The sequence below is a fragment of the Aquimarina litoralis genome, assembly GCF_019295435.1.
Taxonomy (GTDB): Bacteria; Bacteroidota; Bacteroidia; order Flavobacteriales; family Flavobacteriaceae; genus Aquimarina; species Aquimarina litoralis_A.
The window spans coordinates 1-43616 of record NZ_WEKL01000044.1 but is presented as its reverse complement, the minus strand read 5'-3'; the positions used below and the strand labels follow the sequence as shown (position 1 = coordinate 43616).

The window sequence follows — 43616 nt, the reverse complement described above, 5'->3', positions numbered from 1 at the left end:
CCTCTAGGTCCTCTTAATGTTTTATGAGTAGTTGTAGTAACTACATGGCAATGTGGCACTGGATCTGCAATAACTCCTTTAGCAATCAATCCTGCTGGATGTGCAATATCCGCTAATAAAATTGCACCAACGCTATCTGCGATCTCTCTAAATCTTTTATAATCGATCTCTCTAGAATAAGCAGATGCCCCTGCAATAATCAATTGTGGTTTTTCTGCAGTAGCAATCTCTTGTATTTTATCATAGTTTAATCTTCCTGTCTCCTTCTCTACTCCGTAAAAAACTGGATTGTATAGTTTACCAGAGAAATTTACCGGAGATCCATGTGTTAAATGCCCTCCATGTGAAAGATCAAATCCTAATATTTTATCACCTGGCTTAAGACATGCATGAAACACAGCAGTATTTGCCTGCGATCCAGAATGTGGCTGCACGTTGGCATACTCTGCTCCAAATAATTCTTTAGCACGATCAATGGCAATTTGTTCCACCACATCCACTACAGAACAACCTCCGTAATATCGCTTACCAGGATATCCTTCTGCATATTTATTAGTTAATACGGAACCGGCCGCTTCCATTACCTGTTCACTTACAAAATTCTCTGAAGCGATCAACTCTAATCCGTTAATCTGGCGCTCTTTTTCGTCCTGAATTAAGTCAAAAATCTGCTCGTCGCGTTGCATGATATATTATTTATAAATAGATCCCCAAAAATAGGAACATTCCATAAAATAAATCTACGGAATAGCAATAAATATCAACATTTTCTCCACAATTAAAAATATCACATTTTTTAGTTAACTTTCACAGAAATAAAATATGAAAAACGTTCTATTATTATATATTTGATCACGAGAAGTACCAACACCTTATTAAATAAACGATAATGCCCATAACARCAAATAACCCAAATAGAAAAACTTGGATCGATACGCCTGCCAATACTGATTTCCCTATTCAAAATATACCATTTGGTGTCTTTTTAACCAGAGATGACGTAATTACCATAGGAACCAGAATTGGAGATACGGCAATAGATTTAGGTGCATTACATCAGCTAGGTTATTTTGAAGGAATTCCTCTTACAGATGATATTTTTTTACAAGATTCCTTGAATGATTTTATCTCTGATGGTAAAAAAACCTGGCGATTAGTACGTAATCGAATTGCAGAAATTTTTGATGCAGAAAATGATACTTTAAAAAAGAATAAAGAACATTGTAAAATTGTACTCTTTACATTGGATGAGATAGAAATGCAATTACCAGTAACCGTTGGTGATTATACTGATTTCTATAGTAGTATTGAACATGCCACCAATGTAGGAACTATGTTTAGAGATCCTGATAATGCCTTATTACCAAATTGGTTGCATATACCCGTAGGATATCATGGGCGCAGTAGTTCTATAATTCCTTCAGGGATTCCTGTTCATCGACCACAAGGTCAAAAATTAATCAACGGAACTGAAAAACCAATTTTTGGACCTTCAAGATTAGTGGATTTTGAATTAGAAATGGCTTTTATTACTACGGATGCCAATCTATTAGGAGAACCAATTCCAATAGATGAAGCTGAAGATTATATTTTTGGTCTAGTATTATTCAATGATTGGAGTGCCAGAGATATTCAAAAATGGGAATATGTTCCATTAGGACCATTTTTAGCTAAAAACTTTGCATCTTCAATATCTCCTTGGATTGTAACACTTGATGCTCTTGAACCATATCGTGTGGCTGGTCCAAAACCAATAAAAGAACAACTGCCTTATTTACAATATAAAGGAAATAAAAGTTTTGACATTCATTTAGAAGTTGCAATACAACCGGAAAAAGCAAAAGAAACTGTTGTTTGTAAAAGTAATTTTAAGCATATGTATTGGAATATGTCGCAACAGTTAGCACATCATACAATCAATGGGTGTCCTGTAAACTCTGGTGATATGATGGGAAGCGGAACCATTTCAGGGCCAACTCCTGATTCTTATGGATCTATGTTAGAACTTAGTTGGAGAGGAGAAAAACCTGTACAACTAGAAGAAGGTGGAAGTCGCAAGTTCATAGAAGATAACGATACTGTAATCATGAGAGGTCATTGTGATAAAAACGGTGTGCGAATTGGATTTGGAGAAGTATCCACTAAATTACTTCCTGTTTTTAAGAAATAATACCAATAAAAAAATTTTATAAAAACCTCGAAGGGATTACTTTGAGGTTTTTTTGTTACCTTTTGGCATCAAAATTGAATAGGTGTCCCCCAAACGTATGAAATTATGAAAAGAATACTACTTTTATCTTTAATTATCGCAGTCGCTTCTTCATGTGGAAGTAAAAAAAAGACTTTTACTGCGTTGAATACAGGAAATTACGATCAAGCGATTAATACTTCCATTAGTAAATTAAAAACCAACAAGAATAAAAAAGGAAAACAAGATTATATCTTGATTTTAGAGGAGGCTTTTGCAAAAGCTGTTGATAGAGATATGAATGCTATTACCTTCATGGAAAAAGAAGGAAATCCTGCCAATCTAGAGCGTATTTATAATTCTTATAATACGCTAAAAAGAAGACAAGAACGAATAAGACCTTTATTGCCTTTGTTTCATGTTGAACAAGGACGTAATGCAAATTTCACCTTTGATAATTATGATGATAGAATTCTGAATACCAAAGAACAATTAACTACCTATCTATATGACAGTGCAAAGTCATTACTTTCCAAAGCCAGAAGAAAAGGTGATTATAGAAAAGTATATGATGACTTAGTGTATTTAAATAAAATCAATCCAGATTATAAGAATACTAATGACCTTATTGAAGAGGCTCATTTTAAAGGTACAGATTTTGTAAAAGTGAGTTTAAAAAACAACACGAATGTTATTATTCCTAGACGCTTAGAGGATGATTTATTAAACTTTAGCACTTATGGATTGAATGATTTATGGACGGTATATCACAATGAACCGCAACGTACTATAAAATATGATTATCTCATGGAAGTCTCTTTTAGAGAAATTAACATATCTCCGGAACAAATTAGAGAAAGACAATTAGAAAGAGAAAAATTAATAAAAGATGGTTGGGAATATCTATTAGATGAAAATGATGATTTTGTACTAGATGAAGAAGGCAAAAAGATAAAAGTAGATAAAATGGTAACGGTAAGATGTGAATACTATGAGTTTATGCAATTCAAAGAAGCACAAGTAGTTGGAAATGTTCAATATCGAGACCTTAATACAAAACAATTATTAGATGCTTTTCCATTATCAAGTACATATGTTTTTGAACATATCTATGCAAACTACAATGGAGATAAACGTGCCTTAGATGACGATTTAATAAGGTATTTAGGGTTACAAGCGGTACAATTTCCTACTAATGAACAAATGGTTTATGATTCTGGACAAGATTTAAAAAATAAATTGAAAGGAATTATTACGAGATATAGATTTTAGGAGAACATTATAAAAATCTATTAATACTTTATAGTGAGTCCTAATTCGGAAAAGCTTTCTTCTCTTTCTTGTATTCGATGATCAAATTCGAGAGTTAAATGAGTTTTATTACTTGATATAAAGGATATGTTTGGAATTTGAGCAAAATAACTGGTAAATGCATCATCAATTACTGAAGTATTAATTTCAAATTCAGCTTTGGTTAATGCTATAATCTTGTTTGAATGTATTTTAGGTTCATTGCTTTCCTTTCTTTCATTTCTATAAGGAAGCCTAAAAGTCCATGGTAATATAGGATTGTCATTGTTAGGGATCATATCAATTGACATTCCTTTAGGGAAATAATCCGGTTGGTATACTTCTCTTTTTTCAAAAAGTTGGTCTGTGCTTTCTGAATTTAACAAACATAATCCATAAGGAGAATATCTGTTTTGATGAAATTGAGAACGTTCCCATAGTTTTGTTGGTGAAGTAGTATCATTCTGAATTTCATTTTGATCCACAACCCATAAAACCTCAAGAAAGAAGTTTTTGAAATAGAATTTTCGATTTGTAGTCCCTTGTCCTTTATGAATCCGGTTACTTCCTTCTACAAAACCAAAATTAACTAGATCATCTGCTTCTTTTCCTTTATTTTTTGAAAATATGAATATATGGTCGATTTCCATTTTGAACCTTCTTCAGTTCTACTGGTTTATATACAACCACTCTAGATAAACTTATGTAATACCTGAGGGTCTATAGAACTATGTGACGCATGATAAACGGTTTCTCCATTTCTTATAACAATAAATTGTGGAGACTCATGATACACTTGAAACTTAGCCGCTATCTCAGAAGAAATGTCTCTATGATTTAATAAATCTAGGTAATACAAGTCTACCTGATTTTCAGAAACATCAAAACCACTTTCAAAATTTTTAATAACCATTCTACTTATTCCGCAGCGAGTAGAATGCTTAAAAATCGCTTGTGTTTTTACATTTGAAGCGTCTGCTATTGTATCTAATTGATCTAAAGACTTCAATTCTTGCCAAGGTAATGCTTGTTTTTCTTCCTTAGGTTCGCTGTCTTCTGATCCAAATAATTTTCCGAATAATCCCATGCAATTTTTATTTTGTTGAGTCGTGCAAAAATACTAAAAATTACAGCCCAATTACTACTATATAAAATAGCGAGTTCTATTTCCGAACTCGCTATACCAATAAAACAAATATATAATCAATTAATTATGATTTGATAAACTTTAAAACTGCTTTGGTTTTATTTTCTGTAATGATATATAAACCACTATTTAGCTCTGAAACATCAACTTTTGTGATCTGTTCAGAAAGGGTTACTTTCTTTATTACTCTTCCAGTAAGATCGGTTATCTTAAATTCATGTTCGTTTTTTAAACCTAAAATAGATATGGATGTTTTTGCAGGGTTTGGGTATATAACTAAATCCTTTACATCGAAATCATCAATAGATAAAACCGTTGATGAAAATTCAATAGAATTTATATTAAATAAAAAACCATTTCCTCCACTATAAGAGAGTCTAATATTTTGATTTCCTGAGGTTAGGTTTACAGAAGTATTTATTGTTTGCCAACTTTGCCATCCTCCTGTATTTGGTACATCTACCATACCTATTACAGTTTGATTACTCAAAATATTGATAGTTCCTCCTTGAGAATCAGAAGCAACTCTAAAAGAAACTTCATAAGGTCCTGTATTTTCTACAGAAGATTGATACTCCGTAAAATCACTATTTTCGATATACCCAATGTTCATTCCTCCACCTACATCAGTTGTCGTTTCTCGTTGTATTCCCTGCTCAATTGTATATTCTTCTGCTTCTAAAATACCAGGTATATTATGTAAAATGGTACAAGTATTAAGTTGATCTGAAGGACATTCATCGTCTGCATTAGAAACATATCCATTTGGTTGAGAACAGGCTGAAATCATATTATTCTCATCTCCCAAACCATCATTATCGGTATCTGCATACCAACTGGTAGGATTGGTACAATTTTGAACACAATTTTCGTTTTCTCCTGGTAATCCGTAGCACCCTAATCCATTAGGTCCTAAGGTAATGTCCCAATCAATGCCTGCTACCCAATTATCACCATTTAACTCATACGCACCAGCATCTGGATTAGTTCCATTATAGCCATCGGTAATACCTATAATTTCTCTTCCTGCATCAACTGCTGCAGATCCTTGATTTAAGTTAAAGTTTCCATTCGCAACACTTACATAAGAATCTGCTCCTACTACGATATTATTTTGCTTATCAGATTGAGGTTCCCATTCTCCTTTGAACCCCAGATTATTCCAAACTTTGACATTAGTAAAAGAGGTACCTTCTTTATGCCATGCTCCCATCTCATCAGAGTTGTTATAAAATGTATTATTAAATACATCAATATCCTTTCCATCCCAATTAATTTGAATACCAGTCCATTCTGTATTCCAAACTACATTATGATGTACAGAAAATGCTTCTGCATCATTATCTAAGTAAATACCAGCTGCTTTATTTTTAGAACCTCTTGAAGCAGTATCGTGAAACCAATTATGATGTATTTCAGTATTTTGTGGACCTCCAACGGTATAAAATGTAGCACAATCATCAGCAATCAAATTACTTTTATACACATCATTATATGCTATTTCACAGCGATTTCCATTAAAGTTAATTCCATCACGTCCGCCATTGAAGATGGTATTGCCTATAATTTTATTATCCGTTCCTCCTCTTGCCACTAAAGGCGCATCGTATGAACCCAGATAATTAAAATCATGAATGTAGGAGTTTTTTAATTCGTTAAATTGTCCACCCAAGCGGATACCAGTAGCAGCACTAAATCCTATTTCACATTTTTCTATTACATTTCTAGAACCATTAACCTCTACACTTGGTTTGCCTGCATTGAATCCTCTAAAAATACCTTGTGTATGATTTCCATAAAAAGAAGAAATACCAAATAACTTATTGTTATTAGAATTATTTTTTAATTCAATAGCTCCTCCAAATACTGCCAAGTTTCTAATTTCAATAAAACTTCTACCATTTAGATCTACTGTTAATCTTCGCTTTCTCATACGAACAATACCGTCTTGAGGAGCATTTCCATTAGGTAATTGAATGAATAGTTCTTTCGTATTTTCATTATACCACCATTCATTTTGATAATCCAGAGCTGCCTTTACGCCTTCCAGATAAAAATCACCCAAATCCCTTGGAGCATGAAAAGTTCTAATCCAAGTTGGGTTTTTATCTAGATTAAAATTTACTCTTCCAGCAGAACTTGAAGTGATAAAAGATTTCCAAGCAATCCAACCAGAACCTGGTTTATCTCCATAAAAGAATACCGAACCACCTGTCCAATCAATATTAGGAATTTGTGAAGAGGTTAAAAAAGCATTATTTACTACATCTGGTCCACTTCCACTATCATTACGCAAAGAATTTAATGTAAAAGGTTCACCATCTGTATTATTAGGCCATCTAGCAAGATCCAACGCAGTACTCCTATTCATTACAAAATTCTCCTGCCCTAAAGATTCAAAATTTATAGTGGTTTTGTAAATCGATCCAGAATCATTTGTCCATCCACTTAATGATTGCATAGCAGAAATGATCACTTTTTCGCCAGGATATGAAGTAAAAATAATTGGATTACCAGCAGCACCAGAATTTGAAGGTTTCAGTATTTCTTCATATGTACCCTCTCTTATATAAACAATATCTCCAGCTACGGCAACAGATGCCGCTTTAGCTATTGTTTTGTAGGGATTATTTATAGAACCATTATTCCCGTCATCACCATCAATCGCTACATAAATATCTCTTGAAAAAATAGTTCCATTTAATAAAAATAGCATGAAAAAGCATACTATAAAAGTTTGTTTCAAAGCGTCCATGTCTAGTTGTTTTATTTGGAAATTTCTTCGAATGATCAAATAAACCTCCTTTTCCAATTTTCGTCGGAAATATATCACTTATCAAAAGCCATAAAGTTTAAAACTAGAATTCGTCTAGATTAATTGAGAATATGTTAACTTATAGGAAATATTTAAAAAAGTACCTAGAGTTTATTACTTGTAAAATGTTATGATACTGAAATGATGTTTTCCATAAATTGAATTATCTTGATATGAATTACAGACAATACAAAAAAGACAAAACGTCATATAAACCAAGAGGTTTCAAGACATTTTGACACTTGTTTATGGAAGGAATACTATTTGATTTTAGAGGATAAAACAAAAGAATAAATTATGAATTTCAATAATTTCACTATAAAATCACAAGAGGCGATACAACAAGCTCAACAGCTTGCACAAAGCTATGGCCACCAGCAAATAGAAAATGAACATATTTTTAAAGCTATATTTAATGTGGATGAAAATGTACTTCCTTTTTTATTAAAAAAATTAAATGTCAACATTACTATTTTACAACAAGTATTAGATAGTACTTTAGAAAGTTTTGCTAAGGTAAATGGTGGAAACATGCAATTATCTCTAGAAGCAGGAAGATCTCTTAATGAAGCAAGCATAATAGCTAAATCAATGGATGATGAGTTTGTATCGATAGAGCATCTAGTCATTGCTATTTTCAAATCAAAAAGCAAAATTGGTCAAATATTAAAAGATCAAGGAGTAACTGAAAAACATTTAAAAGAAGCAATCAACGAAATTAGACAAGGAGAAAGAGTTACTTCGCAAAGCGCTGAAGAAACATATCAATCCTTGAGTAAATATGCTAAGAACCTAAATGAACTTGCCGAAAATGGTAAATTGGATCCCGTTATAGGTCGTGATGAGGAGATTCGCAGAATTCTTCAGATTTTATCCAGAAGAACAAAGAACAACCCAATGTTAGTAGGAGAACCTGGAACAGGAAAAACAGCTATCGCCGAGGGATTAGCGCATCGAATTATAGCAGGTGATATCCCTGAAAATTTGAAAGATAAACAAATCTATTCTTTAGATATGGGAGCATTAATTGCAGGAGCCAAGTTTAAAGGAGAATTTGAAGAACGTTTAAAAGCTGTGGTAAAAGAAGTTACGTCAAGTAATGGAGATATTGTACTATTCATTGACGAAATACATACACTTGTGGGAGCTGGTGGTGGTCAAGGAGCTATGGACGCCGCAAACATTTTAAAACCAGCATTAGCAAGAGGAGAACTACGAGCTATTGGTGCCACTACTTTAGATGAATATCAGAAATATTTTGAAAAAGATAAAGCATTAGAAAGACGCTTTCAAAAAGTAGTAGTGGATGAACCAGATACAGAAAGTGCAATTTCTATTCTTAGAGGAATCAAAGAAAAGTATGAAACACATCATAAAGTAAGAATTAAAGATGAAGCAATTATTGCTGCGGTTGAGCTTTCTCAGCGGTATATTACAAATCGGTTTTTACCAGATAAAGCTATTGATTTAATGGATGAAGCGGCTTCTAAGCTTAGAATGGAGATTAATTCAAAGCCTGAAGAGTTAGATGTATTGGATCGTAAAATCATGCAATTAGAAATTGAAATCGAAGCTATAAAACGTGAAAATGATGCTTCTAAGTTAAAATCTTTAAATGCTGATTTAGCGAATTTTAAAGAAGAACGAAATGAGATTTTCTCTAAGTGGCAAAGCGAAAAAGAAGTTGTAGATGCCATTCAGAATACAAAAACAGCTATTGAGGAATACAAGCTTGAAGCAGAGCGAGCAGAACGTAACGGAGACTATGGAAAAGTAGCTGAGTTACGTTATGGGAAAATTAAAGATGCTCAGGAGAATTTAGAGGTTTTACAAGAACAATTAAATCAGCAACAACATAAATCTTCTTTAATAAAAGAAGAAGTTACTAATGATGATATCGCTGAAGTAGTGGCTAAGTGGACTGGGATTCCAGTTACAAAAATGTTGCAAAGCGATCGAGAAAAACTTTTGGTTCTTGAAAAAGAGTTACAAAAACGTGTGGTTGGACAAGCTGAAGCGATTCAGGCAGTAAGTGACGCTGTAAGAAGAAGTCGTGCTGGATTACAAGATCAAAAAAAACCAATAGGTTCTTTCCTGTTTTTAGGAACTACTGGGGTTGGTAAAACAGAATTGGCTAAAGCCTTAGCAGAATATCTTTTCAACGATGAAAGTGCAATGACGCGTATTGATATGAGCGAATATCAAGAACGACATGCAGTTAGTAGATTAGTAGGTGCTCCTCCTGGATATGTTGGATATGATGAAGGAGGACAATTAACAGAAGCTGTAAGAAGAAAACCTTATTCTGTAGTACTACTAGATGAAATTGAAAAAGCACATCCTGATACATTTAATATCCTTTTACAAGTATTAGATGAAGGTCGATTAACGGATAACAAAGGAAGAACTGCTGATTTTAGAAATACCATTATTATTATGACTAGTAATATAGGAAGTCATATCATTCAGGAGAAGTTCGAAGCTGTAAAAGATATTGATACTGCAATGGAAAGTGCTAAAATTGATGTCTTAGGGCTTTTAAAACAAGCCGTACGTCCAGAATTTCTAAATCGAATTGATGATATTATCATGTTTACTCCATTGACAAAAACAAACATTCAAGAGATTGTAAAATTGCAATTAAAAAATGTTTCTTTAATGTTGGCAGAGCAAAACATAACTTTAGATGCTACAGAAGAAGCAATAAGGTTTTTATCAGAAAAAGGATTCCAACCAGAATTTGGGGCTAGACCTGTAAAAAGAACAATTCAAAAAGAAGTTTTAAATGCGCTTTCTAAAGAAATTCTTGCAGGAAAAATATCTACGGAAAGTATCATATTATTAGATGAATTTGATGATAATTTAGTTTTTAGAAATCAAACAAACCTAGTGTTATAATTGATTGTATTTCTTAAAAAAAGAAGCGAAAAGGGCAGATTTCACATAAAATCTGCCCTTTTTTATTAGAAAAAAAAGATACTTTCAAAGTTTTTCAACTATCAAAACACTATGTTTTTACGGTTTTACCGTAGTTATCAACAGATATATTCTTACATAGTTGATAAATTTTTCTTACACCAGCTCAAGTTTTAAGTAACTTGCGAAGTAATGAAACCAACTTTAATACTATACGTTTTTCTTCTATCTTTTAGTTTGACTTATGGTCAAAACAAGAAAGAAATTCTTGCCGATATTAAAAATAAATATTCATTAATTCGAGAGCTAATAGATACGAATACACTTAGACAATTACATACGGATTATACTTGTCAGGAATCACTAGAAAAAGGTTCTATTACTTTTTATTATAATAGTCGAGAATTGAAACATATTGTACATAAATACACTCAAGGTAGAGTTACTTATGAAGACGAATATTATGTTTGGGATGATGAATTATTTTTTGAATTTTCTAAACACAAAGTTCGTTATAAAGATTATGAACGTTCAAAGAAGAAGAAAATTAAAAAAGTGAATGTTGTACTTACTTTAGAAGAGCGGTTTTACTTTTATAATTTATTGCCGATCAAGTGCCAGTTCAAAGACTTCGAAACACGAAGTAATCGAAGTAAAAACCCTAAGACGAATTATGTAAGAAACAAGAACACGGATTGCGAAAATGCCAACAAAGTTCTTGAGAAATATGCCATACTATTAGAGTATCAAGATATGGATATGGTAGATACTTGCGATCTTCCAAGGAGCATTGCAAAAATAATATCTGATGATGTAATTTATGGAAGTCTCGGTCGAAACTAATTCTTTTATTCTACTACAATTCTTTTAGTTTCAGATATCTGATCATAATATATTCTAGTAATGTAAACTCCCGTAGAAAGGTTTAAATCAATCTTTGTATTTTCATAAAAAGGTTGTGCGATTAATATATTACCTAAAGTATCAAAAATCTCCAATCTTCCTTGTTTACCATTGGTTATAAGTGTAATATAATCTTTCGCTGGATTAGGATATATAGTAAACTCTGGTTTTATATTATCCTGAACTGATAGCGTATTTGACCATGGTTGCCCTATATTAGTACCCCAAATATATTCTACTAAATTGGGTTGATCTATAAATGGATTTCGATTCAGCTGCCAAGTATAGATTATATTATTTCGGTTCATTTCAAAATCGTCTGGAGGATCATTTCTATGCCAATCTAATAAAATTGCCAAATCACCTAATTGTCCTACTGTATTATTATCTGGATTTCCATTTACCACGTCAAGTCCATTATAACGTACCGTAAGAAAAAAGATACTTCTGGCGACATCTCCTTGCCAACTTCCTTGATTTCCGTTAGGGCCACTATATTCACCATAATCTTGATTCCCTCTTGAGCTATTTTCAGGACCATCTGTTGCTCTTAATCCATGTGCATCAGAGTTAGCATGCCTTAAAGAATCCGGTCTTGTAACAGTAAAAATATTAATCCCATCCGCTATATCATCTGCTTCTATACTATTGAAGTCACCACGTGATCTTGGATAGGTATGCTCTCTATTCCACTTGCCAACATTACTGCCTCCACTCGATTGAAAATCTAATTTAGCTCGCTGTTGTTCAGTATACAATAACCAAACCTGATTACTATTTAAAGGGCTCTGATCAGCCATTTTCAAAATATCTATAACATCTGTGTATGTATGTGCTCTGACTACCGTAGGATCCGCAATAATATCCTGGATTCCCTGCACCAAAGCCGCATCTGATAACCCTTCAATGGAGTTATAATAATCTGTAGGAGCCGTATTCGTTACATTTCCATACGTTGGATTTAACGGTGTTCCCCATGAAGAAACAACAAAATCATTATCAATAATTCGAAGTTCTTTATTATCATTTAAACGTTTAAAACCTGAAGGAATCATTCCGAAAGTTATTTTCATCACTTCATCACCTTCATCATCAGCATCATCAATAATTTGTATAGTATTCGTAGCGGTATTAGTTCCGTTAGGAATTGTTACTATTGTACTGCCAGAATAATCCGAAGTTGTAAAAGTTCCATTGGTAATCGATATATCAAATGTTATGTCAGTAGTAACATTTGTTTCTGTTGTCAAAATAATATCAACTGTATCTCCTTCATCATAACTTTCATTAGCAGTGGATATTAATATTCCATTAAATTGAATTCCACTACCATCATTTAATGCTCCAGGAGTTGGCGTGGTTACAGTATACGTTCCATCATTATTACGCTGAATTGATTCAGTAGTTTTATTATTGTTTTCGTCTTCATTAATTTGTTCAGTAAGTCCTAATAGAGACATGAGCCCCATATCATCCGCATCATCAGTATCATGAATTAATGCATCTAACAAATTTGTAGTAGTTGCTACAGTACCTTCTGGAAAATCTGAACTGTTACCTATATATACTGCAACTGCGTCTGCTCCATTTTGAATTGTATTTTCGGATAATAAGAAATCTGGAACTGGAGAAACCTCAGGGCCACCTATCAAAAAAATCCCATTCTCATCCGTTGTAAAACCATCCAAATCTAGTGTAAAGTAACTTGAGTCTCCCCCACTTGTAGAACCATTAAATAGAACTAAAACGAATCCATTTAAGGAAAAATTGGGAGTATCAGATTTTAACTCTATAAATTCCTGTGTATCTGTACTTGGAGTATCAGCATCTAATTCATTAATGACCAATTGCCCAAAGGAAAATTTAGTACAGAAACAAGCAAAAATGAGAAAGTAGAGATTTTTCATGTATTCAATTTTTATTCGAGTGGTAAGAAAAAGCAGTTGATAGATTCTTATTCACAACCACAAAATATTAGCATAGCAATATAATCATAATAAGTAGTTTTTAAAGTTATCTTATTATTAAAAAAACGAACAGAAAATATATTAGTAAGTTACTAAATTATGTTAAATCCTTTTTAAAAATATACCGATTGGTATATTTTAAGTATATTCGACTATATTTTTATTGTGGTATGTACACAAAAGCAGAAAAAACAACCGAATTTATTATTGAAACAGTTGCACCTATTTTTAATAAAAATGGATATGCTGCCACTAGCTTAAGTGATATAACCAAGGCAACAGGTCTTACAAAAGGAGCTATTTATGGAAATTTTAAAAATAAGGAAGAATTAGCAATCGCTGCCTTTACTATGACCGTAAAAAATATGCTTAGACGTATTACTGAACATCAATCTTTAAGTGACTCTCCAATTCGAAAATTATTTCTAATCACTGATTTTTATAGAAACTATTACAATTATAGCCAAGAATTAGGTGGATGTCCAGTACTTAACATGGGAGTAGATGCCAAACATCAAAATGGAGAGCTTTTTAACTATGTTCAGTATACTATAAACAAAATACAAAGCAATCTTGCGGCGCTTATTGATCAAGGAAAACAATCTGAAGAAATCAAAATAGGAATAGATTCTTTGTTATATTCTAAAAGGTTATACACCATGATCATTGGGGCTATTTTTATGACCCACACTATGGAAGATAATAGTTATTTATTACAAACTATGGATCAGATAGATACTATGATACAAACTGAATTAAAATTATAATATTTTTTTAAACCAAAATATACCGATCGGTATAAAACCAAAAAAGTTATGACAACATTACCAAAAACACTAGAAAGCAAAGCTAAAATCAGATTTCAACATTGTGATCCATTTAATCATTTAAATAATGCTGAGTATATTAATTATATGATTAATGCTAGAGAAGATCAGATCATCAATAATTACAATTTAGATCTTTTCAAAATGGCGCAAACCCAAGGTGTTAGTTGGGTAGTAGGCAGTAATCAAATTGCATATTTACGTCCCGCATTCTTAATGGAAGACATTGTTATTGATTCTCAGCTTTTCTCTTTTACAGAAAACGAATTACATGTAGAAATTCGTATGTGGAATCATGACAAAACGGAATTGAAAGCTGTAATGTGGAGCTCTTTCGTACATTTTAATTTATTAAAACAAAAACGTTGGAATCACACGGATGAACTGATGGGATTATTTGCTTCAATCGTAAATCCATTAAAAGCTGTTTCATTTAATGAAAGAATTTTAGAATTTAAACCACAAAAAGTGTAACATATCCTTTCGAGAGCAGTCTTATAAATAACATCAATCAACAAAATCTAACCATTTATGAAAACTTCTGACAATCTTGGCTCCTCTCACAAGAAGAGAAGTTCATACTTTTTTATTGTATTTTTTATAATAGCAATCTTATCCATGGCCATAGTTGCCTGGAAATTAGGAGTGTTTGAATAACAAATTTAAATGACTCTGAAAATATAAATTAGTAACTACAGCCTTATTTCTTACATCCTAAGAAATAAGGCTGTATATTCTTTTACCTAGCCATCTTTTTAAGTTTTTAAAAGAGAAAAATTAGTTTTGATAGTTTAGGAGGTTTGTTTTTACAAAATCGATGATATTCTATACTAAATAGAAATTAACTTCGTTATTTGGAGATATTGTTAACCAGTTTTATTAATGTCTCAAACACACAAATCATGAAACAAAACTTTACACACTTACAAACATCTAAAACAATCAAAAAACCACTTTCTTTCTTAGCTTGCACCTTCTTTTTACTTGTTTTTTTCAATTATACAATGCAAGCTCAAACTGTTGTTGAGCGATACGGTAGATTACAAGTAAATGGTAGTCATGTAACTGCAGAAAATGGTGATAAAATTAGTCTTGCCGGAATGAGTCTCTTTTGGAGCAATGCTGGTGATGGTGGTGATTTTTACAATAGTCAAACCGTTAATCATCTTACAGACGACTGGAAAAACCCAATAATCAGAGCTGCTTTAGGAGTTAAAGAAGATTGGGATGGTGGCATGGGATATATCGACAACACTGCTGCACAAAAAGCCAAAATAAGAACAGTGATTGACGCTGCTATCGCCAAGGGTGTTTATGTCATTATAGATTGGCATACGCATGCTGCAGAAGTTTATAAAGATGAAGCAGTAGCATTTTTTACTGAAATGGCAGAATTATACGGATCTAACGATCATGTTATTTATGAGATTTATAATGAACCTATCAATCAATCTTGGAGTCAAGTAAAAAGCTATGCTCAAGAAGTAATAGCAGGTATAAGGTCAAAAGATCCTGATAATCTAATTATTGTAGGAAGTCCAACTTGGTCTCAAGATGTACATATCGCTGCTGCTGATCCTATTGTTGGAGATCCTAATTTAGCATATACATTACATTTTTATGCAAATACGCATCAACAATTCCTTAGAGATCGAGCTGTTTCAGCAATGAATAATGGGATTGCACTGTTTGTAACGGAATGGGGAACTACAGATGCTAGCGGAAATGGAGGATACAATCCACAAGAATCGMAAGTTTGGATAGACTTTATGATTCAGAATAATATTAGCTACGTAAACTGGACTGTATCTCATAAAAATGAAGATTCATGTGTAGTAAGTCCTAACCAAGGATTGCAAGGTCTTCTAAACGGAAGTCTTACAACTTCTGGAATATTTATTAGAAATCATATACTTTCACGAGCGCAAACATTAAGCCTTGATGACTTTGCAATTGGAGATACGAAACTTTCATTACAGCAAAATCCTGTTAAAAATATGCTTTCTATAAGCTCATCTGTTATCATTGAAGATATAGTTGTATTCGATATGACAGGAAGGTCAATTTTCTCTAAAGAGATCAATAAAGACAATCCACAAGTAGATATTTCTAATCTCAATACGGGTAATTATATTTTACAGGTAAATGCTAATAATAGCAGTGCTACTACGAAATTCGTAAAGTTATAGATTTGTAAAATATATCTTAACTCTTATAGATAAAGCCTCTAATAAATTATATTAGAGGCTTTATTAGTAAATAATAGGATGAAGAAAACCTTTATATACAGCATAATTAGCTCATTCATAACGATCAGTATCATTTCTTGTAGCACTATTTCAGAAGTTACTACAGAACAGTACGAAGTCAATTATTTAGATGAATATGTGATATATAATGATACTATTTTTCCAGGATCTAAAATTGGAGGTTTATCTGGTATAACATATCACAGTAAGAAAGACTCCTATTATTTTGTTTGTGATGATGCACACAAACCGAGATATTATGAAGGAACAATTTCTTTACACAACAACAAAATTAATAACTTAAAAATCAATAAATTAACAGAAATAAAGGATACAAACCAGCTATTTTTAAAAAATACTATTATTGATTTAGAAGCAATTAGGATTTTTGAAGAAAACAAACTCATATTTACAAGTGAAGGATCTATAAAAGAGGATTACAACCCTTCTGTATTTATTACTGATAGCCTAGGAAATTATTTAGAAAACATTAAGCTTCCCTCCTATTTCTTAGTAAATAAAAATTCAGAAAATACACCAAGACATAATGGAGTGTTTGAAGGCTTAGCTCCAGATATTAGTAATAGTGGATATTGGATATCTATGGAACTTCCTTTGGAACTAGATGGTAAAGAACCTACTTTTCAAAGTTCTGGAGCACCAGTTAGAATTACACATTTTGATATAAATACACGAAAAACAGATTTCCAATTTACATATCCTTTAGATAAATTAACGAAAGATCCTAAAGAAAAATTTGGCGTTAATGGTGTAACTGATTTATTACAATTATCAAAAAACAAATTCATAATCATAGAACGTGGATATGCAGCTGGGTATGGTACGCAAGGTAACACTGTGAGATTATATCTTGCAGATCTAAAAAATGCTACGAATACTTTAGGTTTTGATAAACTGAAAAATCAAAAATATCAAGTAGCCAAAAAACAACTACTTTTTGATTTTGAATCCGTTAGATCAAAATTAACAAATCATATTGTAGACAATATTGAAGGGATTACTTTAGGACCAATTTTGTCCAATGGAAATCAATCCTTAATTTTAATAGCTGATAATAATTTCAGTCCCGTTTCAAAACAAATAAATCAACTTATACTACTTGAGTTAATAAAAAAAAATTAATTACTTAGATATGAAATTTAGAATAGTACTTTTTGCACTTTGTATTTTTACTTTTATCGGATACAGTCAAGACAGTCCGAAAGATAATATCACCACTTATATATTAGTTAGACATGCTGAGAAAGATCTTAGCGATCCCAGCAATAGAAACCCGAATCTTACTACAGAAGGAAAAGAAAGAGCGAACAATCTGGTAGCTATTTTAAAAGACATCCATATAGATAAGGTGTATAGTACAAATTATAAAAGAACATTACAAACTGCAGAACCTTTAGCCAAAGACAGAAAAATAGAGATTGAATTATATGATCCTAGAAAAATATATGACAAAGCATTTCAGGAAATAACTAAAGGTAAAACTTCTTTAATTGTTGGACATAGTAATTCTACGCCAACATTAGTCAACAAAATTATCGGAAAAGAAAAATATCAAAGTATAGATGAAAAGGTATATAGCAAATTGTTTATCATAACACTTCAAGATGATAAAGTGTCGGATATGATACTTAATTTCAATTAATACACATAGTTTTCATCGTATACATATACATCTTCAAGCTCGATTTTAGATAATAGTTTTAATTTTCCCTTTTCGAAAAGTTTATCCAAGTTCGATAAGGGAGTAGACATGTCATCCGTTTTATAATTATTATAATCTACAAAGCGAATTCCTTTGATGATTCGGGAATTGTATGCTTCTCTAAATCGGATTCCTCCTCCATCAACAGCATAACTATAAGCCAAATAATCTACAGTAAAATTATCCTTATGAATCCAATATAAAAATTCATCTTCAAAATCAGTTCCACCTCCTTCTTGATTAAAAGTTATTTTGACTTTATAGTATGAAACATTTTTAATTGTGGATTCACCAACTAACTCCTTATTCACCGCAGGAGCATTCAATCCATATGGTAAATTAGCAAAATAATGTACAGAATTTACGCCATCACTAATTTTGGTAATCAAAGAATCTGCTACTTTTATGTTGCAATTTTCAATTGATCGTGATAACCCTTTATTATTAACAACATCATGCACAATACCTTCCTTACCAAATATTTTTCTTTCTAATTGGTAGTTTCCATTATTCCGAATACTACTATATTCTTTTCCTCTAAATGTAAAACGAATACCTACTTTATCAAACTTTGATCCGCCAGCATTTTCTATTGCTTTATCTATGATCTCTTGAGCAGAATATTGATTTATTGATATAGTCGTAAAGGACATCAACAATACTATTACCGATAAAACCGCAAACTTCTTCATAAATCTATAAATTTACTTTTGAAGGCTAAAATACTTTTTACACCTTCAATATTTGTAACAATTTTGTTAAACTAATAAATGTAATTTACCTGCTACACATGGAAATAATTACACATTTATTTAAGTCAACTTTTTAGAGAAAAACTTTCTTCAAAACCTCTAATTTTAAGGATATTTTTTTTGAATCTTCAAAAAGATAATTAATTTGCAGTCCCTAAATTCTATGAATACCATGAAATATATATTATTACTTTTAGTTAGTATTCTTGCGCAACCAATTATAGCACAAGATGCGGCAGCCTACGAAAAAGCAACCAAAGCTTTTCAAGAAAATTTTAATGCACAAAATATAGATGCTGTTTTCGACTTGTATTCTAGTGAAATGCAAGAAGAAATGACCAAAGAAGGAGTTACACGTTTCATAAAAGGATGTCATTCTCAGTTTGGAAATTTAAATACGATAACTTTTATAGAATCTGCTGAAGGAATTAATAGTTATACGGCTGCTTTTGATAATATCAGTCTGGTTATGGAGCTAAAATTAAATGCTGAAGGAAAAATAGCAACGATACAATTCCAAGAACCTTAGTAACTTCTAACATATAATATAATTTACAGAGCTTTCTTTTATAGAAAGCTTTTGTATTTTTGTACACCTCGCAAACCTTTTGCAGCAACACATGAATAAGAACAAAATCAATATACTTAATAGGAAAGCCAAGTTCGAATATGAATTTTTGGATAAATATACCGCTGGAATTAAACTAGCCGGCACGGAAATTAAAGCTATCAGAGAAGGAAAAGCCAGTATTGCAGAAAGTTTCTGTGAGTTTCATAATGGTGGAGAACTCTTTGTAATTAATATGCATATAGAAGAGTATTCTCATGCTACATATTTTAATCATAATCCAAAAAGCGAACGAAAACTATTATTAAATAGACAAGAATTAAAAAAACTTGAAAAAGAAGTTAAAAATTCTGGACTCACAATAATTCCGACAAGATTATTTGTGAACGATCGTGGATTAGCTAAACTGGACATAGCACTTGCTAAAGGTAAAAAACTTTATGACAAGCGCGAGACTATCAAAGACAGAGATAATAAACGCGCACTAGATAGAATCAAAAAAAATTATAAGTAATCTTTTCTATATTTTGTTTTAGCTTTTTAATTTTTGTTTTCTAATAAAGGTACAAATCGGAACTCACCAAATTCATGCTTTTCGAATTTAGTATCGCTCTTGCGAACGAATAGCGTCATTATTTGAGGATCATTTCCTACTGGAATTACTAGCCTACCTCCTATTTCTAATTGAGCTAACAATGGTTTAGGAACATATGGCGCTCCAGCTGTAACGATAATAGCTTTGTAAGGAGCAAACTCTTCTAAACCTTTATACCCATCTCCAAATGATAAGTGCTTTGGTCTATAACCCAATTTCGGAAGAAACAACTTTGTTTTTTTGAAAAGTTCCTGCTGTCTTTCTATACTATATACTTTACATCCTAATTCACATAAAACAGCAGTCTGATAACCCGATCCTGTTCCTATTTCTAAAACTTTATCACCTCGTTCGACTTGCAATARTTCAGATTGAAAAGCCACTGTGTAGGGTTGTGAGATGGTTTGATCTGCTCCAATTGGAAAAGCTTTATCTTGATAAGCATGATCACCAAAACTAGAATCCATAAACAAATGTCTAGGAATTTTATTAATAGCATCAAGAACAAACGTATCCTTAATTCCTTTACCAATTAGTATATCAACCAATTGCTTTCTTTTTCCGGCGTGTTTTAGCGTATCTTTTGAATTCATTAGGGTAGATTAACGCACTAAAATTACATAAAGATTTTAAAGAATAAAGAACAATTTTATCATTAAACTGATTATTTTTTATTTTAGATAGAATTAAGATTTAAAATTTATAAATAATACTATTTTTGTGTAAAATCTTTAATTATGCTCAAAGCCGGAGTACTTGGCGCAGGACATTTAGGTAAAATTCATTTACGCCTCCTGAAACAATCCGAAAATTATGAACTCGTTGGTTTCTATGACTCCAGTGAAAAACAAGCAAAAGCAATATCTGAAGAATTCGGTTATCAGCTCTTTAATTCTGTTGAAGAATTAATTGATGCAGTTGATGTCGTAGATATCGTTACGCCAACATTTGCTCATTTTGAAGTAGCAAAAAAAGCCATTGAATCTGGAAAGCATGTTTTCATCGAAAAACCCATAACAAATACCGTTGGAGAGGCTGAAAAACTTATAGAGTTAGCAAAAACTCATAATGTAAAAGGCCAAGTGGGACATGTGGAACGTTTTAATCCTGCTTATACAGCTGTTGCTGATAAAATAGTCAATCCTATGTTTATTGAAGCGCATAGACTAGCAGAATTTAACCCAAGAGGAACAGATGTACCTGTGGTATTAGATTTGATGATCCATGATATAGATGCAATTCTTAGTGTGGTGCACTCTGATGTTAAGAACATAAGTGCTAGTGGGGTTTCTGTAATTAGTGAAACACCCGACATAGCGAATGCACGAATTGAATTCGAAAATGGATGTGTTGCCAATCTAACCGCTAGTCGTATCTCTCTTAAAAATATGAGGAAAGCTAGATTTTTTCAAAAAGACGCTTACATCTCTGTTGACTTCTTTGAGAAAAAGTGCGAAGTAGTTAAAATGAAGGATGCTCCAGAAAATCCAGGTGATTTTGATATGATTTTACAAAATGCTGAAGGAGTAAAAAAGCAAATTTATTTTGACAATCCTGAGATACCATCTAATAATGCCATATTAGACGAATTAGACACGTTTGCAGAAGCTATACAAAATGACACAACACCTATTGTTTCCCTTACTCAAGGTAAAAAAGCATTAGAAGTAGCATTAAAAATAATTGAGTGTTTTAATTAGTTATTAGTTGACAGTTCATAGGTCATGGGAAGCATCTTCAAAAAGATTAAAAATAGGCTTTAAGACAAAACCAACTAATCCAACTAATAATACCTATAACCACAAAATAAAAAAGCATAAACAAACATCTCATTCACTATTTATTAGTGAATAATTATAACTATAACACATGAAAAACATAGCAGTAATCGGTGCAGGAACAATGGGAAATGGAATTGCCCATACCTTTGCACAAAAAGGTTTTAAAGTTCAACTGATTGATATTTCTCAACAATCTTTAGATAAAGGGTTGGCGACAATTACTAAGAACCTAGATAGAATGATCGCTAAAGAGAAAATCTCTGAAGCCGATAAAGAAGCAACACTTGCAAACATATCTACCTATACCAATATCAAAGAAGGAGTAGAATATGCAGGACTTGTAGTAGAAGCTGCTACCGAAAATGTAGAATTAAAACTCAACATATTTAAGGAACTGAGCGAAGCTTGTCCTGATGATACCATTTTAGCTACTAATACTTCATCTATTTCGATAACTCAAATAGCAGCAGTTACAAACAGACCTGAAATGGTAATAGGAATGCATTTTATGAATCCTGTGCCAATTATGAAATTGGTAGAGATTATTAGAGGATATAACACTTCTGATGAGGTAACAAATACTATTATGGAAATGTCTAAAACCTTAGGCAAAGTTCCTGTAGAAGTTAATGATTATCCAGGATTCGTGGCGAATAGAATTTTGATGCCTATGATCAATGAATCTATTGAAACCTTATACAATGGAGTTGCCGGAGTATCTGAAATTGATACGGTTATGAAGTTAGGTATGGCACATCCAATGGGACCATTGCAATTAGCAGATTTTATAGGATTAGATGTATGTCTTTCTATTCTAAATGTAATGTATAATGGATTTAAAAACCCAAAATATGCTCCTTGTCCATTATTAGTGAATATGGTAATGGCAGGTAAGCTTGGAGTAAAAAGTGGAGAAGGTTTTTATGATTACTCAGAAAGTCGAAAAGCTGAGAAAGTAGCTAAACAGTTTATATAACATAAAGCACCTATTCTTATAAAAAGTACTTGCCTATGAAAACTATTTTATATGTTGTTTTTATTTGGGCAAGTACTTTTTTATTTACCGAAACTACAACTTTAAAAAGCTATTCAAAACAGTATTACCCTACAAAAGAGTTACAAAATAAATTTAAAAAGTATGACTCACTTTTTGCTCAACATCCAGAGTTTGTAGCCAAAAGCTTTGATTTCCCAGTAGGAAAACCCAATGCCAAAGGATATTATAATGCTCAGAAGTTTCAGGTAAATCAACATTTAGGAGATGATTGGAATGGTGTAGGTGGAGGAAATTCAGATCTTGGAGATCCTATATATTCCATCGCCAATGGATATGTATCATTTGCCGATGATATTGGTGGCGGTTGGGGAAATGTAATCCGTATAATTCATAAATACAAAGGCAAATATTACGAATCTGTATATGCACATTGCGATGCCATTAAAGTTCGTATAGGAGATTTTGTTACCAAAGGAAAATTGATCGGTACTATTGGTAATGCAGACGGTATCTATTTAGCCCATTTGCACTTTGAGATTAGAGATGATATCTTTATGGATATTGGTCCAGGATATTCTAATAATACAAAAGGATACTTAGATCCAACGAAATTTATTAACGAACATTAAGTCTTCGTTAGAGGATTTGATCTGAAAGATGATCATAAATGTTAGTAATAATTACCAAGAAATGAAAATACCTAAAATAAAAGGAATAATTGACAGGCGGATTCTTATTAACTATCAAGTTGACAAAGACGTTTTAGAAAATTATCTACCAGAACCATTTAAACCAAAGCTCGTTAATGGAAAAGGTATCGCTGGAATATGTCTGATCAGATTAAAAGAAATTAGACCTAAAGGATTACCTAAACAGATTGGAATTTCTTCAGAGAATGGAGCTCATAGAATAGCAGTAGAATGGAATGAAAATGGAAAAACTAAAGAAGGTGTTTACATCCCAAGGAGAGATACGTCTTCAAAATTAAATTCTCTAGCTGGAGGAACTATTTTTCCTGGAGTTCATCACCTTGCTGAATTTAAGGTTCATGAATCTGATGGAAATTATAATGTAGCATTTGTTAGTGATGACTCCACTACTTTATCAATTGAAGCTTCTGAAACAGATGAATGGAACAAAGAAAGTGTATTTGAAAATCTAAATTGTGTCTCAGATTTTTTCGAAAAAGGCTCCATCGGTTATTCTCCAGACAAAAATGATTTTGATGGACTAGAACTCAAAGCATATAACTGGAAAGTATCACTTTTAGAAGTAAAGAAAGTGCAATCTAGTTTTTTTGAGAATGAAAATTTTTTCCCAAAAGGTTCTGTAAAATTTGATAATGCACTTTTAATGAAAAATATTAAACATGAATGGATTGGATTAGAAAAAATTAAAAGTCTTAACACAGTATAACCAAACATGGTTATCTTCTAGATCAGCAATATTTGATATATTAAGCAATGAATAAACGTAACATCAAACTCCTATTTACATGAAAGCTACCTATTTATTTACATCACTTGTCATCCTTTTCACCATATTTTCTTGTAAAGAAGATCAAAAAGAAATGACAGTCCTAAAAGAAGGAACATATCTTATTAAAGGTGAAATAACAGGAATAGAAGATAGCACTAAAGTTTATATTAATGAAGCAGGAAGTTTTATTGATTCTACATATATCATAGATAATAAATTTTCATTTGAGGGTAATTTAAAAGAACCGAAACAAATTGTATTACAAACCAAAGATTTTAAAGAGAATGGAGCCGCCTTTCTTTGGGTTGAAAATGAAAGGATTAGTGTAACAACCACTACGAGCAATCTCAAAGATGCTATTGTAAAAGGAGGACCTATTCAAAAAGATCAAAATATTTTGAAAAAGAAAACCGATAGCCTGAATAAGTTATTAGACTGGATAGAGAAAAAATACCGTTATGCTGAAGTTTCAGAAGAGACTAGAGACTCTGTGATAAGAGCCCAAACAGCAATTTTTTCAAAAATGGAAGATATTGAAGTTGAGTTTGTTCAAGATTTTCCAAATTCTCATGTGAGTCTAAATATTTTAAATATTTATAAAACAAGTTGGGATAAAGAATTAGTACAGGAACTTTATAATTCTTTAAATCCAAATCTGCAACAGTTATCAAAAGGAGTTGATATCAATAACTTTCTTTCATTACCTGAAAAACCAAGAGTAGGAGATTCTTATGTGGACTTCGAATTACCTAAAACTGATGGTCAACCTATCAAARTATCTGATATAAAAGCCGAATATGTATTAGTAGAATTTTGGGCTTCATGGTGTGGCCCTTGTAGAAAAGAGAATCCAAATCTTGTAAAAACATATAATTCTTATAAAAATAAAGGTTTTGAAATTTTAGGAGTATCTCTAGATGCTAGAAAGGATAATTGGTTAAAAGCTATTGAAAAAGATGGATTACCGTGGATTCAAGCAAGTGATTTAAAAGCAGAAAAATCTCTTCCCGCTCTGTTATATGGTGTTAACGCAATACCTTATAATTTCCTTATTGATAAAAAAGGAACTATTATCGCAGAAAACTTAAGAGGTGATCAGTTAGAAAGGAAACTAAAAGAATTATTATAAACATTCATACATTTTAAAATGATTTCAAAAAAAAACTTTTTTATTGGGCTTTTTGCTACAATATTTTTCTTATTCTCTTGTAAAGAAGATAAAAAGGAGACTTCTACAAATGACGATATCACCAAAACCGATGGTTATCATATTGTTGGTAATCTTAAAAATATATCCGATAGCACTTGGGTATTTATAAAAAAAGAAAGAGAAACAATAGATTCTACACAAATTATAAATGAAAAATTTGAGTTTACAGGATCCGTAGAAGAACCTTCTTCTGTTTTTATGAAGGTGGGTAAAATAACACCTGAATACTTTTCGGTATGGGTAGAAAACCAAAAAATAACAATTGAAGGAGAAAAAGAAAATCTAAGAAGTGCTAAAATTACTGGTGGAAAATCACAAAAAGAATACAATGATTTATTACAAAAAACGGATAGTTTAGAAACTGCTTTTAACGAGATTAATGATAAGTTCATGCACCCAGAAGCTGAAAAAATGTCTCAACAAGAAACAGAAGACTTAGTAAATCAGCAAACTGAGATTTTAGAAGAAATATCTTTAGTAAATCAACAATTTATATCAGACAATCCTAATTCCTATGTAAGTGTTAGTCACCTCAATAATTCTACATTATTATGGAATAAAGAAAAAATAATAGAACTCTTTAACGGTTTATCTGAAAAGATGCAAGCATCCAGTTATGGAAAATCTATAAAATATTTTATTTCACTCCCACRAACACCAAAAATTGGAGAAAAATTTATTGACTTTGAATTATCTGATTTGAATGAAAATCCAATTAAAATTTCAGATATAAAATCAAAATACGTATTAGTTGAATTCTGGGCTTCTTGGTGTTATCCATGTAGACAAGAAAATCCAAATCTTATCAAAACATACAACACTTTTAAAGATCAAGGTTTTGAAATTGTCGGAGTGTCTATTGATAACCAAAAGAAAAATTGGATTGAAGCTATAAAAAAGGATTCACTCCCATGGAAACAAGGAGTTGATTTGAAAGGTTTTAAAAGTGATATCGTTTTAACCTATGGTATCCAAGGAATTCCGGATAACTTTTTAATCGATCAAGAAGGAACCATAATTGCCAAAACGTTAAGAGGTAATCAGTTAAAAAATAAGTTAGAAGAATTATTTAAAGACTAAGCCAAAACTAGAAATCATTACAAAATGGCGAAAATCCTACCATTTAAGGCTGTACGACCTACCAGAGATAAGGTAAGTCTAATAGCTTCTCGATCATATCAAAGTTATACTCCAGAAGAAAGAGATTCTAGAATGGATTATAACCCCTACTCTTTTTTACACATCGTAAATCCTGGATACAAATATCATAAAGAGATTTCTGGAGAAGAACGTTATAAACTAGTTCGAAATCGATATTTGGAATTTAAAGAAGATGAGATTTTTATGCAAGATGATACCTCTTGCTATTACGTTTATAAAATTGTAAACAGAGAGCAAGAATCTTTTTGCGGAATTATTGCTGCTGCCAGTGCCGATGATTACCAAAATGATATTATCAAAAAACACGAAGATACGCTCGCTGATCGAGAAAGTACTTTTAAACAGTATTTAAAAACAGTAGGCTTTAATGCAGAACCGGTACTACTCACCTATCCTGACACATCTAAGATTACAGAGATTATTCAGGAAGTAATCCAAGAAAGAGCAGAATATGAATTTACCACAACCTACAGAGATACTCATTACCTATGGAAAGTAGATGATCAAAATAGTATTGATCAAATACAATCGGCTTTTGAGGAGATGAAGACTATTTACATCGCCGATGGACATCATAGATCTGCATCTTCTTATCTACTAGCAGAAGATCTGGCTAATGAAAACCCAAAACATAATGGAACAGAGCCCTATAATTTTTTTATGAGTTATTTAATTCCAGAATCGGACTTAAAAATATACGAATTCAATAGACTCATAAAAGATTTAAATGGTTTATCAAAAGAAGAATTCTTAATCAGGTTAGATGAATGGTTTCGAATAGAAAACAGAGGTATTGAAGTATACAAACCATCAAAACCTCATCATTTTAGCATGTATCTAGATGGAGAGTTTTATTCTTTATACCTTCGAAAAACAATCTATGAGTTCACAGATGCATTAGCCGAATTAGATGCACAGATTTTGTTTCAAACCGTGCTAAATCCCATTCTTGGCATCAAAGATCTTAGAACAGATACCAGAATAGAATATTCTCATGGTAAAAATGATATCGTTTATGTAAAAAGTAAAGTAGATCAAAGAGAATTTGAAGTGGGTTTTGGCCTATTTCCTGCTACGGTTGATCAAATGAAAAAAATTGCAGATCAAGGTTTAAAAATGCCACCCAAAAGCACCTATATAGAACCCAAACTAAGAAGCGGAATTACTATTTATGAATTCTAAAATGAGTTCTCACAAAGAATTACTATAAATAATTTATCCAGTCTCATTATTCTAAATTTAGGTATCTTTGCCGCTTATGAATTCTATTGCTGAAAACTTAAAACAAATTCAAAATACAATTTCTAATGAGGTTACTCTAGTAGCTGTATCCAAAACAAAACCTGTATCTGATCTTATGGAAGCTTATGATGCAGGTCAACGTATTTTTGGAGAAAACAAAATTCAGGAAATGACCCAAAAATGGGAAGAAATGCCCAAAGATATTGTTTGGCATATGATTGGACATGTACAAACCAATAAAGTAAAATACATGGCTCCCTATGTACATACAATTCATGCAGTAGATAGCCTGAAACTATTGAAAGAAATTAATAGACAAGCCATAAAAAACAACCGAGAAATTAATTGTCTTATACAAATCAAAATCGCTGAAGAAGATAGCAAATTTGGACTTCATGAAACGGATGCAATCAGTCTTTTGAATTCCGAAGAAGTACAACAGTTAACAAATGTAAAGATCAAAGGACTTATGGGTATGGCAACTTTCACCTCTGATGAGACTCAAATTAAAACTGAATTCGGACGTATTCAGTCTCTCTTTAAAAAGTTAAAAACAACATTTTCTGAATTTGATACTTTATCAATTGGTATGAGTGGTGATTACAAAATTGCTATAGAATGTAACAGTACAATGGTTAGAATTGGAAGTTCTATTTTTGGAGTAAGAAACTATACAACTTAAAAAGTACTATTTTAGATCATAAATACATGAACTTATAAAAGACTACCGGACCCAGATACGTATGATGTACGCGATTTTAGATATAGAAACTACAGGAGGAAAATATAATGAAGAAGGAATTACCGAAATTGCGATCTATAAATTTGATGGACATAAAGTTGTAGATCAATTTATAAGTTTAATTAATCCTGAAAGGCCAATTCAGCCATTTGTTGTAAACCTAACCGGAATTAACAACAAGATGCTCCGCAATGCGCCTAAATTTTATGAAGTAGCAAAAAGAATCGTAGAAATTACTACAGATTGTATTATCGTAGCACATAATGCATCTTTCGATTACCGAATTTTAAGAACTGAGTTTGATAGACTTGGATATGAATATGAACGGCAATCTCTCTGCACTGTAGAACTATCTCAGAAACTAATTCCAGATCAGAAGTCTTATAGTCTTGGCAAACTAGTTAGAAGCCTTGGCATTGCTATCTCTGACAGACATAGAGCTACAGGAGACGCACAAGCTACTGTAAAGTTATTTAAGTTATTATTATCAAAAGATGTCGAAAAAACAATCCTTAAAGAAACAGTACGTCTTGATACTAAAAAGAAGGTTAATGATAAATTGCTACGACTTCTAGAAAATCTACCTTCTGCCACTGGAGTATATTATATACATCGCAAAGATGGTGGTATTATTTATATTGGAAAAAGTAAAAATATCAAAAAGCGAGTTACTCAGCATTTTACAAACGAAAATAGAAAGTCTAGAAAAATTCAAGAAGAAGTTACCAACGTAACTTATGAGATTACAGGAAGCGAACTATTAGCGTTATTAAAGGAAAATGAAGAAATTAAGCGCAACAAACCGAGATATAATAGAACTTTTAAAAGAACAAAATTTAATCAAGCGCTTTATCAGTTTACTGATCAGAACGGTTACATTAATTTAATAGTAAAAAAAGTAGATCGTCGAAAAAAAAGAATTACCACTTTTTCTAATAGACAACAAGCAAAGTCATTCATGCATCGTTGGGCCGAAGAATATCAATTATGTCTTCAATTTATAGGACTTGATAAAGACAACGAAAAAGGTTCAGATAGCTCTAATGATATGGATAATGCCTGTGAATCCCAAGAAGTTCACAATGCAAGGATACAAGAGTTTATTTCTCAACACTCTTTTGACCGCAAAAACATGATGATTATTGATAGAGGTCGAGATATTGATGAACAAAGTGTGATTTTGATTGAAAATGGGAAATTTTTAGGAATTGGATATTTTAATCTAAATCACCAGATCAATAATATTGATATTCTGAAATCTATTATTACACCTATGCACCATGATAGTGATGCTCAGCATATCATACAAAGTTATGTACGACAACATAAAAGATTAAAAGTAGTTCCTCTTGGAGAAAAATAAAATTAGCTCTTAATGGTAACATTTCTCACTTTCAAGATACTTACAAGTAAACAAAGAATATTTTATGTTGAGAGCTATTATAATTAGTCTACTTCTTTTATTACCCCTTTTATGTATTTCCCAAGAAAATTACAATTTCAAGAGTTCAGTTGTAAGCAAAGCTGATTTAGAAGGAACTCGTTATCTAAGGGATACAACAGCAAATGCTTTTTACATTTATGAAAAAGGGTATAGTCGCATAGAGAGTGAAGGAAATTATGGACTATTAACAGATTATAGCGGAAAAATTAAAATCTTAAACAAAGAAGGGTTTGATCAAAGCACCTTCGAGATATTATTATATCGAAATAAAAACAGAAAAGAAGTTTTTAGAAATCTTATCGCTTTTACACATAATCTAGAAAATGGAAAAATCGTAAAAACACAACTAGAAGAAGATAAAATCTATAGAGAAAAATACGATGAAAATTATACGTTGGTAAAATTTACTTTCCCTAACATCAGACCTGGCTCTGTAATCACCTATTCTTATCAAACAGAATCTCCATTTCGTTTTAATTTTAGAGGATGGGATTTTCAGGACGACATCCCTAAAATTTATAGTGAGTATATAGCAGATCTTCCAGGTAATTATGTATATAACATTAGATTAGTTGGTGCTCAAAAACTAGATACCGAAGAAAATTCAATTAAGAAAGATTGTTTTGATATTGGTTATGGCAGAATCGCTGATTGCGCGCATAGCAAATATGTTATGAAAAACATTCCCGCCTTTAAAAAGGAGAAATTCATGACTGCGAAGAAAAATTATTTTTCTAGAATTGAATATGAATTAAAAGAATTCAAAAATTTCGACGGTACTAAAACAAAATATACTTCAACTTGGAAAAGTGTTGATAAAGAACTAAAAACCAAACGAACTATTGGGCAACAGTTAAAAAAACTTAATGCTACTAAAAATGTTCTTCCAGATTCTATTAAGAATATGCCTTACGGCTTGGATAAAGCAAAATCCATATACAAATATATAACCACCCAATATAACTGGAATGACGAATATAAAATTTTTACAGATGTAGATATTAAAGAGGTTATGGACACCAAAGTAGGAAATGTGGGTGAAATTAACGTATTGCTGCATAATGTATATAAACAACAAGGGTTTTCTGCAGCACCGGTTTTATTATCGACCAGAAATAATGGCTATGCCACAAAACTTCATCCTATTCTTTCAGATTTTAATTATTTAATTGTACAATTAGAAATTGACAAACAGAACTATCTTTTAGATGCAACTGAAAAAACATTACCATTTGATCAGATTCCTTTTAGATGTTTAAATCAATATGGAAGACTTTTAGATTTTAAAAACGGAAGTTCTTGGATAGACGTTAAGCCTAAAAAACGTTCCTCCTACTATTATAGAGAAAAGCTTACACTAACAGAAGATCTAAGTCTAAAAGGTATTGGAAAATATACATATGTTGGATATCACGCAAATGCAAAAAGAAAAACATTAGATCGAATATCCGAAGAAAAATACATCCAAAACATTCTAAATACAGAAGAGAACCTTTCTGTAGTTAAAGCAACTGTTCAAAATCTAAAAGAACTGGAAAAACCTTTTATAGAAGAAGTTCACTTTATAAAATCTACTGAGAACATAGAGGATATTATTTATGTAAAACCATTTACAAAAATATTTTTTAAAGAAAACCCTTTTAAACTTAGTGAAAGAACATATCCAGTAGATTTCGGATATAAAGATTCTTTTACATATATAACGTATATAGAAATTCCAGATAATTATGAATTTCAAGATATTCCGAAAAACCTAAACTATGCATTACCTGGAAAGTCCGGAAAACTAAGTCTTGATTTTAATTTACAAGGCAACCAACTTTTAATCAATCATACTATTACATTTTTATCATCCTATTATCCGGTAGATTATTATAGTGCATTAAAGGAATTCTTCAATTTAATTGTGGATATGGAAAACAACACCTTAATTGCAATCAAAAAAACAAGTTAATTTTTTAGTATTTTCGTTAAAACAATCAATTTTGAAGGATAATTCCAAACATAAAACCTGGAAACACAAACTACACGAAGTTATTTATGAAGCAGACACAAAAGCAGGAAAATMTTTTGATCTGATTATTCTAATTATCATTCTCGCCAGTATCGTACTTGTGATGTTGGAGAGTGTATCCTACATAAATACCAAATACGCTTCCTTATTCAATATTCTCGAATGGATTATCACTATAGTATTTACCATTGAATACATTTTGAGAATTATATCTATCAACCAACCAAAAAAATATATATTTAGCTTTTATGGTATTATTGATTTATTATCTACCATACCAAAATATCTTTCTATTTTATTTGTTGGTACACATGCATTGGTTGCGCTTCGTGCACTGCGCTTGCTTAGAGTCTTCAGAATATTAAAATTAGCTCGTTTTATTGGAGAATCTAATAACCTTGTTAAAGCATTGAAAGCGAGTAGAGCTAAGATATCTGTCTTCATGTTTGCTGTTTTAATTGTGGCTATAATCTTAGGAACGGTAATGTATCTGGTAGAAGGTCCAGAACATGGTTTTAATAGTATCCCCAGAAGCGTATATTGGTGTATCGTAACACTTACTACAGTCGGATATGGAGATATCTCACCAGAAACTCCTTTAGGTCAATTTATTGCATCAATAGTAATGATTTTAGGTTATGGAATTATCGCCGTACCTACAGGTATTGTGAGTGCAGAGTACACACAACAGGTCAAAGAGAACTCCACTAATCTAAATACACAACATTGTGCAAATTGCTCAGAAAGTAATCATCTAGACGGTGCTAAATATTGCCATAATTGCGGACATACTTTATTCAATGACTAATCATCATACTCTCATCGTTGTGGTTGGTCCTACAGCCATCGGAAAAACAAGTTTAAGTATAAAACTTGCTGAACATTTCAATTGTGAAATTGTATCTGCAGATAGTAGGCAGTTTTTCAAAGAAATGCGAATCGGTACAGCAGTTCCAAGTGCAGATGAATTACAACAGGCAAAACATCATTTCATACAACATAAAAGTATTCAAGAAACATATTCTGTAGGGGATTTTGAAAAAGATGCAATTGATAAACTAAACACACTCTTTAGGACAAACAACTATGTTGTTTTAGTAGGTGGATCTGGATTATACGTAGATGCGGTCACGAAAGGCTTAGATACTTTTCCTGAAGTATCTCCAGATATTAGGAAACGGTTGCAAACGCAGTATGAAACTGAAGGAATTGATAGGTTACAAATGCAACTCAAAGAGTTAGATCCTTCATATTATCAAAGAGTTGATCTTCAGAATACGCATCGTGTGATGAGAGCTCTAGAAGTTTGCTTGAGCAGTGGAAAACCTTATTCATCTTTTATTACCCAAACTCATAAAAAACGCCCTTTTAAAATTATTAAAATTGGAATTACAGCAGAAAGGGAAATCATTTATGATAGGATTAATCAAAGAGTTGATATGATGGTTGAAGAAGGGCTTTTAGAAGAAGTGAAAAAATTATATCCTCATAAAAAATTAAATGCCTTAAACACCGTTGGTTATAAAGAAATCTTCAACTATATGGATGGTACCTGGGATTTGGATTTTGCAATTTCCGAAATCAAAAAAAACACAAGACGTTTCGCAAAAAGACAACTTACCTGGTTTAGAAAAGATGAAGAAATTAATTGGTTTGATTATTTAGAACCAATAGAAAATGTGACTAGAGTTATTGAAACTATCAATACAAATGAAGAATAATTAAATTTAAAATTTTAATCTTTAAAACACTCGAAAATTCAAATAAATACTTTATCATAAAAAACCGCTTCAGAATAATTTCTGAAGCGGTTTTTTGATTGTGCTATATTACCGTTATTTAGTTGTTTTTAAGATTCATCACTTCGAACTACTAATCTAAATCCTTCTCCGTGAATATTTAAAATCTCTACGTTCTCATCTTTCTTTAAATATTTTCTAAGCTTAGCGATATACACGTCCATACTTCTAGAAGTAAAATAATTATCATCTCTCCATATTTTGGTAAGCGCTAGCTCTCTTGGCATTAAATCATTAAGATGCAATGCTAACAAACGTAGTAATTCATTTTCTTTAGGGGATAATTTGATAGGATCTTCTTCTCTAAAAGTTAAAAATCTAAGCTTGGAATTTAAGTGGAACCCACCTATTTTAAATTCAAACTGTTTACTATCTGCAACAGACTCTGTGCTCTTACGTTGCATTATCGCTTGTATCTTCATTAAAAGTACTTCGCTATCAAATGGCTTATTAAGATAATCATCTGCTCCAACCTTATATCCTTTAAGCACATCTTCTTTCATTGCCTTAGCAGTTAAGAAAATAATAGGAACTTCTTCATTTTTATCCCTAATTTCTTTTGCTAAAGTAAATCCATCTTTATAAGGCATCATAACGTCTAGGATACACATATCATAGTCGTCCTTTTTAAACTTTTCGAAGCCTTCCATACCATTTTTAGCATGTACAACATCATAATCATTCATAACAAGATAATCCTTTAATACAGTTCCAAAGTTTGGATCATCTTCTACAAGCAAAATCTTTTTGTTTTCTGTTTCCATAATTTAAGATATTAACGGTAATTTAGTTATAAATGTGGAGCCTTTTCCCCTTTCACTCTCCACCCATATTTGACCATGATGGTCATCTATTATTCGTTTTACATATGTTAATCCAAGTCCGTGACCTTTTACATTGTGCAAATCTCCTGTGTGTTCTCTAAAGAACTTTTCGAAGATTTTTTTCTGTGCTACTTTGCTCATTCCCACTCCTTGGTCACGTATTTTTAGTACAATACTATTTTTTACATTTTCAGTATAAATATCAATTTTTGGTGCTCCTTCCGAGTACTTAATCGCATTATCTAACATATTCACTACTACATTTGTCATATGACTTTCATTTGCTAAAAAAGAAGACTTTAATGCTCCCAAATGAGTCTTGATATAGCCTTCTCTATTTTCAACTATTAAAGAAACATGAGTTATAGCATCTTCAATAATTTCATGCAATTCAAGCCTCTCCTTTTTGATATTTAGCTCATTTTTCTCTAACTGTGAAATCCGCAATACATTTTCTACTTGCGTAAGCATTCTTTTATTTTCCTCACGAATCATTATCATATAACGCTTACGCTTTTCTGGATCCCCAGATATTTTTGGGTTTTTAATCGCATCTAACGCCAAATTAATTGTTGCTATTGGCGTTTTAAGCTCATGCGTCATATTATTGATAAAATCCGTTTTAATTTGCGATATCTGTCGTTGTTGCAAAAGTTGAGATAAAGCACTCGAATATGCTACAACAATTACCAACGTAAAAATAATCGACAAAATCGCCATCCCTTTAATTGTCGATAATATGTATCGATTCTTACCTGTAAAATTCACATAGAGTTGATACAAGCTTGAACCATCTTCATTATTAACAAAAAGAGGTACGGCAAATGTATTACCATCACTTTCAGTTGCACTAAAATCTTCAGAACGTACACGAGTTGCCAATGCATTACTGTATATAGCATACTCAAAATCAACTTTCATATCTCGTTCAGCCAATTCTTTTTTTAGTAACTTTTCTACTTCTTCCTTTTTCACACGACGATGAATTGGAATAAAATTAGCTAATTGATCTATGACTATTTCATAATCTCTCCTTTGCAAATCGGTAAGCGTACTTAGCCTATCCAGCTTTGATTTTGATCTTTGCTTAGCTTGATAACTCTTTTTCTTGTCATCAATTATTTCTGCATTTCGATTTAATATATCTTTTAATCTTACTGTATCAATATTAAAATCTATAAAAGAAGAAAACAGTTTAGAATCTTCTTCTAGGACACCATCACCAAAAGCAAATGATCCTTTATCAAAACCTATGTCTAAGAGCTGCTGTATTGTCTTGCTATCAGGTTGTTTTATACTATCCAAAATCTCTTGTAACGGATAGTACATTTCTTCAAACTCTCTGTATTCAATTTTATTGGAGACAGATATCAATATTTGCTTTGCATTGAAAGAAAATTGCTCTCTGTTATTCTCTACGGTATTCTGAATCCAATATCCCTGAACAAAAATAATCCCGATTAATGACAAACTCATCAAGAGGATCAGTAAAGCGAATAACCTTTTATTCATAGGTCAAAAGTAAGACTTTAACATTTAGCTACTTTAGGGTTTAACCAAATGTTAACAAAATGAAAGATTGTGAAAATAAGGTAATCAAACAATAAGTTTATTATGAATTTTATTAACTTGAAGCCAAGTTTCCTCTAAATCTACATTATTTATAACAAAATCTGCTAATGGAATCTTTTGAGAATCTGTCCATTGATTTTTTAACCTGGCAATAACCTCAGATTTCGTAGAATTATCCCTTTCTAAAACTCTATTTATTCTTATCTCTTCAGGAGCTGTAATTAAAATTGTATGATCACATTTTTTGTAGCCTCCGTTTTCAAATAAAATTGCAGCTTCTTTAATCACATATGTAGATTTTTGGTTATCCTTCCAAACCAAAAAATGATTCGCTACCGCTGGATGGACAATACTATTTAGCTTTTCTAATAGTTGTTTATCATTAAATACAAGATCAGCAATATGCTTTCTATTTAATTTACCATCTATATAGGACGCTTCCCCTAATAATTCTATAATTTGATTTTTAACTTGTATATCTTTATGCATCAGTTGTTTTGCCTCATCATCCGCAATGTAAATTGGCACTCCAAGTTTTGCAAACATTTTTGCCACTGTTGATTTACCACTACCAATACCTCCTGTTAATCCAACTACAATCATCTTTTAGTTTAGAATTACAAATTGTACTTGTTTATCCTGTAACCTCACATCATGAATAGATTCTGGCATATCTACAAGCTCTAAAATCAAAAAAGGACTATCTGCTGACACTTTATTATAATCGGCAATAACTTTAAAATCCCTTAAGCTAATCTCACTATATTTATCAAGTCCAACTCTATAGACGACTTTTACTTCCTTTGGAAATATCTTGATTTCTTTTCCTTCTGGAATATTCATAAGTGTAATCGGAATTTCCTGACTTCCCTCAGTAAATTTACTAACTGCAATACTTGCCTCCACTTCTTCTGGAGAAACAACTACTCTAGACGGCAAACTATCTATTTTTATGGCTAAAGTCGTTTTATAATCTGTGTTTAACCCTTCAAGCTTTAGATCCTCAGTAATCACATAGTTTATGGTATCGATTGTATTTTTGGGACCGTTTATAGTGATTGAATCAGGATTAAGAACAACTCCTTTATCACTTCCATAACCAGCGGCATATAACAGTTCTTTAGATACCTTTATTGGGATTTTCTTTTCCAAATTAATATCTAGTTTAACCCTTAATGAGTCTTTCTGAACAGCTAGAATTCTACCTTTAAAATTTAATTTATCCTTTAATGATTGGTCCGATTTGTCCACAGAAAAATAATATTCTCCCTCAGAACCTTCTATTGCTTTAGCAATATCAAGCTGCAATTTTGGTTTACTCCAGGTATGATTTATAAGCCTAAAGCCATTACCGTTAAGGATCAGTTTTAAGGTTTGGTCACTATCATCGTGTAAAATTCTATCCTTAGGTATATTGGTATATTGAATATCCACCTCGACCTCTTGGGTATAATTTTTAGAAAACTGTATAAACAACCAAAGAAGAGATGTAAACACTAAAAAGAACAGAAATGTTTTTACATTATTCCTTTTTAAAGAAAATCGACTTAATTTATTTTTAGCCATATAGTATTACTTTGAAAAAAACAGCTTTTTAAACTTCTGTTCAGGATTCTTTTTCAAAAGATGAATATAATAATAAGATTTTAGGAATCCTGTTCCATAACCATAAAACTGAACAAATACGGCTACCAAAGCTTTCATTCCTATAGAAATACTCTTATAACTTACTGTTGCATCTATAAAAACGACCCCAAAATATAGTATCAATAGTCCCAAGAAATACCAATAGCCTACTATCATAGTGAGCAAGGAAAACAAAATATACCCCAAAAACAGTGTTGGAAACCAATATGTAATCTTTGCTGTATCTGGATGCCATAAATTAAGTATAGGCCGCACTTTACCAAATTTATTTACTTGAATGTAAAATTTATTCCAAGAAATTCTTCGTTTATGAAAAACTTTAGCGTTTGGAATAAGAGCGGTCTCATATCCTAATTTCCACAATCTGATGGTAAGATCTGGATCTTCTCCAGGATGGATATTTCCAAAACCATTAGATGCAGCAAAAGCATCTTTTGAAATTCCCATATTAAAACTTCTGGGTTGAAACTTATCTAGTGTTTTTTTTCTTCCCCTTATACCTCCAGTAGTAAGATATGATGTCATACTATAACTTATCGCTTTCTGTAAATCTGAGAAATCTTTATGAGCATCATCGGGACCTCCAAAACAATGAACAAATCTTTTAGAAAGAAAATCATGTACCTCTCTCAGATAATTTTCCGGAAGTATTACATCACTATCTAATATTAGAAAATAGTTCCCTTTTGCTTTACGCATGCCATAATTCCTAGAATCTCCTGGCCCTGTATTTGGTTTTTGATAGTAACTAATCTGCAATTGTTTTTCATAAGATCTCACAATACTTTCGGACGTTTCAGAAGAACCATCTTCTATAATCACCACTTCATAAGAGTGATCATAATCTAAATGTATCATGCTTGCTAACAGTTCATCTATTTCATTAGGTCTATTAAAAACAGGTACTATAAAAGAAAAAGAAATATTCATGAGGCAAATGTAAATAAAGAAAAAATCCTAATATTAACTGTAACCAGTATTTTTATTCTGGTTACAGTTAATAGTGCAAAATAAAAAAGCTTAATCCTTATCGAATTAAGCTTTTTACAATATTGTAAATTATATTATTCTTCATCTACAAATTTTTCCATAACCATCTGACTTACTCCCATATTTGAGAATCCTCCATCATGATATAGGTTTTGTAGGGTTACTTTTTTAGTTAAGTCAGAAAACAATGTTATCGTATAATCCGCACATTCATCAGCAGATGCGTTTCCTAATGGTGACATTTTATCAGCATATTCTATAAATCCATCAAATCCTTTTACTCCTTTACCAGCTGTTGTAGGAGTTGGAGACTGAGAAATTGTATTCACTCTTACCTTTTTATCTCTTCCAAAGAAATACCCAAAGCTTCTTGCAATGGATTCAAGATATGCCTTATTATCAGCCATATCGTTATAATCAGGAAATACTCTTTGTGCTGCCATGTAGGTTAATGCAACTATACTTCCCCATTCATTCATTGCTTCTTTTTTATACAAGGTCTGCATGGTTTTATGAAAAGACAAGGCAGATACATCCCAACCTTTTTCACTCCAGTCATAATTTAAATCTGTATAGTGACGCCCTTTTCTGACATTCACAGACATCCCTATAGAATGCAATACAAAATCTAGTTTTCCTCCTAAAATCTCCATAGATTTTTCTACCAGATTCTCTAAATCTTCTAGTGAAGTGGCGTCTGCAGGTATAATCTGAGAATTAGTTTTTTCTGCTAATTCTTTAATTGCTCCCATTCTCATAGCAACTGGAGCATTGGTTAACACAAAGCTACCTCCTTCTTCATAAACACGTTCTGCTGTTTTCCAAGCGATTGAATTTTCGTCTAGTGCGCCGAATATAATTCCTCTTTTGCCTTTTAATAAATTGTATGACATTTACTACTAAATTATAATATGATTTATGAGTGGTAAAGATAACAAAACGACCTTAATCAAAATGACACTCTACCAATTTTCGTTTTAATTATGTAATAATGATTTTGCATGAGTTAATGCAGAATCAGAAATTTGTTTTCCTCCTATCATCTCTGCAATCTCACGAATTCGATCTTCTTCATTTAGCAACTTCAATCTAGTCACTGTAGTATCATTTACATCTTCTTTAAATACTTTATACTGACTTTGCCCGTTTGCAGCGATTTGGGGTAAATGAGTAATACTAAACACTTGAAGGTTTTTACTCATTGTCATCATCAAATCTGCCATTTTATGGGCTATTTCTCCAGATACACCTGTATCAATTTCATCAAAAATTATCGTAGGTAATTGTGTATATCGAGATAGGATTGCTTTAATGGCTATCATAATTCTAGACAATTCACCTCCAGAAGCAACTTTTTTTAACACTCCATAAGCACCACCTTTATTTGCAGAAAACAAAAACTCTAACTCTTCTTTTCCATTAGAAAGGTACTTCTCTTGTAATTTTAAAGAAGTTTTAAAAGTAGCATTAGACATACCAAGACTTTTTAAAATATCTTCTAATTCTGATACCAATCTAGGCAAAGCCTTTGTTCTTTTCTTATGGATTTTTATCGCAACTTCATCTAATTGACTTTTTATAGTTTCAATTTCTTTTTGAATCTCCTTTATATCATCAGAAAGTGATTCGGTTTTTGAAACTTTCTCTTCAAGCTCTTCTTTTATTGAAATTAGTTCTTCTACAGAACTAACTGTATGTTTTGTTTGAAGATTGTGTATAATCTGTAATCTATTACTTACTTCTTCTAATTGTTCCGGATCTGCATCCAAACTTTCTAATTCATTCTGCAACGATTCATTAACATCCTCTAATTCTATATACACACTATGAACTCGATCTGAAAGTTCTTTTAACTTACCAGAAAATGGAGCAATTTTCGAGAGATTAGCTTTTAACGTATTAAGAAGATCAGAAATTCCAACCTCTTCCGAAGACACTAAAGAAACAGAACCTGACAGCCGTTCTTGTATTTCCTCAATATTAATGAGCGTTTCATAACGTTCTTCTAACTGAGCTAACTCTCCAGATTGCAATTTTGCCTCTAATAACTCATTCAACAAAAAAGAATTATAATCATGTTCTTTTGTCAATTCTTGTTGACTATCGAGAAGTAATCGTTCTTCTTTTTCCTTTGTTTTTAAAAGAGACAAACCTCTTTTATAAGATTGTATTTCTCTATCGGTTTCTGATAATGCATCTAAAACTTCAAATTGGAAATCATTTGTAGTAACTTCTAAGGTTTGATGTTGACTATGAATATCAATTAATTTGAGCCCTAATTTATTTAATGAACTTAATGTTACAGGAGTATCATTGATAAAGGCTCTGGATTTACCAGAAGGTAAAATTTCTCTTCTTATTATTGTTTCGGATTCATAATCTAAATCTTCATCTTCAAAAAAAGGAATAAGATTATACTTTTCGATGTCAAAAACGCCTTCTATACTACATTTGTTAGCACTATCTTTTATACTGGAAAGATCAGCTCTTTTTCCTAAAAGAAGTCCTAACGCTCCTAAAAGCAAAGATTTACCAGCTCCTGTTTCTCCTGTAATGGTAATCAAACCAGCATCAAAGGAAACCTGTAACTGTTCTATTAAAGCGAAGTTTTTTATTGAAAGACTTCTAAGCAAAGGATGATTCTATTTTATAATTTATTAAAGGAAGTAAAGATACTATAGTTTTAAAAAGTTTTCAATTCCAATACAGAAAAACTTATAACTTTATCTCTGCCCAATTGCTTGCATACGTTGGTGCAATTCTTCCTAAAATAGAAATGGTTTCTGCTACATTCATAGCTGGGCCACCTGAAAGAATTTTTGCTACTTCATCTGCTTTAGCATCAAAAAAGACTCTCATGATATAAGAATTAGGTCTGGTATTATGCATTCCTTCTAAGGTCTTCACAGATGCTAAGATAGCCTCTTTTCCTTTTTTTAGATCATTATTCATAATATCAAGTCCTTCTCTATGATATGAATATAAAGCTGTTCTATATCCATCAAATGTACCTGATAACAAATCATCATTTAGTCTAAATCTGGTTTGCAGACCGTCTTGTCCATTCCATCCTAGTGTATTACTTCCTTGAGCATTACCAACAATATTTTTAGCTTCTTGATGATAAGCTGTTCCAGAGTTTAATTCAAAAGAGTCTGCATCAACTCCCAGAATAGTATATAAATAAAAAGCGACTACTGATATTAAATTAGATTCGAAGTTATTAGGATTATAATTTAAAGGTTGAAATTCTAAATACCTGAAATTAAATTGTTTATCATTAACATTTAAAATCGTGGTCTTATAATTGGATCCATAGACAGGTCTTGAGGCTTGAACTTGTACTGTAGCGTTAAAGCTGTCATTATCGTTTCCTGTTATTGTTATAAAAAAACTACAATCAATCCTTTCCTCTGTACGATAATCTACTTCTGTCCATTTTGTGTTATTAATAAACTCTGCAACAGATCTTTCTAATGTTTTAAAAACTTGCAAATTTGGGTTTCCTGTTTGCTCTGCATTTACTACCACTGTAGCGTTAAATTCTTGAGCATTTCCTAAAATGCAAGAAAAAACTAACGCCACAAAAAGAAAAAAATTACGCATTTCGTAGAGTATTGATTTCGTTAAAAATATCTTGTGCAACCTCAGCTTTGGTTTTTAATTCAAACGCTTTAATTTCTAATTTATGATTAATCAGTGTTACTTTATTCGTTTGCGCTTTAAAACCAGCTCCTTTATCGTTCAATGAATTAAGTACAATAAGATCTAAATTTTTCTTTTCCAGCTTAGCCTTCGCGTTTTCTTCCTCATTTTGCGTTTCTAATGCAAAGCCCACTAAAAATTGATCTTTCTTTACAGATCCCATCCATTTAAGAATATCAGTAGTTCGTTCTAATTCTATAGCAAAACTACTATCGGATTTCTTTATTTTTTGATCTGATACATTTTTAGGTCTATAATCAGCTACTGCAGCAGATGCTATTGCAATATCTGAATTACCAAACTCTTTTTCTACTGCTTCATACATAGATGCAGCACTAACAACAGAAATTACGTTAATAAGACCATGGTTGACAGATAAAGAAGATGGACCTAATACCAATGTAACCTGTGCTCCAAGATTAGCTGCATGCTTAGCAAGTTCTATTCCCATTCTACCGCTAGAGTGATTTCCAATAAAACGAACTGGATCAATTGCCTCATAAGTTGGTCCAGCAGTGATCAAGACCTTTTGACCTTTTAAAGGTAATTTTTCTAAGATATCATTTTCTATAAAGTGAATGATATTAGAGGGCTCTGCCATTCGTCCTTGTCCCACCAATCCACTTGCTAATTCTCCAGATTCTGCAGGAATCATAATATTACCAAACGATTGTAACTTTTTAAAAGTTTTGTGAGTAGAAGGGTGATTATACATATCAAGATCCATTGCCGGAGCGAAATATATAGGGCATTTTGCCGAAAGATAGGTTGCCAATAATAGATTGTCGCTATTACCTGTAGACATTTTAGAYAATGTATTAGCAGTGGCAGGTGCTACGATCATTAAATCCGCCCATAATCCAAGTTCTACATGATTATTCCATTCGGCATTCTCGTCCTCTTCGTCATAAAAAGAGGAATTTACGGGATTTTTTGATAATGTTGAAAGTGTGAGTGGCGTTACAAAATCTTTTGCTGCAGGGGTCATTACTACCTTAACTTGTGCGCCTGATTTAATAAAAAGACGCACTAAGGAAGCTGTTTTGTAAGCAGCAATACCAGCGGTAAC

At 31.8% G+C, this 43616-nt stretch carries 40 protein-coding genes; 24 read left to right on the top strand and 16 right to left on the bottom strand.

Features of this window, described 5'->3' with window-relative positions:
* Positions 1–686 (bottom strand): serine hydroxymethyltransferase (locus GBO31_RS18805; protein ID WP_219010011.1); only part of this gene is annotated, 686 nt, incomplete at its 3' end.
* Positions 687–889: 203 nt separating this feature from the next.
* On the opposite strand from GBO31_RS18805, the gene fahA reads away from it, so the two are divergent.
* A complete protein-coding gene (gene fahA / locus GBO31_RS18800) occupies positions 890–2170 on the top strand; it encodes a fumarylacetoacetase (RefSeq protein ID WP_219010010.1) in 1281 nt (426 codons plus the stop codon).
* A gap of 105 nt (positions 2171–2275) precedes the next feature.
* Positions 2276–3460, top strand: coding sequence for a hypothetical protein (locus GBO31_RS18795; RefSeq protein WP_219010009.1), 1185 nt, complete (start codon positions 2276–2278; stop codon positions 3458–3460).
* Between the two features lie 20 nt (positions 3461–3480).
* Here GBO31_RS18795 and GBO31_RS18790 read toward each other — a convergent pair whose 3' ends face one another.
* From GBO31_RS18790 to GBO31_RS18780, 3 genes are all read right to left on the bottom strand, one after another.
* A complete protein-coding gene (locus GBO31_RS18790) occupies positions 3481–4128 on the bottom strand; it encodes a hypothetical protein (RefSeq protein WP_219010008.1) in 648 nt (215 codons plus the stop codon).
* 41 nt (positions 4129–4169) lie between these two features.
* Positions 4170–4565, bottom strand: a complete 396-nt coding sequence (ytxJ, locus tag GBO31_RS18785) for a bacillithiol system redox-active protein YtxJ (protein ID WP_219010007.1) — start codon at positions 4563–4565, stop codon at positions 4170–4172.
* Positions 4566–4689: 124 nt separating this feature from the next.
* Positions 4690–7380: a carbohydrate-binding protein gene (locus GBO31_RS18780; RefSeq protein WP_219010006.1), complete on the bottom strand. Its 2691-nt coding sequence runs from the start codon at positions 7378–7380 to the stop codon at positions 4690–4692.
* Positions 7381–7737: 357 nt separating this feature from the next.
* Here GBO31_RS18780 and clpB point away from each other — a divergent pair, with 357 nt between their 5' ends.
* Both clpB and GBO31_RS18770 read left to right on the top strand, forming a co-directional pair.
* Positions 7738–10338: an ATP-dependent chaperone ClpB gene (clpB, locus tag GBO31_RS18775; RefSeq protein ID WP_219010005.1), complete on the top strand. Its 2601-nt coding sequence runs from the start codon at positions 7738–7740 to the stop codon at positions 10336–10338.
* Positions 10339–10548: 210 nt separating this feature from the next.
* Positions 10549–11199, top strand: coding sequence for a hypothetical protein (locus GBO31_RS18770; protein WP_219010004.1), 651 nt, complete (start codon positions 10549–10551; stop codon positions 11197–11199).
* A 5-nt stretch (positions 11200–11204) separates the two neighbouring features.
* Here the strand turns inward: GBO31_RS18770 and GBO31_RS18765 are convergent, their stop codons facing one another.
* Positions 11205–13166 carry an endonuclease gene (locus GBO31_RS18765; RefSeq protein WP_219010003.1) on the bottom strand — a complete coding sequence of 654 codons (1962 nt, stop codon included), beginning with the start codon at positions 13164–13166 and terminating at the stop codon, positions 11205–11207.
* 230 nt (positions 13167–13396) lie between these two features.
* On the opposite strand from GBO31_RS18765, the gene GBO31_RS18760 reads away from it, so the two are divergent.
* The 6 genes from GBO31_RS18760 to GBO31_RS18740 all read left to right on the top strand — a co-directional run bounded on the left by GBO31_RS18760 (position 13397) and on the right by GBO31_RS18740 (position 17965).
* Positions 13397–13993 (top strand): TetR/AcrR family transcriptional regulator, encoded by a 597-nt coding sequence (locus GBO31_RS18760; RefSeq protein ID WP_219010002.1) that lies wholly within the window; start codon positions 13397–13399, stop codon positions 13991–13993.
* Positions 13994–14041: 48 nt separating this feature from the next.
* A complete protein-coding gene (locus GBO31_RS18755) occupies positions 14042–14527 on the top strand; it encodes an acyl-CoA thioesterase (protein ID WP_219010001.1) in 486 nt (161 codons plus the stop codon).
* Between the two features lie 57 nt (positions 14528–14584).
* Positions 14585–14710: a hypothetical protein gene (locus tag GBO31_RS27235; protein WP_281422474.1), complete on the top strand. Its 126-nt coding sequence runs from the start codon at positions 14585–14587 to the stop codon at positions 14708–14710.
* A gap of 245 nt (positions 14711–14955) precedes the next feature.
* Positions 14956–16242, top strand: coding sequence for a cellulase family glycosylhydrolase (locus GBO31_RS18750; RefSeq protein ID WP_219010000.1), 1287 nt, complete (start codon positions 14956–14958; stop codon positions 16240–16242).
* 78 nt (positions 16243–16320) lie between these two features.
* Positions 16321–17445, top strand: coding sequence for an esterase-like activity of phytase family protein (locus tag GBO31_RS18745; RefSeq protein WP_219009999.1), 1125 nt, complete (start codon positions 16321–16323; stop codon positions 17443–17445).
* 10 nt (positions 17446–17455) lie between these two features.
* Positions 17456–17965: a SixA phosphatase family protein gene (locus tag GBO31_RS18740; protein WP_219009998.1), complete on the top strand. Its 510-nt coding sequence runs from the start codon at positions 17456–17458 to the stop codon at positions 17963–17965.
* Here GBO31_RS18740 and GBO31_RS18735 read toward each other — a convergent pair.
* A complete protein-coding gene (locus tag GBO31_RS18735) occupies positions 17962–18717 on the bottom strand; it encodes a DUF6503 family protein (RefSeq protein ID WP_219009997.1) in 756 nt (251 codons plus the stop codon). The two genes, GBO31_RS18740 and GBO31_RS18735, sit on opposite strands and share 4 nt — an antisense overlap.
* A 232-nt stretch (positions 18718–18949) precedes the next feature.
* Between GBO31_RS18735 and GBO31_RS18730 the strand changes: the two genes are divergently transcribed.
* Together GBO31_RS18730 and smpB are read left to right on the top strand one after the other, a co-directional pair.
* Complete coding sequence (locus GBO31_RS18730; RefSeq protein WP_219009996.1) at positions 18950–19306, top strand: DUF3887 domain-containing protein; 357 nt, start codon at positions 18950–18952, stop codon at positions 19304–19306.
* Between the two features lie 91 nt (positions 19307–19397).
* Positions 19398–19859, top strand: coding sequence for an SsrA-binding protein SmpB (gene smpB / locus GBO31_RS18725; protein ID WP_219009995.1), 462 nt, complete (start codon positions 19398–19400; stop codon positions 19857–19859).
* Positions 19860–19885: 26 nt separating this feature from the next.
* Here the strand turns inward: smpB and GBO31_RS18720 are convergent, their stop codons facing one another.
* Positions 19886–20533 carry a protein-L-isoaspartate(D-aspartate) O-methyltransferase gene (locus GBO31_RS18720; protein ID WP_219009994.1) on the bottom strand — a complete coding sequence of 216 codons (648 nt, stop codon included), beginning with the start codon at positions 20531–20533 and terminating at the stop codon, positions 19886–19888.
* 144 nt (positions 20534–20677) lie between these two features.
* Here GBO31_RS18720 and GBO31_RS18715 point away from each other — a divergent pair, with 144 nt between their 5' ends.
* From GBO31_RS18715 to miaA, 12 genes are all read left to right on the top strand, one after another.
* Complete coding sequence (locus GBO31_RS18715; protein ID WP_219009993.1) at positions 20678–21640, top strand: Gfo/Idh/MocA family protein; 963 nt, start codon at positions 20678–20680, stop codon at positions 21638–21640.
* Between the two features lie 169 nt (positions 21641–21809).
* The gene (locus GBO31_RS18710) at positions 21810–22697 is read left to right on the top strand and encodes a 3-hydroxybutyryl-CoA dehydrogenase (protein ID WP_219009992.1); all 888 of its coding nucleotides are present in this window, start codon (positions 21810–21812) and stop codon (positions 22695–22697) included.
* A 35-nt stretch (positions 22698–22732) separates the two neighbouring features.
* A complete protein-coding gene (locus tag GBO31_RS18705; protein WP_219009991.1) occupies positions 22733–23347 on the top strand; it encodes a M23 family metallopeptidase in 615 nt (204 codons plus the stop codon).
* Between the two features lie 61 nt (positions 23348–23408).
* Entirely contained in the window at positions 23409–24134 is a 726-nt protein-coding gene (locus GBO31_RS18700; protein ID WP_219009990.1) for a DUF2071 domain-containing protein, read from the top strand.
* Positions 24135–24213: 79 nt separating this feature from the next.
* Entirely contained in the window at positions 24214–25326 is a 1113-nt protein-coding gene (locus tag GBO31_RS18695; RefSeq protein WP_219009989.1) for a TlpA disulfide reductase family protein, read from the top strand.
* An 18-nt stretch (positions 25327–25344) separates the two neighbouring features.
* Positions 25345–26487 (top strand): TlpA disulfide reductase family protein, encoded by a 1143-nt coding sequence (locus GBO31_RS18690; protein WP_219009988.1) that lies wholly within the window; start codon positions 25345–25347, stop codon positions 26485–26487.
* Positions 26488–26511: 24 nt separating this feature from the next.
* The gene (locus tag GBO31_RS18685) at positions 26512–27750 is read left to right on the top strand and encodes a DUF1015 domain-containing protein (protein ID WP_219009987.1); all 1239 of its coding nucleotides are present in this window, start codon (positions 26512–26514) and stop codon (positions 27748–27750) included.
* A 76-nt stretch (positions 27751–27826) separates the two neighbouring features.
* Positions 27827–28492 (top strand): YggS family pyridoxal phosphate-dependent enzyme, encoded by a 666-nt coding sequence (locus tag GBO31_RS18680; RefSeq protein WP_219009986.1) that lies wholly within the window; start codon positions 27827–27829, stop codon positions 28490–28492.
* A 64-nt stretch (positions 28493–28556) separates the two neighbouring features.
* A complete protein-coding gene (locus tag GBO31_RS18675; protein WP_219010012.1) occupies positions 28557–29915 on the top strand; it encodes an exonuclease domain-containing protein in 1359 nt (452 codons plus the stop codon).
* Positions 29916–29979: 64 nt separating this feature from the next.
* Positions 29980–31950 (top strand): DUF3857 domain-containing protein, encoded by a 1971-nt coding sequence (locus tag GBO31_RS18670; protein ID WP_219009985.1) that lies wholly within the window; start codon positions 29980–29982, stop codon positions 31948–31950.
* 31 nt (positions 31951–31981) lie between these two features.
* On the top strand, positions 31982–32818 hold the full coding sequence (locus tag GBO31_RS18665) for an ion transporter (RefSeq protein WP_219009984.1): 837 nt from the start codon (positions 31982–31984) through the stop codon (positions 32816–32818).
* Positions 32811–33731: a tRNA (adenosine(37)-N6)-dimethylallyltransferase MiaA gene (gene miaA / locus GBO31_RS18660; RefSeq protein WP_219009983.1), complete on the top strand. Its 921-nt coding sequence runs from the start codon at positions 32811–32813 to the stop codon at positions 33729–33731. Before GBO31_RS18665 ends, miaA begins: the two co-directional genes overlap by 8 nt.
* A 128-nt stretch (positions 33732–33859) precedes the next feature.
* Here the strand turns inward: miaA and GBO31_RS18655 are convergent, their stop codons facing one another.
* The 9 genes from GBO31_RS18655 to coaBC all read right to left on the bottom strand — a co-directional run.
* Positions 33860–34573 (bottom strand): response regulator transcription factor, encoded by a 714-nt coding sequence (locus tag GBO31_RS18655; RefSeq protein ID WP_027393600.1) that lies wholly within the window; start codon positions 34571–34573, stop codon positions 33860–33862.
* Positions 34574–34576: 3 nt separating this feature from the next.
* On the bottom strand, positions 34577–36145 hold the full coding sequence (locus GBO31_RS18650; RefSeq protein WP_219009982.1) for a sensor histidine kinase: 1569 nt from the start codon (positions 36143–36145) through the stop codon (positions 34577–34579).
* Positions 36146–36229: 84 nt separating this feature from the next.
* Positions 36230–36808: a dephospho-CoA kinase gene (gene coaE, locus GBO31_RS18645; RefSeq protein WP_219009981.1), complete on the bottom strand. Its 579-nt coding sequence runs from the start codon at positions 36806–36808 to the stop codon at positions 36230–36232.
* A gap of 3 nt (positions 36809–36811) precedes the next feature.
* A complete protein-coding gene (locus GBO31_RS18640) occupies positions 36812–37771 on the bottom strand; it encodes a CdaR family protein (protein WP_219009980.1) in 960 nt (319 codons plus the stop codon).
* 6 nt (positions 37772–37777) lie between these two features.
* Positions 37778–38782 (bottom strand): glycosyltransferase, encoded by a 1005-nt coding sequence (locus GBO31_RS18635; RefSeq protein ID WP_219009979.1) that lies wholly within the window; start codon positions 38780–38782, stop codon positions 37778–37780.
* 134 nt (positions 38783–38916) lie between these two features.
* Entirely contained in the window at positions 38917–39735 is an 819-nt protein-coding gene (locus tag GBO31_RS18630; protein WP_219009978.1) for an enoyl-ACP reductase FabI, read from the bottom strand.
* Positions 39736–39819: 84 nt separating this feature from the next.
* Positions 39820–41475 carry a DNA repair protein RecN gene (gene recN, locus GBO31_RS18625; protein WP_219009977.1) on the bottom strand — a complete coding sequence of 552 codons (1656 nt, stop codon included), beginning with the start codon at positions 41473–41475 and terminating at the stop codon, positions 39820–39822.
* Between the two features lie 82 nt (positions 41476–41557).
* Positions 41558–42448, bottom strand: a complete 891-nt coding sequence (locus tag GBO31_RS18620) for a DUF4835 family protein (protein ID WP_219009976.1) — start codon at positions 42446–42448, stop codon at positions 41558–41560.
* A partial coding sequence (coaBC, locus tag GBO31_RS18615; RefSeq protein WP_219009975.1) for a bifunctional phosphopantothenoylcysteine decarboxylase/phosphopantothenate--cysteine ligase CoaBC occupies positions 42441–43616 on the bottom strand: 1176 nt, incomplete at its 5' end. The genes GBO31_RS18620 and coaBC, both read right to left, overlap by 8 nt.

Excerpts from the sequence above, each read along its gene's own strand:
- GBO31_RS18735 (WP_219009997.1), bottom strand. The coding sequence starts at position 18,717 with ATGAAGAAGTTTGCGGTTTTATCGGTAATAGTATTGTTGATGTCCTTT.
- smpB (WP_219009995.1), top strand. The coding sequence starts at position 19,398 with ATGAATAAGAACAAAATCAATATACTTAATAGGAAAGCCAAGTTCGAA.
- GBO31_RS18680 (WP_219009986.1), top strand. The coding sequence starts at position 27,827 with ATGAATTCTATTGCTGAAAACTTAAAACAAATTCAAAATACAATTTCT.
- GBO31_RS18650 (WP_219009982.1), bottom strand. The coding sequence starts at position 36,145 with ATGAATAAAAGGTTATTCGCTTTACTGATCCTCTTGATGAGTTTGTCA.
- GBO31_RS18795 (WP_219010009.1), top strand. The coding sequence starts at position 2,276 with ATGAAAAGAATACTACTTTTATCTTTAATTATCGCAGTCGCTTCTTCA.
- GBO31_RS18670 (WP_219009985.1), top strand. The coding sequence starts at position 29,980 with ATGTTGAGAGCTATTATAATTAGTCTACTTCTTTTATTACCCCTTTTA.
- clpB (WP_219010005.1), top strand. The coding sequence starts at position 7,738 with ATGAATTTCAATAATTTCACTATAAAATCACAAGAGGCGATACAACAA.
- GBO31_RS18685 (WP_219009987.1), top strand. The coding sequence starts at position 26,512 with ATGGCGAAAATCCTACCATTTAAGGCTGTACGACCTACCAGAGATAAG.
- GBO31_RS18730 (WP_219009996.1), top strand. The coding sequence starts at position 18,950 with ATGAAATATATATTATTACTTTTAGTTAGTATTCTTGCGCAACCAATT.
- GBO31_RS18790 (WP_219010008.1), bottom strand. The coding sequence starts at position 4,128 with ATGGAAATCGACCATATATTCATATTTTCAAAAAATAAAGGAAAAGAA.
- GBO31_RS18705 (WP_219009991.1), top strand. The coding sequence starts at position 22,733 with ATGAAAACTATTTTATATGTTGTTTTTATTTGGGCAAGTACTTTTTTA.
- GBO31_RS18655 (WP_027393600.1), bottom strand. The coding sequence starts at position 34,573 with ATGGAAACAGAAAACAAAAAGATTTTGCTTGTAGAAGATGATCCAAAC.
- ytxJ (WP_219010007.1), bottom strand. The coding sequence starts at position 4,565 with ATGGGATTATTCGGAAAATTATTTGGATCAGAAGACAGCGAACCTAAG.
- GBO31_RS18620 (WP_219009976.1), bottom strand. The coding sequence starts at position 42,448 with ATGCGTAATTTTTTTCTTTTTGTGGCGTTAGTTTTTTCTTGCATTTTA.
- GBO31_RS18710 (WP_219009992.1), top strand. The coding sequence starts at position 21,810 with ATGAAAAACATAGCAGTAATCGGTGCAGGAACAATGGGAAATGGAATT.
- GBO31_RS18630 (WP_219009978.1), bottom strand. The coding sequence starts at position 39,735 with ATGTCATACAATTTATTAAAAGGCAAAAGAGGAATTATATTCGGCGCA.
- GBO31_RS27235 (WP_281422474.1), top strand. The coding sequence starts at position 14,585 with ATGAAAACTTCTGACAATCTTGGCTCCTCTCACAAGAAGAGAAGTTCA.
- GBO31_RS18700 (WP_219009990.1), top strand. The coding sequence starts at position 23,409 with ATGAAAATACCTAAAATAAAAGGAATAATTGACAGGCGGATTCTTATT.
- GBO31_RS18740 (WP_219009998.1), top strand. The coding sequence starts at position 17,456 with ATGAAATTTAGAATAGTACTTTTTGCACTTTGTATTTTTACTTTTATC.
- GBO31_RS18770 (WP_219010004.1), top strand. The coding sequence starts at position 10,549 with ATGAAACCAACTTTAATACTATACGTTTTTCTTCTATCTTTTAGTTTG.
- GBO31_RS18715 (WP_219009993.1), top strand. The coding sequence starts at position 20,678 with ATGCTCAAAGCCGGAGTACTTGGCGCAGGACATTTAGGTAAAATTCAT.
- coaE (WP_219009981.1), bottom strand. The coding sequence starts at position 36,808 with ATGATTGTAGTTGGATTAACAGGAGGTATTGGTAGTGGTAAATCAACA.
- GBO31_RS18760 (WP_219010002.1), top strand. The coding sequence starts at position 13,397 with ATGTACACAAAAGCAGAAAAAACAACCGAATTTATTATTGAAACAGTT.
- miaA (WP_219009983.1), top strand. The coding sequence starts at position 32,811 with ATGACTAATCATCATACTCTCATCGTTGTGGTTGGTCCTACAGCCATC.
- GBO31_RS18675 (WP_219010012.1), top strand. The coding sequence starts at position 28,557 with ATGTACGCGATTTTAGATATAGAAACTACAGGAGGAAAATATAATGAA.
- GBO31_RS18745 (WP_219009999.1), top strand. The coding sequence starts at position 16,321 with ATGAAGAAAACCTTTATATACAGCATAATTAGCTCATTCATAACGATC.
- GBO31_RS18640 (WP_219009980.1), bottom strand. The coding sequence starts at position 37,771 with ATGGCTAAAAATAAATTAAGTCGATTTTCTTTAAAAAGGAATAATGTA.
- GBO31_RS18780 (WP_219010006.1), bottom strand. The coding sequence starts at position 7,380 with ATGGACGCTTTGAAACAAACTTTTATAGTATGCTTTTTCATGCTATTT.
- GBO31_RS18765 (WP_219010003.1), bottom strand. The coding sequence starts at position 13,166 with ATGAAAAATCTCTACTTTCTCATTTTTGCTTGTTTCTGTACTAAATTT.
- GBO31_RS18755 (WP_219010001.1), top strand. The coding sequence starts at position 14,042 with ATGACAACATTACCAAAAACACTAGAAAGCAAAGCTAAAATCAGATTT.
- GBO31_RS18635 (WP_219009979.1), bottom strand. The coding sequence starts at position 38,782 with ATGAATATTTCTTTTTCTTTTATAGTACCTGTTTTTAATAGACCTAAT.